The organism is Bacillus cereus group sp. MYBKT14-1, from assembly GCF_051915185.1.
GTDB classification, from domain to species: Bacteria; Bacillota; Bacilli; order Bacillales; family Bacillaceae_G; genus Bacillus_A; species Bacillus_A cereus.
This window is the reverse complement of sequence record NZ_JBQAEF010000001.1, coordinates 57672-113657: the sequence shown is the minus strand read 5'-3', so window position 1 is coordinate 113657 and position 55986 is coordinate 57672. Positions and strand designations below refer to the sequence as shown.

The window sequence follows — 55986 nt, the reverse complement described above, 5'->3', positions numbered from 1 at the left end:
CGATATATCTATCATAACTTACAATATATCAACGATTTCTCGGATATATCGATTGTTCGACAAAACATAACAAAAAAAGACGTGCATTCATTGCACGTCTTTTTGTTATTCTCCTATATAATGGATATAAACATTCTTAAAGGAGACGAAATAATGATCGGAATACTAGCAGGAATGGGACCAAAATCAACTGGGCCATTCGTCGATACAGTTGTAGCAAAGTGCCAAACAATATACGGAGCAAAGCATGATATGGACTTTCCTCATATGATGATTTACTCGTGCCCAACACCGTTTTACATGGATCGCCCTATTGATCACGAAGCGATGAAAAAAGCGATTATTGAAGGAGCACAAAAACTTGAAAGTACTGGCGTAAGCTTTATCGCTATGCCGTGCAATACGGCGCATCTTTATTTTGAAGAATTACAGCGTTCGCTTTCTATCCCGATTTTAAATATAGTCGATGAAACGTTACAAGCAATTCCTGAAAATACAAAAAGAGTCGCTCTTCTCGCAACAGAAGCAACTGTTCAATCCGGTATTTATCAAGACGGGATTGCAAAACGGAATATAGAATACATTCATTATGAAAAATGGCAAACGATGATTAATCAAATTATTACGTATATTAAAAGCGGAGAAGTTGAAAAAGCTCGCAAATTATGGAGCGCGCTCGTTGGGCAGTTGAAGGATGAAGTAGATACCGCAATTATCGCATGTACTGATTTGAATGTTGTGGCTAGCGAGAATTTTGTTGATTCTTCTCAATGTCTTGCGAAAGCGGTTGTTCGGATGTACTTATCAAATATAAAGAGATCTTCATAAACATAGAAAACACTCCTTCTAAAATGTGTTTTATGTTTAATAAAAACCCCACAAACTTTTAACTTTCTTCACAATTCTTTCAAAGTAATCACACTTAATCTCGCTATATTAAATAAGTAGTTATTCATATAGGGAAGGTTAGGGGAACTGAAAGTATGAAAGTAAATCGTTCGCTTCATTACATTTTTTGGCGTTGGCATTTTTATGCTGGGCTTTTTATTACGCCGCTTCTTATTACGTTGTCACTGAGCGGAATTGGGTATTTATTTCGGGAGGAAGTTGAAGATTTCATCTATAAAGATTTATATTTTGGGAAGAGTGCTCAAACAGAATCTATTTCGATGTCTGATTCTATTTCCTTAACAGAGAAAAAATATCCACATTATAGCGTGGCGAAAATTAGTGAGTTTAATGGGGATTATAATACGAGACTTACCATTGCAAATGAGTATACTGGGCAACAAAAATATGTGTATTTAGACAGCAATAATCAAATTATTGGGGATCAAAATGCAAGTGAAACGTTTGCCAATATAATGAGGGAATTACATAGTTCTCTTTTAGTTGGTGGCACTATCGTTAACTATACTGTAGAACTTGCAGCATGCTGGACAATCTTTTTAATCGTAACCGGATTGTACATGAGTATACGACAATTCAAAAACACACCATCATCCAATAAGCGAGAAAAAGCAAAAAGACGTCATTCTATTATCGGTATTATATTTACAATTCCTCTCTTTCTGCTAGTCGCATCTGGATTGCCATGGTCAGGATTTATGGGGAACCAAATTTATAAAATCGCATCGTCAAATGAATCACTCGGATATCCAAAATTGTACATGGCTCCGCCTGAATCAAAGGTAAAAGAATTGCCGTGGGCAACAAGAAAAGAAGCTCCGCCTGAATCAAATTCAAATGAACCGAAAGCAATTTCTGTCGATGAATTACAAAAAGGAATTGAAATAAAGAAGCCATATGTTATTTCACTACCAGCTGATCCGAAAGGTGTATTCACTGTTTCGAAATCGAGCGGTTCTGGTATTACAGGTATGCATGTTGCACCAAATGAAGAGATAACAGCTTACTTTGACCAATATAGCGGGGAGCTCATTTCAAAAACGGACTATCGTGATTATGGATTACTTGCACAATGGTTCACTTACGGTATCCCGCTTCATGAAGGACATTTATTCGGATGGCCAAATAAAATATTATGCTTACTAACGACATTATCTCTACTACTTCTCATTTATTACGGAATAAAAATGTGGTTAGCAAGAAAGCCGAAAGGAAAATTAGCAGCACCTCCAAAACAAAGAGATAAGAAAAGTATATTCGTTTTCTTTATCATGATGGTGATACTAGGCGCTGTCATGCCTTTATTTGGACTATCTGTTTTAGTTATTTTTGCAATTGAACTTCTTATATATGTATTTTTAAAAATACGATCATAATGAAAAGAAAACCACTCTACATGAGTGGTTTTCTTCATCACTGCGCTGTTTTCTTTCGGTACATCTTCCCGTTCCAATAGAAGAATCGTGAAGTGAGGCCTCCGTACTTTACAATGCGCCGTGCCATTTTGTGCATATTCTTTTGTGCTGATACTTTTTGATCTGATAAATAAATACCAAGTAATCCTCGGCTTATAAGGCGATGAAACTTCGCATGAGGCAAATCACCAATGCTCTTCTCTGCTTCTTCTACAAAGTGTTTCATACGATCTAATATTGCTTGCTCGTTTTCATAATAACTACAGAAATTCAAATCCCCGCCGGCGCGGTCTTCTTCTTGATCAATGAAATAATCAAGTAAGATATGAAGTCCTTGTACGTAAGGGAAGTACCCTTGTCTAATTTTCGCAATATCTTCATCATGTAATTCATCATGAAATGCATATGCTACAAGACAGAAAATTCCAAGTGTAGAACCGGCACATGCTGAAAATTCAAACCAACTCATCTCAGGTAAGTTTTCTTTATGTGCTTCAAACCAATTTTTCAGGCGCGGCTCTCTTTCTTCTAATTTCACATGTTTATGAATTTGCAAATCACAATAATAACAAGCAAGTTCATGAAGAACAGGAGCAATTTTGTCATAGTGCTTCGTTTTCTTTAAAACATCTTGGCATGTTTCAACAAGTTCATCTAAATAACCACCATCATCTTGATCATCACGATAACGATAATAATTACCGCCACCTTCTACTTCAGGTGATAATGCCATTAACATCGATTCATGCAGTGCGGCAAAATCATTTGGATCAAGTGATGTACTGCGATCACATAAATTATCTAAATAGTCGCTGATCGTTTGATACGCTACGATAAAACGAATACATTCTTCTCGGTGTTCATTTGCTAGCAGAGCTAAAATGCCACCGCCCTCACAATGAAACGTTTTATGCTCAATACTTGCGATTGCCTGACTATGAAGCTCATCATTCGGAATATGGTAGGCACGCTCTTTCCACATCGCTAGCTCATGGTGTACAACCGGAAACACATCACGGTATACTTTCGCCATGAGCGTTATGGGATTACTCGGTACGTTCACTTCTTCCTTCATCTCCTCTATTAAATGTACAAATAATGATTTATTTGTTTGTTTTTACTATATTATTGACATGCATTTCAGTAAATGACTGAATATAACTCAAAATTTCATCACGCTCATACTCATTTAATAACTCGTGATAACAATTCGGCCATTCTTTAAAAGCCTTATCACTTATTTTAACATTATCAAACCAAGTGCGGACACGTGTTTTATCTACAAGTTTATCCTCACAAGCTTGCATTAGCAAGAGCGGAACATCTGGAAAATCATCTATTTTTTTATGAGCAATTTCGATAGACTTAATCAATTCACTATACCAACGTACTGATACTTTGCGCAAGAACAAAGAATCATTCTCCATTGCATCTCTCACTTCGTGGTTACGTGTTGACATTTCCACCGTAAGATTCGTTGCAAATTGCAATTTTGGAGCCACAACATTTAATATTTTTGAAGCAAATTGAAGCGGAGCAGAGGGTCCAGTCACTACCCCTAAACAAGGCGAACTCAAAATAATACCCTCTACATCTTCTCTCTTCGTTTCTTGCATCATACGAATGACAATAAGACCACCCATACTATGACCGAATAGAAAAATAGGTAACCTATACTTTCTTGCTTCTTTCACCCATAGTTTAACTTCCTCTATGTATTCATCAAATGAATCAATATGTCCTCTATTTCTTGAAGTCGTTCCATGTGACGGAAGATCCCCCATCACGACGTGGTAGCCGATATGATTCCACATTTCCGCAACGGCTTCGTAACGTCCGTGATATTCCATTGCGCCGTGCACAATAACAATGACAGCCTTTGCTTCCTCCGCTTCATAATTCCACATACGGCTCTCCTCCATTTCACTCTTTCTCATAATTTGATACACTAAAACTAGTCTCTAGGAAAGGAAGACTTTACATGATATATCCTTACAAAGAAAAAAAACCGAAAATTGCGAGTAGTGCTTTTATCGCTGACTATGTTACGATTACAGGCGATGTTTACGTTGGCGAGGAATCAAGTATTTGGTTTAATACAGTCATCCGTGGTGATGTGTCACCAACGATCATTGGAGACCGAGTAAATGTACAAGACCAATGTACACTCCACCAAAGCCCTCAGTATCCTCTTATCTTAGAAGATGATGTTACAGTTGGGCATCAAGTTATTTTACATAGTTGTCATATTAAAAAAGATGCTTTAATTGGAATGGGATCCATTATATTAGATGGTGCTGAAATTGGCGAAGGAGCTTTTATCGGCGCTGGAAGCCTCGTTTCACAAGGAAAGAAAATTCCACCAAACACGTTAGCTTTCGGTCGTCCCGCGAAAGTCATTCGTGAATTAACAGAAGAAGACCGTAAAGATATGGATCGTATTCGCACGCAATACGTTGAAAAAGGTCAATATTATAAATCATTACAGAAGTAAATTTCCGCTGCCATAAGATTGGCAGCTTTTTTTATATAAAAACTAACTTTTTCTTTACAAAACATTATTACTCCCTCAACAAAATCTTATTAAAATAAAAGCTAATATCTCCATATATATGTAAACGAGGGAGGAGAATTTTCATGAAGGTCAGTGGATTATATAAAATAGAATGTTACATTTTCAAAGGAATTAATCGCTACTTTGATCAAAAAACATTAAATATCTTTTTCAGCAATATTACTCATATCGGTGGCGCGACTTTCTCCATCGCACTCACACTTTTCTTTTTAATTTTTGCAAAAGGTACTTTACATCAAGCAGCAATTGCAACTGCTATTTCTTTAGCAATTAGCCATATTCCTGTACAAATATTAAAAAGATGGTATCCACGAAAACGTCCTTATTTAACAATTCAGGATGCAAAATATCCAGTCCATCCATTAAAAGACCACTCTTTCCCGTCTGGTCATACAACAGCCGTTTTCTCTGTCTTCATTCCATTTATTTGCTATAATCCAAGCTTACTTGCTTTCCTATTACCGTTAGCATTATGCGTCGGTATTTCACGTATTTATTTAGGACTTCACTATCCGTCAGATGTATTCGTCGGTATGTGCCTTGGCACTTGCTCTGGCATCATCTCTTTTTATCAATTCATCCCACTTTTCACATAAAGGAGTGATATGATGAGAGTCGCCATTTTTACCGATACTTTTACGCCACAAGTTAACGGGGTTGCGAAAACGTTAGAGCGATTAACACGATATTTTCAGAAAGAACAGATCGCCTATTCTGTTTTCGCCCCTCAGCATACAGCTGAAGATAATTTTGTAGCGAATGTGAATAAGATGAGAAGTATCCCGTTAACAATATTATATCCAGAATGTCGTTTTTCTTTTCCTACTCCGCGTATTAAACGGGAACTACTTTCCTTTAAACCTGACATTATTCACATTGCCACACCTTTCAACATGGGACTTTGTGGATTGTATTATGCAAAAAAGTTAAACATCCCAGTTGTCGGTTCTTATCATACTGATTTCGATGCCTATTTACGTTATTACAAAATCGAATTCCTCTCCAATATGCTTTGGAACTATTTAAAATGGTTTCATAGTCATATGCAAAAAAATTTTGTACCTTCCTTTGAAACATTACATCAATTAAAAAATAAAGGCTTTCAGACCCTCTCTATATGGGGACGTGGTGTAGATTGCACACTCTTTCATCCAGCTTACAATACAGACCTATTCCGAAAAAAATATAATATTACAGCGAAGTATGTCCTTTCCTATGTTGGACGAATTGCTCCTGAAAAAGATATTGATACGCTGCAACACCTTATCGTTAAAACAGCACATACTCGAAACGATATTCATTGGCTCATCGCAGGAGACGGTCCTCTAGCAACAAGTTTACGTGAAGCTGTTCCGAAAACAAATATCACTTTTACTGGCTATTTACAAGGCGGGGATTTAGCTGAAGCATATGCTTGTTCTAACATAATGGTGTTTCCATCAGCTACTGAAACATTCGGAAATGTCGTACTTGAATCACTCGCATGCGGTACACCTGTTATTGGTGCAAATAGTGGCGGGGTTAAAAATATTATTACAGATGGAAAAACGGGAGTTCTTTGTCCGCCTAAAAATGAAGATGCATTTCTATCATCCATTTATTTTTTATTACAAAATGAAGAAAAACTTGAGCAGATGGGAATAGAATCTTCCTCTTTTGCGAAATCAAAGAGCTGGGATGAGGTCTTTCGTGGCTTGCTTAACCAATATGAAGAAGTCCTTCAGCATAACGCATCAGAGTTGCTTGCTTAAATAGAAAAACTCCCTTCAAAAAACGAAGGGAGTTTATTACATGGTCATAAATTTTAGTTTAATAAATGATACATAAGGTTAAGCATTGTTTTATTTCTATATTAATTATATCAAAAATAAACATAACTAAACAGACTTGTAATAAAAACCCATAAAAATTAATATATGGTTATACAGTGTTTTAACTGTATAATGATTTTAAGAATTCCCCTTAAAATCAACTCACTCACATACCTTTATACAGCAATTGTTCCCCAATTCTGTATATCAAAAAAACCTTTCATTCATTTGAAAGGTCTTTTTGAGCCTGCACATATTCTTCTTTCGTATTTACATTTATAAACCAATCCGCATTCGCTTGTACATCTTCTCCAGAAACATACTTCACATTACATTGTGATAAAAGCTGCCCCATACTTCTTTTTTCTTCCTGAAGTAAAGCATAAATCTTTTCTTTCACGCGGTTATGATACGCCGCAAGTAGCGGTTGTTTTCTTCCATTAATAATAGGTACAACCGCATCATATTCATTGTTCGTTTGCTCTAGTAAAATGGTAAACCATTCATGCGACACGTTTGGTGCATCGCAAGGCATAATAGCGTACCAATCTGCTTCTATGTATTCCATTCCTGATACAATGCCGGCCAGCGGTCCATTCCCTTTATAGTGCGGAATGTCTTCTATAACAGGTACTTGTACGAATTGCTCTACTCGCTCTTTTATATCAGCATGGCTAATTACTACAATGTCTTGCAAAGTATTTCCCATCACTTTCACAATATGCTCAACAAAAGTAGTTCCCTTCCAAATTGCTAACGCTTTCGGCTCACCGAATCTACTCGACATACCACCTGCTAATACAATTCCAGCATACTTACTCATTGGCGATGCAGCTCAAATGTAATATGACCTAATTCCGGTAAAATTAATTTATTCATCGCAAGGCGAACCGCTCCGCTAGACCCTGGCATCGAGAAGACTACTTTGCGCCCAATTGTACCACCAATCGCTCTACTTAACATTGCGCTGCTTCCGATATCTTCTAAATAACTAATCATACGGAACAGCTCACCAAATCCAACAATTTCTTTATCTAATAACGCTGATACTGCTTCAATTGTGACATCGCGTTTCGTAATACCAGTACCGCCATTTGTTAATACAACATCTACATCTTCCTTATGATAACCAGCTAACACTGCTTGCTGAATACTTTCTTTATCATCTTTTACAATTTCATAAGAAGTTACTTTATGTCCCGCTTCTTTTAACAATTCATGTAATAGTTGTCCGCTCTTATCTGTTTCTTCCGTACGTGTATCGGAAATCGTCACGATCTTGCAACGCACTTCTTTTGGAGCTTGTTTTTTATGTTCAGTTACACTCATTTTTTATCTTTCCTTTCTTAAAGACTTTTCTTCATTTTATCATACATACCTTTACACAATTATGTATGAAGCCAATCATGCGCCATGATACAATATAAGTATACTAACCCACAAAAAGGAAAGTGCCCTTTCTTATACTCCTAGACTACACATCTTTAGCTACTCTTTATATTTTCTACATAATAGAATTCAATTTTAAAACTTGTACTAAAAAATAAATTGGAGGTCTACATAGTATGGAACTTTATAAAAAATTAACAACAACATTTATCCTCTTATTCGTCGCTTCCATCACTGTCGGTTTTTCTCTAAAAGGCGCAATTCCATACGCTACATTAGTAAGTATTATATTCGCAACGCTATTTTTACTAAGCAGTGCATTTTGCGCAGGTAAAGCACGTCAAATGAAAGGTTGATTACATATGTTCCAGAAGAAATCAATCCTTTGTAAATCATGTGAAAAGGAAATACAAAAGGAGGACTTACATTGTTTGAATCAAACCGTATCCAGTTACGAAAGTTTTCCGAAGATGATATTCTAACATATTATAAATGGCATAATGATATAGACGTTATGAGTTCAACCACTCTCACTCTTGATAAATATTCCCTTCAAGACACAGAAAAACTTTGCCAGCAATTTATTCATTCTTCGGACTCTAAGAGCTATATCATTGAAGAAAAATCTACGCATCTTTCAATTGGTATTACTTCTTTAATTCATATTGATTCATATAACCGAAACGCTGAATGTATTATTGATATTGGTAACAAGGGTTACTGGGGGCAAGGTTATGGGAAGGAAGCTTTCACCTTATTATTGGATTATGCATTTTTAGAATTAAATTTACATCGCCTTTCTTTACGAGTATTTTCTTTTAACGATAGAGCAATTAAATTATATAAATCACTCGGTTTTCAACATGAAGGAACTTGTAAAGAAGCTATATTCCGCAATGGCAATTGGCATGACATTGAACTCTTCGCTTTATTCCAACGTAATTATAAATAAAAAAAGCTTTGCGCTCACCGCGCAAAGCTTTTTTTCATATATTATAGACCAGCTTGCTCTTTTAAAGCTGCTGCTTTGTCTGTACGTTCCCATGATAGATCTACATCAGTACGTCCAAAGTGGCCGTAAGCTGCTGTTTGTTTGTAAATTGGGCGACGTAAGTCTAGCATTTTAATAATACCAGCTGGGCGAAGATCGAAGTTGTTACGAACTAGTTCTACTAATACGTCTTCAGATACTTTACCAGTGCCGAATGTATCAACTGAAATTGATACTGGTTGTGCTACACCAATTGCGTATGCAAGTTGTACTTCTGCTTTTTCAGCAAGACCAGCTGCTACGATGTTTTTCGCAACATAACGAGCTGCATATGCTGCAGAACGGTCAACTTTCGTTGCATCTTTACCAGAGAATGCACCACCACCATGGCGAGCGTATCCACCGTAAGTATCAACGATGATTTTACGTCCTGTTAAACCAGCATCACCTTGTGGTCCACCAATTACGAAGCGGCCAGTTGGGTTAATGAAGAATTTCGTTTCTCCATCGATTAATTCTGCTGGTACTACAGCTTTAATTACGTGCTCTTTTAAGTCGCGATCGATTTCTTCCCATGTAACATCTGGGTGATGTTGTGTAGAAATTACGATAGTATCAACACGTACTGGTTTACCATTTTCATCATACTCAACTGTAACTTGCGTTTTTCCATCCGGACGTAGGTATGATAATGTATCATTTTTACGTACTTCAGTTAAACGGCGAGCTAATTTGTGAGCAAGCGAGATTGGAAGTGGCATTAACTCTTGTGTTTCATTACATGCGAAACCAAACATTAAACCTTGGTCTCCTGCACCAATTGCCTCAATCTCAGCGTCAGTCATTTGACCTTCGCGTGCTTCTAGCGCTTGGTCAACACCCATAGCGATGTCAGCAGATTGCTCATCGATAGATGTTAAAACTGCACAAGTTTCTGCATCGAATCCGTATTTTGCGCGTGTGTAACCAATGCCTTGAATTGTTTCACGAACGATTTTTGGAATATCTACGTAAGTAGAAGTCGTAATTTCCCCCGCTACCAATACTAAACCAGTTGTTACAGTTGTTTCACAAGCTACACGTGCATTTGCGTCTTTTGATAAGATCGCATCTAAAATTGAATCAGAAATTTGGTCACAAATTTTATCTGGATGTCCTTCAGTTACAGACTCAGATGTGAACAGATGACGTTTTTTTGTCATGTGGTAAACCTCCCTACAGTAATTGTATATATTGTACGGAACTCATCCTTAATTTGCCACAAACTGCGACATACATTTATTCTCCCACACAAGCATACAGAAAAACCTTTCCTACTTTACATAGAGGAAAGGTTTAATTTGCTACTTGCATACTGCTTTTTGCCCTTCGCTCTTATCGTTCGAGACCTGTAGCCTCGCACAGGTTTTAGCACCTATTCACCTGTATTTACCACTACAAGTGAGGTTGCTGGGCTTCATCGGGCCTGTCCCTCCGCCAGCTCGGGATAAGAGAGTATCCGTCCCAACCTATACTAAAGAAATGATATTCATTTGTCAATTAATATTCACATTTTCCTGAAAGTTTTTCTCAATACGCCTGAAATGAAATATTAATAGTGAAATAATGCATTCACACAAACAAAAAGAAATAAATAGTATACATTATTTATATAATTGTGTTATACTCTTGTTGGGGATTACGAGAAATATTTCATTAAATGAAAAGGATGGTATATAAATATGAGTACTGTGAATGTCCAAATTGGTTTACACGAATTATTGAACGGAAGCAATGCACAGATTCAACTAAGTGTTCCGCAATTAGTGGAAAAAGTATTAATGCGAAATGAAGGGAAATTAACTTCTACTGGTGCCGTTTCTGCTTCAACAGGAAAATATACAGGACGTTCTCCTAAAGATAAATTTATTGTGAAAGAAGCATCGGTTGCTGACAAAATTGCTTGGGGAGCTGTAAACCAACCGATTTCTGAAGAACATTTTAATAAATTATATACTAAAGTTTTAGAATACTTAAAAGAAAAAGAAGAGTTATTCGTCTTCAAAGGATTTGCAGGCGCTGACCGCAATTACCGCCTACCAATTCAAGTTATTAATGAATATGCATGGCACAATTTATTTGTACATCAATTATTCATTCGTCCAACTGAAGAAGAATTAACAACTCATGAGTCAGGGTTCACAATTGTTTCTGCACCGAACTTCAAAGCTGATCCAGCTGTTGACGGTACAAACTCTGAAGCATTCATTATGGTTTCATTCGAAAAACGTATTGTACTAATTGGTGGTACAGAATACGCTGGAGAAATGAAAAAATCAATCTTCTCTATTATGAACTTCTTACTACCTGAACAAGATATTCTTTCTATGCATTGCTCTGCAAACGTAGGTGAAGAAGGCGACGTAGCACTATTCTTCGGTTTATCTGGAACAGGTAAAACAACATTATCTGCTGATCCAAACCGTAAATTAATCGGTGATGATGAGCACGGTTGGTCTGATAACGGTGTATTCAATATTGAAGGCGGTTGCTACGCGAAATGTGTAAACCTTTCACACGAGAAAGAACCACAAATTTTCGATGCAATCACATTTGGATCTGTTTTAGAAAACGTTATCATTAATGACCAAACACGTATCGCCGACTACAACGATACTACTTTAACAGAAAATACTCGTGCTGCATACCCTATGCATGCGATCGACAATATCGTACTGCCAAGTGTTGCTGGACACCCAAATACAATTATTTTCTTAACTGCTGATGCATCTGGCGTATTGCCTCCAATCAGTAAGTTATCAAAAGAGCAAGCTATGTATCATTTCTTAAGTGGTTACACTAGTAAACTAGCAGGAACAGAGCGCGGCGTTACTTCTCCGCAAGCTACATTCTCAACTTGCTTCGGTTCACCATTCTTACCACTTGATGCATCTCGCTACGCTGAAATGCTTGGTGAAAAAATCGAGAAACACGATGCGAAAGTATTCTTAGTAAACACTGGCTGGACTGGTGGCGAATACGGCGTTGGTAAACGTATGAACTTAGGTTACACTCGTGCAATGATTCAAGCTGCATTAAACGGTGAACTTGCAAAAACTGAAACAGCTAAACATGATATCTTCGGTCTTGAAGTTCCACTTCACGTACCAGGTGTACCTGACGAAGTGTTAATGCCTGAACAAACTTGGGCTGATAAAGCTGCTTACAAAGCAAAAGCAATCGAACTTGCAAATGAATTCAAAGCTAACTTCAAAAAGTTCGACAGCGTATCTGAAGACATTATTAACTTAGGCGGTCCAATCGCTTAAATTAAAACTTTCTGTTGGAATAACCCTTTACTCATATGAATAAGTGTCGTGTAACCGTAAAGTTTCGCGTACTCACCGACAAAACCCAATGCGGCTTAACGGTTACACACACTTACATAAAAAAGAAGCTTACGTGAAAACGTAAGCTTCTTTCTATATCTTATATAAAGTGAAACGCTAATCTCTTCATCTGTAACTTAGTTTATTAATTTGCAGAAATTTCACTTTATATTTATTTGTTTTTAGTTTTTTATGATATAATTTACATATATAGGAAGGAGTGAGACCTATGAAAAATTTTTCTCGTACAGGAAAAATTTTATTCAGTTATGGAGCGATTCAAATGCTTTGGGGACTTGTAATGCTTAACGTTAATTTATTTGGGCATACAAGTGAAACAATAAAATATATTATTCTAATTACCGGAATAGTTTTTTGTATTATATCCAACTTTTTTAAAGAACCTAAAAGTCATACTAATACGTAATTTCATGTTAACTTATTGGAAGCAAAAACCTGTATTTTATGCAACGTTTCGCTTCCTGTTGTACTATTCATCGCTGGATCCCTTATTCTAGGGTAAATTCATTTTTACACATACAACTTACGGATTCGAACATATAAATTACATCCCTCTAGTTTCACAACGTATGGAGCTAAAAAAGGATTTAAACGCTTCTATCCCTCGCTAGATCCTCTATTCCATCTAAAAAGAGGCTTTTTATCTTTTTGTTAGTTCCTTTTCATCTTTCATACTATAATAACCTAAATTCACAACGATTAAAAAATAACCGCCCATAATCCCTACTGCAAATGCCCACATCACCATATGGTGCTCAATTTCGTACATAATAATAGCGCCCAAAATAGCAGCCGCAAAACGATTAAACATACCAAGCGTCGGTGCTTTCGTTTTCTTTACGATACTATCTCCAAGCTTCTCAATTCTTCTCCCTAAAAGCCAAACGCAATACATACTTACAATAAGCCCAATTCCAGCGCCTAAAAAGTGTGCTGAAAACGGTGTTAACATCCAACCTAGTAACAAAATACCTAGTATATAATACGATTGGATTTTAAATGATCTTAGTGACATACTAATCATGCTGTACCTCTCTTCATTCGTTCTTATCTATCCAACAAAAAATTTCTTTCAAATTCATATTCCTTACATTCATTTCATTCAAATTAAAAACAACATAAACAGTATGTTTATGTTGTTTAAATGTTTTTAGAAAATAATATTATACAAGATTTCAAACATCATATTCTCATATTTTGTGACGGTTTTTCAAACTTTTTTCGTCCATTTATGAAAAAAATGATATCAATCTATGAACATACGGATATGATGTAATAAGCACACAAATAAAGGGGGCGTCTAATGATTTATTTTTTAATGGCTCTCATTCACCTCATTATCCCTGCACTTATTGGACTTTCATTGTATTGGTACACGAAAAATCATAGCATTTTTTACGCTGTCCTCGGTGTTCTTCTTCCAGGTATTATTCTTATTACACTCTTCCGTATTCCATTTTTAAACTTAATTCCACTTATTACTGCTATCTTGTTTCTCATCTTCTTACCAAAAATAAAAAAATAGGAAAGCAGATCATAGGTGATCTGTTTTCCTATTTTGATATAGGTTCCTCTGCAATAGAATGAACTTTTACTTTCTCCGATTTCACAAACCATAGACCGACAAAAATGATAATTCCACCGATGATTTGTTGAAACGATACATATTCATTTGCCCAGACAGCTGCAAATAGAACCGCTACAAGCGGCGTTATATACATATATACCATCGTATGTGACGCCCCAATTTTTTGAACACCAACATACCACATTACTAGACCAAATACTGTTACAAAGAAAATAGAATATAGTAAAGCAAATAGTGTCATTCCGTGAGTAATGTGAAATGGCATGACAAATACATGCGGACCACTTAACAATAATAGCGGAATCGCACCCACTAATGCAGACCATGCAGTAACACGTAATGCTGAATATTTTTTAATTAATGGTCCTGCTAAAACAGGATAAAGCCCCCAGCATATTGATGTAATAAGTCCAATTCCATTGCCATAAAAAGAACTAGTAAGTGAATGTCCTGCTACTAAAACTAAGGCTGCACCAACAAAGGCAGTCATAGAACCGATTAACTTTCGAGAAGAAAACTTTTCTTGTTTCAAGAAAATCGCAAATGCAGTTGTAAAAATAGGTGAAATAGAAATGAGTAAAGAGGCATTTGTAGCGGATGTATATTTGACAGTTTCCATAAATAAGGTTTGATACAGTACAATACCTACAACGCTAACGATAATTAATCTAGGTATATCCGTTCGCTCCATATAAACCGACTTTTCAATACAAAAGGTAAGGAGTAACAGAAGCGGTGCCGCCGCCATCATACGAAGTGCAGTAAACTCAATTGCTGTAAATTCTAAAAGTCCATACTTCGCAATTGTATAGTTAATCCCCCAAATAATAACAACACTTAAAATTAATAACTCAATTCCCCATCTTCTCATGCGTATCCCCTCCGCAAAGAAGATTATACAGAAAATTCAATCACATGTACATTTCATTATGTGAAAAAATCTTTTTATTATATGAAACGTTTTGGTAAATGAAATTATATCGGCGCAACTCCATTTATATCAGCGATTTTTTCAATATATCGACTTATCGACAATAATAGCGACTTATAAAATAAAAAAAGTGAGTCCAAAATACATTTTGGACTCACCTTTACTATACTCGAACGTGTAATTTCATATTTGGATTATAAAACTGGCTTGGGCTCTTCAACTGAAAAGTTCCTCCACCTTCATGCCAATCAACCGTTAACTTATCGTCCATAAATACAAGCTTTGTACGATCAGCGATAAAATTCATTGTGCTTGATTCAATATCCACATCGCGCTCATCTTTCTCTGCTACAGCTACTAAATCGATGATTCCGCTCATAACACAACCGCAACCTTCATTATCATAAAATAACTTTATATATTTCGCTTCACTTGGAATCGTATCCATAATCTTTTTATATGCTGCTTCTGTTACAGTAACGTACATATGTTAATCTTCATCCTCTCTTCTCTTATCATTCATATATTGTATCACCATTTTTCTTAAAAGTTATATACAGAAAATTAAGACTAATATACAATGTATGTGATAAAGTTTCAGCAATCGAGCTTTTATGAGTAGTTCATGCAGGAGAAAGGATGTTTACTATCTGTGTTCAAACTACAACGCTATCCCATGTTATTAGGTGTATTTAGTAGTTTCTTCATTTCTAGCGGAATGCTATTACAGCATGTACTTCCCTATTCTCCTTTTATTAGCTGGATTCTAGGTTTTATTTGTTTCCTATCCGCTTCTTATTTTGCTACGAAGAATACAAACAACTCATAAAGCAAGAATCATCTTAAGGAGGATTATCAAACATGCCAGCCTTAAAAAAAATAGAGCAATCACTCGATCACTTATTCCAAATTGAAAAATACGGAAAAGATAGTGCCTTTAGTCGATTTATCCCAGCCGTATATGATCCTATCAAATTTCCTTGGCAACAATTTTTCGAAGCAAATTTTGTAGATTTATTTAACGGCCTTATGATGCACGGATCTGAAAATGTAAACAAAGTATTTTTAGCTGTATTCCCTACAGATGACGTTCTTGAAACATTCATTTCACAATCCACACCCGGTGATTTACTCTTTATGCATCATCCCCTTGTAATGGAGTGCGGTGATCCGCTTGGAAGATCAGGCCGCGGTTTCTTACCAATTCCTGAAAAATATTTGCAAGGAATAAAAGAAAAACAACTTTCTATATATACATGTCACGTACCAATGGATTTTCATAAAACACATGGAACGAGTATTTCAATTGCAAAAGCATTAAACGCTACTGTAGTGGACGACTTTGCATATGGAGGTCCAGAACAAGAACCAGTTGGCCTTATTTGTGAAATAGATGAAACATCAACAGAAGCACTCCAAAAACATCTAAAACAACTCTTCCAGATTCCTTACACAGACTTCGAAGGTAAACGACATGATTCCATCAAAAAAATCGCAATTATCGCTGGATGTGGCGATGTCGTATCTTTAATGAAGGAAGCAGAAGAAAAAGGTGCTGACGCATATATTACAGGAGAAATCCATTGCCATATCGATAATGATTACGGCAGACATAAATACTCGCTCATTATGGATTATGTAAAAGAAACGAATATGTCTCTAATTGGTGTGTCACACTCTGCCTCTGAATATTTAGTGAAAGAGACATTGATGTATGATTGGTTTAAAGAGAATTTTGATGTGGATGTTATTTTGCTTCCGCAGGAGAAATGGTGGCTCTAACGCTATCATTTTTTAAATTTATATACACAATACAATCGACCACAGAAAAATAGAGAAATGTGAAAGCACCACCTGTACCAACGTAAATGCTTTCGTTGTGCCGGAAAACGAACCTACTGGTAGCACCGAGTTTACTGGTGCTACCAGTATTACAGCATGAATATATATTCTATTTTTCTAATCACTGACATATAGCAATTCATTTCATAAAAAAAAAGACCCGAGATTCGGGTCAACAAATAGAAATATAAATGAACTACAACAAATAACAGACAAAGCCATTATATATTTTTCATAGTAAAACATCCATTATTTTCTTTTTACACTATCAATATATTATTTTTCGTTATCGTCCTCTTTTTTAGAACGTCTACCTAAGAAGAACACAAAAACATCACTTCCAAATAAGTGATGTTTTTTGTAGTTAATGCAGTGGTAACATAACTTCAACCGTCGTTCCAACCCCAACTTCACTTTCAAAACTCATTTTACCGTTGTGGTCTTTAATAATTTTTTCTGTAACTACTAAACCTAGACCAGTTCCTGTTTCTTTCGTTGTATAAAAGGCTTCATTTAACTTTGGAATTTTATCTTTCGGAATGCCGCATCCCTCATCTTTCACTTGAACGATGATTCCATCTTTTACAGTAACTTTAATCGTAATTGTTCCGCCAACTGACATTGCTTCAATTGCATTTTTGATTAAATTAAAAAAGACCTGTTTTAATCGTTTTTCATCACATGTAATTGATGGTAAGTCTTTACTGTAAATACCTTGTATGTGGACTCCTTGTTTTAAAGCAGGCTTTTCCATAACTCGAATAACATAAGAGATAATTTCTTTTATGTTATGAGTTTCTGATTCTAGTGATTTAGATTTCTCAAATCCACTAAGTTCTGTAGCAATTATATAAATCCGATCTACTTCTTGTTTCATAATATCACTATAAATTTTATCCTCTGGATGCTTGTCTGCTTGTTTATTCACAAGTTTTTTTAAGTTTGCTAAAGGTCTTCTAATCTTATAACCAATAACCGTTGCCATCTTTCCAACAGCTGCTAGTTTTTCTGTCTGTTTTATTTCTTTGTCCATCATCTCAAGCGTACGAACGTAAGACTGAACCCTTAAAAATATAATCCAACATATGATAGTAAATACGCTATATAATGCCATTGGGATTAAAACGAGAGAAGATTGAATAATGATTCCTGTAAGAGCATACTTTCCGATAAGTATCGCTGGAACTAACCAGAAATATCTTTTATTCACAAAGATTGGTGCAAACAAAATAAAAAATCCTTCTACTATATTTCCACCGTCAAATTCTGCATCGCTACCATAATAAATCATAATGTTATGGATACAATCTAATACATTATAGCCAATTAGAATAATATACTTTACCGCAAAAGCATTCTTCCATTTCATAAAGTATATTCCAATGCAAAACAATACCACCATCAAAAAGTAAAGCCATAAACCTAAACCATCTTCAAACTCTCCTACACCTTCTTGCTCTCCACCGATTAACGGTACAATAAATTCATAGGCAAGATCATATACGAAAAATATAATAAAAAATAAACTTAAAAATGCTTTTAGCGCCTTTATTTCTTCATTTTTAAATATATAGCCTTTATTCATATGGTAACTCCTAGCTTTTCTTCCACTTGGATTTCAGTATTTCCACACTTCCTTGGGAGAATGATGTCTATTCTCGTTCCAGTATCTTTTTCACTTGAAATATGCAACTCACCAAGGTGCTCGGCGACAATTCGATTCGCTACCGTCAGTCCCAGACCAATTTTATCTTGTTTCGTTGTATAAAAGGCCTCTGTAACACGGGATAAGTTTTCTTGCTTAATACCATGACCATTATCGATCACACTGATCATTACATATTCTTTCCCTTTATTTTCTAATTGTAAATGTAATATGCCACCTTGTCCCATTGCCTCTAAAGCATTTTTTATCGTATATAAAAAGACTCCTCTTATTTTTCGTTCATCACATTCAATTTCTATTGTTTTTTCTTCCACATTAGAAATAAACTGCACGTTTAATTCATTCACTTTTTCGCGAAGACTTGTTATTACTTGTAATACAATTTTTCCTACATCATGTTTCTTATAAATAGAAGGTTTGCATGTAGCAACTTCCATTAACTCACTTATCATATTATTCATATTTTCTATTTCAAAAATCATACGTTTATAAATAGGATCCTCTTCATGCTTCTCTCGTTGTAATTGCGTAAATCCTTTTAATGAAGCGAGTGGATTTTTAATTTCATGTCCAACCGTCGCTGCCATTTTTCCGATTACTGCTAATTTCTGTGATTCACTAGCAATCGCAATACTTTCCTTTACAGCTGAAAGATATTGTAAAAATCGGTTTAAAATGATATATACAGCTATTAACATAAGTGTATACATAATAAGGAACATAAATGCTTTTACTTCCTCTAATACAAATAAATAAATTAAATATTTTCCTACAATAGAGGAAAGTAAAAACACATAGAATTTTTTATTTAAAAATATAGGTACAAAGAAAATGAGAATAATTTCTATTATATTTGTCGCATCAAACGCCGCCTTATTATAAAAAACATACGAAAATATATTAGCGAGTTCTATCCCTATGTATGCAAATATCCATGCATATTTAACAAGGTTTGCCTTCTCTTTTTTCATTAAATATATATTCACGCACAGTATTGCTACTCCGCAAATAACTTGCCATATTATATTGTATCCCTTATCCATTATTGATTTATCTTCTAATACGATTGCATAGAAAATTTGATATACAATAACAATGACATATAACACCCATAAAAGGATTTTTGCATTTCTTTCTTCTTCTTTATATGATAGAAAACTTTCTTTCACTTCAACACCCCTTCAAAATAATATCTCGAAGAATACCATTTATTATAATAAATGATTTTCATAGACAAACAAAGATAAATCGAACATTTGAGGAAAATCATGCCAACTATGCAATATCTTCATGCTATATACAAGCATAAAAAACATAAACAATAATACGTATATTATGGGAGGTGTTTTTTATGGATGGCAAAAAAAATAAAAAGACCGAACAACTCCAATCTTTCATGCGTGAAAATGAAGGAAAGGAGATGACAACAAATACAGGTATTAAAATTTCAAACGATGAAAACTCTTGAACTGCCAGTGATCGTTTCAGAACGATTAGGTAGTGCAGGGAACGCCAAATGGACAGTGGGAAGTAAATGATACTTTCTTAACAGGCTCACCACTCCTTTATGATGGATTACTTCTTATCGGCGGAGAGATGGATGATCATTTTCTTAACAAAGCAAGTTCATTTGTCGTAGAATCATATAATCACTTTAAGCCGATTGGCTCCTTCCAAAACGGCTCTTCTATTATTCAATCTTTAAATATCGAAGGAAAGCCTGGTGTTCTAATAGAACAAGACCCTACGAGGCTAGCAAATGAATTTATTAAAGCTATGACAAAACAACGCTTTTGGGATAGAGCATATTCATAAAACAGGGGGAAATTTATGTTTGTTACTGTCGAGAAAGATGTGCATATTTTTGTGCAAGACGTTAATCCTGGTCCAGGTAGTAAGACTGTTTTCTTCGTTCACGGATGGCCTTTAAATCATCAAATGTACCAATATCAACTCAATGTTTTACCTGAGCATGGCTTTCGCTGTATCGCCATGGATATACGAGGGAATGGACAATCTGATAAGCCATGGACTGGTTACACGTATGATCGATTAGCCGATGATATCGCAATTGTTCTGGAAGCACTTCAAGTAGAGAACGCTACATTAGTCGGTTTCTCAGTTGGTGGTGCTCTTTCTATTCGCTATATGTCTCGCTATAATGGGCGCCGCATTTCTAAGCTCGCATTAATTGACGCTGTCTCCCCCTCTTTCGTTAAAAATCAAGAGTCCCCTTACGGTGTACCGAAAGAACAAGCAGATGCTCTCATTAATCAAATGTATGCTAATTTACCAAAATTTTTAAATGATGTATCTTTATCCTTTTTTAATAGAAACTTAGGGGCTGCAACCCTTGAATGGTTTTCTTATCTCGGTATGCAGTCCGCTTCTTATGCCCTTATAAAAATTTTACAAGCAGCTGCAAATGAAGATGTAACGAAAGATTTAAATAAAATTAACGTCCCAACAAAAATCTTCCACGGCGTTCACGACCAACTAATTCCTTACAAAAGTGCTGAGCTTACGCAACAACGAATTAAAAATTCTCAGTTACATGCTCTTACAAATAGTGGTCATGGTTCACCAATCGATCAAGCGGATGAATTAAATAAAGAACTGATAAAATTTTTACATGTATAACAACTGCAATACAAGAACGAAAGTTAATATAATCGATTTTTCACAAAACATAAAATTCACATATTTCTCACAAATACACAAATAAAACGATTACATTTTCATATATACTAAATGTACAGGTAATACTCCCTAAACCCAGCTTGTCTGGTTACCCCGTTAAATACTATGAAAAAAGAACTTGTATCGTTATACAAGTTCTTTTTGTTTCTTTTATTTAAAGAGGATATCTTTACTATATTGATTTCCAACGAGTAAATCATATTGGAGCATTTTATATTGCTCTAACATTTCTTTTTGTTTCTTTGTTAAATCATTGATTACTTCTCCATTTTTATCAACTTTTAATTCATCTCTAAGCACTGGTATTTCCTTGTAAAATTCCGATAAAAATTGATAAAATAAGGATTTATTTAATCCTGCATAATCAAAAATAAGATTAGAAAAATGAATTGGGCTTACTAAACCTAAATTATCATTTGGCATATCAAAGTTTGCATACATTAATAGCGGTGTTTGCGCCATGGCTAAACGTTCATTCGGTGTTTTTTCATTCGTTATATACCCATTTTCTTTATAAAAAGATTTATTTGTTCCTAATGATGGAAGATGATCTCCAAAGAATACTAATAATGTAGGTCTATCAAAATTATCTAGTTGCTCTATTAAATATTGAAGAGCCTCATCTGAACGTCTTAATCCTTCTGTATACGTCTCTAATTCTCCCTTTGAGTCTTCATTTTCTAGACCGCTAATTTCGATTAGGTTTTCACCAAATCGGCCCTCTGTAAATGGAAAATGATTTTGCATCGTAACTGCATGAATAAATGTAGGTTGTTTTTGTTTCTCTAACTCAGCAATTATCTCTTTACTCATCGCTAAATCACTAATATAATCTCCATCAATATCCACATTTTCCATCGTGTCCTCTGCATTAAACTTATCAAACCCTAACACCTTATATACATCATCACGTTTAAAGAATGTGCGACCAAATGAATGAATTGCACTTGTATAATAACCTTCTTTTTTCAACGCCGTAGGGATTGATGGAATTTCTTTCTTATTTGTAATAACCTGCTGATATGGTATAGAACCTGGCTTTAACAAACTCATTGAATAACTTGTTAATGCCTCAAATTCAACGTTCGCCGTATTTCCCCCAAATGTAGGAGAAATAGTTTGTCCACCAGGAAAGTTTTCTATATAATGATGTAAATTTGGTACAGGATCTTCACTAAAAGAAAGGTTAGTTACTTTCGTCGGATCCCAAAACGATTCACTCATTACAAAAATAATATTCGGTTTCTCTTTTTTCTTTTGGCTCCCTATATTTCCACTATATTGTTTTTTTATATCGTTTGCTATTTGAAGCATATTTTCTTTAGAATAATTTTTTGGTTTTTCCATAACTGTTGTATCTAAATTGCTAATAAACCCAAGTACAAAACCATTTGAAGCATAGTTCTCATTTTGATTCCACAAAACAAAATCTACACCTGATTTTTGAAATACTTTATTCATAAATGTATTCGCAAAATTACCGTACGCATATAGAACAAAAATAGATCCTACTACTAATAAGGCTCTTATTCCTAGATGAATCTTTACATTTTGAATATACCTTCTCATATATATCCCTGCTACAATACAAGCTACGATACTTAAGATAATGACAAAAATATAACTCCAACTAAAATAGTCCATCACCATCGGTATAACAGATTGCATATGCGTAATTTGTGTAAAATCAGAAGGATATAACGGATCACCTCTGAAAATAAGCTTCAAATAATTCACAATACATAAAATGACTAACGTACAGCTCGTTAAAACCATACTTAGAAAAACCTTACCTATTAAATTATATACAAGAATATATATTGCATAAATTACTACAAAACTTAATATAAACTGCATATTATAAAAGTAAATCCAATTCATTGCCTCTATGAAACTCATATTAACTTGCATGACAATATAAAATAACGCTACTGTATGAGCTAGCAAAAATAATATAAAATGCACTCGTAGGGATGCTCTAAGTATAGACATCTCTTTTTTATTGAAATGCGTAATATAAAACGTTATGCCCCATACGAAAATCATCATAACACTTAAAACAAGCTTTTGATTTAAATGATCTTTCATCATGTCTAAATTGAAAACCTTTAAAATCATAAACAGCATAGTTATTACTAATAAAGTCACCATACTACTTATAATGCTAGAAATTAATATATTTCTTTTTGGAAGATGAAAAAGTGTAGAACCATACTTCAATTCATTCCCTCGTTTCTATGTCTTAATTTCCCCCGCATCGAAAGAACTATTTCTATTAAAATAACATATATTACATATTTCGTCTGCATACTTGTTTCTATCATAAATGTATTGTCTTAATATTCCCTTAATCAACAGTTAAATTGTGGCATACAAATTACTCATTCTTGAAAAACTTAATTTCAGCATTCCACTTTATGATATAATAACTATGTTTTGGAAATCCTTAATACTATTAAAGATTTCACATAAAAATACGAAAGAATTAATAAAAAAGGAGTTGCTCATTTTTGCTTACTAAGTTTAAGAGTTTGCCTAAAGCGGTATATGTAATTTTGGCGCTTTCTTTCCTGTTTCACGTTTTTTGTTTAGTAAAACAGCCGGGATTAGATGGAGAGTTAGTCAAAGTAACATATGGTGCAAATGATGCCTTTAACTATTCGTTAACAGCTGAACAACTATTAAAACATGGTGTATTTGGTTATGTGTATTTAGAACCTAGTGAAGTTCCAGGAAAAAATGCATATATTACACCAGGTCAGCCATTACTATTAGCTGGCGCTATGATTATTTCTGATATTACATCAATTCCTTACTATTACGTAGCAACTGTTATTAACATGATCATGAACCTTTGCACAGTACTATTAGTATTCTTAATAGGAAAAGAATTGTTCGAAAAAAACATTTATGGAATTGTTGCAAGTATTTTATATGCTATTTATCCAAGTAACTATACATACTTCCGTACATTGCTAACAGAAGTTCCATCCATATTCTTATTGGCGTTATGTGTATATGTATTTGTTCTCGCATGGAAATACAATAAAGTGAAATTCCATATATGGTTTGGAATTGTCGTTTCAATTTTACTTATGTTCCGTCCAAATCCAGCTCCAATGATGCTCATTCCTGTTCTTGTTGTGTTATTTACATATGGATTTAAAGACTCCATTCGAATCGGATTGTTATGGTTTATCGGACCTTTCTTTATTATTGGCGCATGGGTTGTTCGTAACTACTTAGCACTCAACCAATTTATTTTATTCTCAACCCAAGGTGCAGATCCACTAATTGCCGGTGCAGATCCATTTAATAAAATTGGATATGAAAATATAGTAAATGAAATGAGAGCTAAAGGCTTAGATGACAAAGGTGCATACGCAAAAGAATTAATCAAGAACGGATTTAAGACGGACTTCACTTATTGGTTCTCTTGGTTCACTGTCGGTAAAACAATTGAATTATTCAAAACAGCTCCTGCTGTAGACCAATACCGTATTCACAACTTTATGCAACTATGTCATAGAGTGTTTATCATCGGTACATTCTTGAGCAGCTTCTGCTTCATGCTAAATTCATTTAAACATAAACGCGTTATGATGCTAGTAGCAAGTTCTATTATTTACATTATCTTCTCAAACTTATTCTTAGCAATTAATCGCTATGGATTTTTCATTAATCCTCTTATGTGCTTAATTCTTGCATACGGATTAATTCACATTGTGCAGAAACTTCCATTCTTCCGCACTAACCAAGCATAATAAGAAAGAGGTCGTCCACCGTTGGACGACCTCTTTCTTATTCCCCACACTTTACACACGGCCAATTTGTCCATTCTGTAATTACACTTTAATTCCGTATGTATGTGTTTCTGTATTTGTCAAAATATCTTTCACAACACCACTCACTGTTTTATGTATAAATGCAAGTTTTTTACAACTATTACTATAACGAAAAGAACCCGCCACAAGACAGGTTCTTTTCGTTATTTTATGATAAAAGAGAAGATGATTAGCATGTGTATTATATAAAAGGAAGCAGCCATATTTTCCATACAATACATACGAGTACTGTAACTACAAAATCAAAAAAATCTAATCTCGGGCATTTTTTCATATTCATATGTAGCCACATATGAAACCATTTTATTTTTGTATATTTATGGATGTTTTTCTTTGCAAATTGGTAAATAAGCATTTGCATAATAAAAAATCCGGCCACAAAAATAAATAATAAGATGAGAAATCCAATCACAAAATTCCTCCTATTTTTGTAGCGTTTTTTCTACTATCCGATTTTTCAAAACCCACTCTTCAAACTGGGCACTTCCAAATTCCCAGCTAAGATCGCGAGCATGTACAGAAAAAACGTAATGACCAGCATATTCGTCCATAAATCTCCCTAACTCTACATCGTCTTTCTGAATACCGTATACTCCAAAATTAAAATACACATCCCATACGTCTTCATTCTTTCTCTTATAAGCAATCGATTCCATATCACATTCTGTCCCGAAATAATCAAGATGTAAATGTACGCTATCATCGTATTCGTACTCCATTTTATCACCCCTTATATTTGTACTTCTTTACCTCCAAAAAAATTCCTGCTATCTACACTCACATATGGGCGATTACCTACATATCATGCTTGTAGAGTGACTTCTAGGAGGTGTTATATAGTGAAAAAATTAATCGCGATTTTTTGCATCATGTTACTAGCTGTTTTTACTTTTGCTGCTTGTAGTAGTAAAAAAGAAAGTACGAAAGAACAAACTCAAAACATTCGCGTCGGCGAAGTTACCCATTCTCTCTTCTATGCCCCATTATATGTTGGGATTGAAAAAGGATTTTTTAAAGATGAAGGACTAAATATTGACCTACAAACAACAGCTGGTGGCGATAAAACGATGACCGCCCTATTATCTGGCGGAATTGATATTGCTCTCGTCGGTTCTGAAACGTCTATTTACGTTCATCAACAAGGAGCGAAAGACCCTGTCATTAACTTTGCACAGCTTACACAAACAGATGGGACATTTTTAGTTTCACGTAAAAAACTAGACTCTTTTAATTGGAATGACGTAAAAGGTGTTACATTTTTAGGACAGCGTAAAGGCGGCATGCCGCAAATGGTTGGGGAATACGTTTTAAAGAAAAATGGCATTGATCCTCGTAAAGATACGAACTTAATTCAAAATATCGAATTTGCTAATATTGCAAATGCCTTCGCATCTGGTACTGGAGAGTTTGTCCAGCTCTTTGAACCGACTGCAAGCATATTCGAAAAAGAAGGTAAAGGTTATATCGTCGCTTCATTCGGAAATGAATCTGGTACTGTTCCTTATACAACATTCATGGCAAAAGAAAGTTTCTTAAAGAAAGATAAAGCTGCTGCTGAAAAGTTCACACGTGCGCTCTATAAAGCACAGCAATGGGTTGATACACATAGTCCAGAAGAGATTGCTGATGCTGTTTCCCCGCTATTTAAAGACACTTCAAAAGACATTACATTAAAAGTAATTGAACGGTATAAAAAGCAACATTCTTATGCGACAAATCCACTACTAGATGCGGAAGAATGGAAACAGCTCCAAACGATTATGAAAGACGCTGGTGAATTACAAAAAGAAGTCCCACATGAAGCGCTCGTCAATACAAAAATTGCCGAAAGCGTTATTAAGAAATAGAGGCGAAGTGTATGAGTTTTTTACAAATACGTAACGTTTCTCACTGCTTTTTTGCAAAAGAGAATGCCAAACTTATTCTTGAAGATATGAGCTTACAAGTGGAAGAAGGCGAATTTATTTCTATACTCGGCCCAAGTGGTTGCGGTAAAACAACGCTCCTCTCAATCATTGCTGGATTACTTGATCCAATTGATGGTATTGTCTTTTTAGATGGTGAACCAATTACAACGAAAACATCATCTATGGGATATATGTTGCAGCAAGATTACTTATTCCCGTGGAAAACGATTGAAGAAAATATTATGCTTGGACTTCATATTCGAAGGATTTATGATGAACAAATGAAAGAACATACTTTAAACCTTTTAAAGCAAGTCGGTCTACATGGGGTAGAAGGACAATATCCTCGTGAACTATCCGGCGGTATGCGTCAACGTGCTGCTCTCGTTCGAACGTTAGCAACTGATCCGAAAATTTTATTACTAGATGAACCATTCTCCGCACTCGATTATCAAACGAAATTAAAACTAGAAGAACTCGTTTTCAACTTACTAAATAAATATAAGAAAACATCACTACTTGTTACTCACGATATTGAAGAGGCGATTGCGATGAGTGATCGTATTTATTTACTGCAAGCAAATCCTGGAAAAATCGCAAAAACCTTTATCGTCCCGGAAAGTATCCGTTCTTTATCACCGTTAGAAGCACGCCATCACTACGATTTCCCAGCCCTCTTTCAAGATATATGGAAGGAGCTGGAACGACTTGGATAATATAAAACAACTACATGAACAATTTCGAAAGAAAGAACGCAGGCGTGCTTGGATTGCTCGCTCACTACAGCTTTTACTACTTATTCTTTTCTTTGCACTATGGGAAATAGCTAGCAAAAAAGAATGGATCGATCCTTTACTCTTTAGTTCTCCTTCGAGTATTTGGGATCTCTTCTTAACGAAATGGATCGACGGTTCACTTTGGGTCCACATATGGACGACATTGCTGGAAACCGGAGTAGGCTTCATTCTCGGAACGGTACTCGGTGCTATTATTGCCACGTTTCTTTGGTGGATGCCACTTCTAGCCCGCGTACTTGATCCTTACCTCGTCGTCCTAAATGCAATGCCAAAAGTTGCACTCGGTCCAATCATCATCGTTATTTTCGGTCCAAACATTTCATCTTCTATCGCAATGGGAGTAATCATTTCCATCATCATTACCATTCTCGTTATTTACAGTGCATTTCAAGAAGTCGATTCTAACTATATAAAAGTGATGGATACATTTGGCGCAAATAAATGGCAATGTTATAAGCAAGTCGTTCTCCCTGCATCCTTTCCAGCAATTATCTCAACGTTAAAAGTAAATGTTGGTTTATCCTGGGTTGGTGTTATTTTCGGAGAACTTCTCGTTTCCAAACAAGGACTTGGCTACTTAATTAGCTACGGATTCCAAGTCTTTAACTTCACACTCGTCTTACTTAGCGTACTACTCACATGTGTTCTTGCAACTCTTATGTATGTATTTGTTGAGGCATTTGAAAAAATTCTAATTGGAAAAAGAAAAAGAAGCTGACTCAAAACAGTGCGCTATAGTCAGCTTCTTTCTTTTACCTTTTATCACACATTTTCGTTTCATTTGTAATGTTTCCATCCGCAACCGTAACTGTATGGAAACAGTCTTTCACACGTACTGTAACGACATTATCTTTTCGATCTATCACATGATAATCATTAAACTTTTCATTCAAAGCACTACGAATTTGCTCCCCTTCAAAAATCGGAAAACCGTGAGACATTACCCAAATGAGACCAGCAACAGCAAGAATCGTTTTCATACGTTTCATTACCTCCTCGAGAGTAAACTTATAGTCCCTACAACACGCGCATTATAATTGTGTCTAAATTGTGACATTTTTATACTAATTCTCTTTTGTGCCTCCAGTTCCTTCTTCTTTTTGATAAAAATACATAATTTTCAATTTTATCAACATAAGAAAAAACGCAAAGAATTAAAAATTCTTCACGCTTTTCTTTAACGAAACTATATCGAAAGCATAACTCACATTAGTCTCCACTTTGTTGTTCTATCGTTTTCGAAACATCATATAATCCTGACAGCACTTCCGCTCTCATTTTTACAAGCTCAGGGAACTGATAGAAGAAAGCAATTTTCTTATATTTTAACTCTGTTCCTTCTTTCACTTTTTTTGAATCTTGTAAAATGAACGCTGTAAATGTATCTGCGATATCTTCCGTTACATTTGTTGTTCCATATAGCGATACAAAATCATCATGCTTTTCTTTATAAAATTCAATTTGTGCCTCTTCACTTTCTTCTACTTTCTTTTCTGTCCACTCTTGCTCAATTGGTTTCCAAAATTCATTATAAAATTGGTTAATATACGAACTTTTTCTTACACATCCATTTTTCACGAACACCGTTTTACATTTATTTCGATATGATGAAATGTCTTTCTCTTCATCAAACGCCTCTAAATATTTCCTATCCACTGGTACTTGTTTATGTCCAATCGTTAATACGTGAGCCGTTTCATGAATTAATGTTTTCATCACTTCATCTATATTCACCCCAGAATCAAGCACGTCTAAACTAAGCACCCAATCTCTCGGGTCATCTATACTTGGCATGACATGGGCAACAACGCCATCATAACCATCCGTTATTAGACCAAATCCTGTTATATTCTCACGATATTTCACTGGGACGAGAGTGCGATACATGTCCCATAAGGTTTCATGATACTCTCTATCTTGTCGCTGACTTAACAAATCATCTTTTGCTACTTCGTCATCTGCAAAAACTTTATTCAATCTCTTACGATCCAATTTCTCAAAATAAGGATCTACAATTTCATCACCATCGATATAATAAGAAGCTAAAAAGAAATAATTGTCATCCTCTTCTTTTTTCTGTTCCGCCTCTTTCATATTCACACTTTCATACTCTTCTATGTCATAATCTTCTACTTTTTCAAGTTCTGAAAGTCCCTCTATCTTTTTATATACTTTTTGTAATGTTTTATCTCCTATTTGCGTACACTCTTCTTCTGTTTTACAAATTTCTTTTTCTTTCGTAACCTCGATAGCACTATCGCATCCTGCAACTAAACCGCTTGCTATAATACAACACACTAACTTGCCATACAGTTTCTTCATACAATCCCCCATTATTCCATTCTACAAAATATCATAATCATTTTTTTGCGAATATGCGATAATTAATTATAAAAACTGCAAGGAGGCTTCTCATGATTCGTGCAATCTTATTCGACTTAGATGGAACACTATTAGATCGACGCCAATCTTTAGAACAATTTATTTGTGAGCAATATAATCGCTTCTCCTCACATTTGATGAGTATAGAGAAATCAGAGTATTGTTCTCGATTTCTTGAACTCGATAATAATGGCTATACGTGGAAGGATAAAGTATATGCTACTCTCCTTTCCGAATACAACATTACTACTTTAACGCAAGAGCAACTACTACACGACTATATTACAAACTTCCAACATCATTGTATTCCTTTCAAAAACACGCATGAACTACTTCAACAGTTAAAACAGCGAAACATTAAAATTGGTATTATCACAAACGGTTTTACTGAATTTCAGATGAGCAACCTTCGAGCACTACATATACATACGTATACAAACACCATTCTCGTTTCAGAAGCTGAAGGAATTAAAAAACCTCATCCTGAAATTTTCGAACGTGCTTTGCAAAGACTAGATGTGAAGGCAGAAGAATGTCTTTATGTTGGAGATCATCCAGAAAACGATGTGCTTGGTTCTGAACAAGTAGGGATTCTTGGTGTTTGGAAAAAAGATTCGTTTTGGGGTGATTTTAAGCATTCACGTATCGTAGATGATTTGTTGGAGGTGCTTTCGTTTTTAGAGGTGGAGATAAAAACACAATAACAGTAATTAAATTATATCAATGATTTTCACAATATATCGATTTACCGACAAAAAGTGATAATAAAGGAAGAGGAGGCAGTTATTCAAAAACGCCTCCTCTTTCTTTATTATTCATATACTGTAAACTGTGGTTTACTCGGATGATCTTTTACTAGCGCATCATCTGGAAACTTTGAAACTTTTTGATATAAGGCAATGTCGCCGATACACCCTGCTGTTAGTAGAATTCCTAAAAATGAGAGTGGCTCCAGATTCATAGCTAATCCCAATACAATTGGCAAAATTCCAGTTGGTAAAAACGGAAGCATTAACACTTTCTTCATTTGCTTTACTGTAACCGCCTGTTTAGAATGAGCATATGCAACACCTAATTTCCAATTAACGCCCCATTTTAGTTCACTCCACGGAACACCTCCGATATAGCGAAAGCCAATTAAATGTATCGCTTCATGAATACAAACGAGAACAATCATTGCGATAATAAAAAGAAACATCGTTAATAATGTAACTTCAACTTGAACCCCACCTGAAAGAAATATATGCAAATAACCAATTCCAAACGACAAAGCAATTATTATAAAAAATAAAGAAAAGTTTAATTTAACCATCGAAACAGTAACAGTCGTTTCTTTTCTTTTATCCATCTTCCCCCTCCTAAAATGTAAATATATCTTTACAAAATTGTATAATATACCCAAAATAATATAAAGATATATTTACATTTATTCTTACATACAAAAAAAGAAACCGGCTACTTTACTTCGTAAAACAGCCGATTTCTTCTATATGTTTCATCGTACGCGCTAATACGTCATCGCGCATTATAAAGCTAAATTTTCTATTCGTTTTAATGTTGTCAGGAATGTCTTTTAATAAAACAGACCCTTTCGTTTCTTCGTAATGCGTATGTTCTTCTACCGCACTAATTGTTGCAAAATAAATGTTTTTAATGATTATTTTGTCTTTTCCAGATACTTTGTATTGTCCTAAGTAAGTTAAATCAGAAACTATGCCGCCGGTTTCTTCATGAACCTCTCGAACTGCCGCTTCTTCCGGTGTTTCCCCTAGTTCTACTTTACCACCTGGAAATTCAAGACCGCGACGTAAATGATGCGTTAATAACCATTGATCCCCGTACCGGCATACAACCCAAACATGCTTTGGCTCAGGAGAAAATGGATAACGTTCAAACGATAATTGTACAGTGTTGTGGTAATAATCTTTAAATTTGTACATGCCATTACTCCCCTATTGATGGTTACAAGTTTTTCCTACCACAAATTGTAGCATATTCTCGCTTTTCTGCATAATATTATCCAATTACAATCCATTGATTATTCCCATTTGTGCGACTAATTCTTTCGTCTCATGATTTCCTAAATCGTAAATCATTTTATATGCTTTTTGTAGTTGTTCATCATATCGGTCATTATTTGAATCGTGATGATACTCAACAAATGGAACGTGGGAGCGTACAAATGACCCTAAATCTTCTACATATGCTTGATCAAAGTGCCCTCTTAATTCTGTAATTTCCTCATCATTTGCGGAAATCTCAAAATTATACGTATCCGCCGTCTTCACTTGTGAAATTTGACCGTTTCCTATTGATATATAATATGTTTTTTTCGTCTCCATGTAACACCCTTCTTTCATCCTTTTATTTTCTATTGTTTTCATCAATTACAAAATTATGTAAAATAAAGAAAAGGAGGGATTTTATGTTCAAAATATTAATTATCGGTATTATCATCGTCCTAATCATCCTCGTACTCTCCGTCATGACAATTAATAAAGGCTATGCTTATAAACATTCCGTCGATAAACTAGAAGACAATCCTTATACAAAAAAGAATAAGGAGAATTCCTAATATGCTTCGTATACTTCGCATCATAGTAGCACTCACTGTGATTGTTATGTCGGCAATTGGATTATATACAGGTCAAAATAATTCTTTACCTCTTTCACAATTTCTATTAGGGGCTTTAATGTTTCTCATCGCATTTGAACAAATAAAGAAAAGGGAATCAGCAACTGGACTTATTTGTATTATTGCCGGTGCTTTCATTTGGATTGTTCTCATTATTACCTACATAAAATAGAGGAGGTCTTTTATGCTAAAATGGGGACGGATTACTTTATCACTTATTGCCTTGTCTATAGCAATCTATGGATTTTTTACTGGTAATAGAGAAATAATCCCTTATATGTACATCTTTTTAGGAGGTATGGCCCTCACCATAAGTTTAGAGGAAATATTAAAACAGCAAACAGGAGGTAGTGTGCTCGCTCTACTAACAGGAGCCGCTGCTTTATTTATTGGTTTCACAGAAATATTCTAGTAAATGGTCTAAAGGGGGCTATACAATGCTAACTCTAACTATATTACGGATTTTTTTAGCATTTCTCATGCTTCTCTTACTCACTCTAAGCACTTATGTCCATTTTACCGATAATTTTTCACTTCTCCCATACGTACAATTTATTCTCAGTTGTTCCTTTATTCTTCTAGGAATTAATGAGTATCCCGTATTTTTTCGTTTCTAGTCTCATATTCTTCTTTTTAATATCAAACTCTTTCGCTACATGTAGAATAAAATTTCGATCAATTTAGCATTTATAATTATTTTCTCTCAGTAACTATTTCTTTCTACTTAAGGGTGATTCCATGTTAAAAAACATTCAAATTATAATCGCCACTATCGCTCTTTCTCTCGCCCTATTTAGCTTCTTTGCAAACTTCACTATTCTTTTACCTTACGTGTTTATCCTTTTAAGTATTATGTTTATCCTTTTTGGAATTGATGAAATGAAGAAACGGGAAAAAGCAAAAGCATTTGTTTATTTTCTCGGTTCTGCCTTTGTTTTATATGTTGGAGTATCTAATATATTTTCATAAAAAAGAAGAGTATGTTCGCTCTTAGTACAATAAAAAAACTGCCCTTTCACAGGCAGTTTTCCTTTTTATCCAAACACTTTCTCAAGTTCATCTTTATCTTGGCTTAACCAGAAGTTCATTAAGCGTTGTGCTCCTTCTAAGTCGTGAAGCTTCGCTTGACCACATTGTGTTTCATTTGCAGCTGGAATTTCTGTAATTTGAACCGCATCTTTTAATGTTAGTTCTAATAAATCAATGATTTCTCGTACTGTCGGTGTTCCGCTTACTACAAGATAATATCCTGTTTGGCAGCCCATCGGTGAAATATCGATAATATCAAAATGCGGATAACGATCAATATATTTACGTAAATTAAATGCTAATAAATGCTCTAACGTATGAATAACATCTGGTTTCATTGCTTGTTTATTCGGTTGGCAGAAACGAATATCAAATTTATTTACAATACCGTCACTACCTACATTGTGAACTCCGCAATGTCTTACATAAGGTGCCTTTACAATCGTATGATCTAATTCAAAGCTTTCTACTGATGGCATACAACATCTCTCCCGCTTTTAATTTAATTCCGTTATATCCAATATGATATAACGGAAATGCACATTAGTAAAGTATTATGTACAGTCGTGCTATAATACTTTAAGAATATGCTGAAAAGGAGACCGTTATGAAACAGATTTTTATTGGGATTATACGCTTTTATCAAAAATTCATTTCTCCGATGACACCACCAACATGCCGTTTTTATCCGACTTGTTCTCATTACGGATTAGAGGCGTTTCAAAAACATGGTGCACTCAAAGGTTTTTGGCTTACTTGTAAGCGTATATTAAAATGTCACCCTTTCCACCCGGGAGGATTTGATCCTGTCCCAGATAAAAAGGATGACAAAGTAAATTCTTAATTGTCGTAACCATTCACAACTAAATCTAATTTTCCTGTTTCAGGATCGATAACAAGACCGTGAACAGGTACTTCTTCTGGAAGTAACGGATGGTTGCGAAGTATCGATACGCTATGTTCTACACTTTCTTCTACACTAGAGAACCCTTGTAGGAATCTTTCTAAATCGATTCCAGAATAACGGAGTGTATCTAATTTCTCATTTGTTATACCGCGCTCTTTCATCTTCTCAATTGTACTGCTTGCCTGAATTTTTGCCATACCGCAATCGTGGTGACCAACTACACAAACTTCATCAGCACCAAGTTCATATACAGCAACTAAAATACTACGCATAATACTTCCGAATGGATGTGAGATAACAGCTCCTGCTACCTTAATAATTTTCACATCACCGTTACGCATATTCATTGCTTTTGGTAATAATTCAACAAGACGAGTATCCATACAAGAGATAATTACCATTTTTTTATTCGGGAATTTTCCTGTTTCATACTCTTCGTATTTTTTCTCTTCAACAAATTTCTCATTGTACTGCAAAATCTCTTCTAATGACTTCATAGTAAAGGACCGATACGATAAACTTAACTAAATCTATACAATTCAATCAAATTTATACAAGTTAGTGCTTCATCGTGTTCTCGCAGCCCCAAAGGGACGAGGGGTATAACACTCCACACGAGGCAGTATCGTTACCTCCTATTATCAAGCATTTATTTTACCCATCTTGATAAATTTATCGCAGCATTTACATCCCTATCGTGATAGCTATTGCATGAAGCACAACGCCATTCACGAATCTTTAAACTCCACTGTCCTTCTGGTTGAACTGAATGGTCGTATTTAACGCCGCAACATGAGCAAATCTTGCTTGAAGCGAACCATTTATCAGCTTTTACATACGCAATGCCGTACTTCTCACACTTGTATAATAAACATTGAAAGAAGAAGTTTAATTTTTGAAAGGAAAATGCTTTCGATAGTTTTTTATTTTTTAACAGGTTTGAGATAGATAAGTCTTCCACAACAATCCTCATTGGTTTGGTTTTCACCAATCTAGCTGTTGCTTGATGGATATGGTTATTTCGGATATTCATAATTTTCCTAGATAACCGCAGGTGCTCAGCTTTCGCTTTTTCATATCCGGCGGATTGAATTTTCACACCTTTTTTAAATCTCCTAGACATATCTCTTTGCGCTGACTTTTTCCTTTTCAAAAGTTTTTTAACCTTAGCATCTTTGTTTATATTTCGTTCTTTCATACCATTAGAAGCTACAAAAAGCTCTTTTAATCCAACATCCACACCAATCGACTCGTTCGTTAGTTCTTGTAATTCAAAGTCTTCTTGGAATCCTACACTAATCCACCAGTGACGACCATCAAAGGTAACTCTTGGATTGGATGGTTTTTTGTTTCTTGGTAGTTGTTGGCTTGTTTTCACTTCTCCAATGGACTGAATATGAACCAATTTCTTTCCTATAACCAGTCTTTCATAATTGGCATAAAATCCTTGGATTAAATCTTTTTTGGATTTATAAGAAGTGTGAGAACCATTTTTGTACTTTTTGAACGAATTTTTTCTCGCCGTATCAAAATCTTTTGAAGCCTGTTTAGGAACTTGTGCATTAATGTCTTGTAACCACTCATATCTTTTTCGCTTCTTGATCTTTGTAAATCGTTTCTGTAAAGCTAACTGTGAAACAGATTTTCCAAATAGCTTATAATATCTATCACTCATTCTTTTACAATAGTTATAAGCGAATCTTGCAGCACCAGCATGATTTCTAAGCACTTGTTCTTGTTCAGGCGTTGGAATTAGTCTAACTTTCTTCGCCAATATCATCAGAAGCCTACTCCTTTACTGTGCGATTATTCAGACACTCACCTTTTAGATAATGAAAGATGGATTCCTCTGAATAGTAGCGTGTTCCACCAGCATTCTCGTAAGACTACTCGGATGCAAACCTGTTAATTCTGATACTTGACTAACTCGTAAAAATTTCATTATTATTCTTACCTCATTGAACCTAACATAGCACATATGTTCGGTACATTCAATGAGGTTTGATAGATTTAATTAAATTTATCTCGTTCAACTAAGGGCGCAATTCCTTAGCCAGTTCTCTTATGAACTTCTCATGTTTTCACATGAGCGCAGACTATATGTTTATCTCTTTAGAGATAGAGGATTTTTCCATCACCATAGGCTTGTGATGTACTCTCGTCAGTTATACGAGATAGTCGTTGAACGTTCATCCTATCAATTTTGACTTAGATGATTCGAGGCGGAAGACCCATTGTTCTAGTGTTTAGGATTTAACCTTGCACGATCTGATTGATTTTTTCTGCTTTCGCAACATTCACGCTCGCTATTTCTAGCCACGTTGTAGTTCAATCAGCTTTAGGGATTGCCCGCAGTTAACCCTCACTACTAGCCAATTACTTGACTAGCAGGGCTTACTGATATATTTAATTAACTTTCGTTATAATTGGTTAAATAAATCGTAACAGTTAGTTACCCTCTTTTCTCTCATTTACATTACTTATATAGTGTACCAAAATATGAAAAACTCAAAAAGGATATCGCTTTATAGTAAAAATAAGATATTTTCAGATAATCGACATAATTCTTTCAAAATATACACACACCTTTGTAACAAGTTTCACATACTTTAAACGTATTTTCACTATAAACTGATTGTAGATAATGTAAAAAAGGAGTGAATATTTATTATGTCCGACGTTCTGTTACTGAGTCGTTTTCAATTTGCAATTACTATTTTTTATCACTTTTTATTTGTACCTTTGACAATCGGACTTGTCATTTTAGTAGCATGTATGGAAACTCAATACGCCCGCACATTGAATCCAACATATCGCAAAATGGCAAATTTCTGGGGTAAATTATTTACAATTAATTTCGTAATGGGGATTATAACCGGGATTACGATGGAATTCCAATTTGGAACAAACTGGTCTGAGTACTCCAAATATATGGGAGATATTTTCGGATCACCTCTCGCAATCGAAGCACTTGTTGCCTTCTTCTTAGAATCTACTTTCATGGGAATATGGTTATTCGGTAAAGACAAAATTTCACCAAAGTTTCGTGCCTTCTGTATGTGGATGGTTGCACTTGGAACAAATATTTCCGCCCTTTGGATTATTACAGCAAACGGCTTTATGCAAAACCCTGTTGGCTACGTAGTACGTAACGGCCGCGCTGAATTAAATGATTTCTGGGCACTCGTTACGAATCCATACGCTTGGAATATGTTCTTCCATACTGTAGTTGGTTGTTATATTGTTGGTGCTTTCTTCGTTATGGCAATTAGTGCCTATCACTTATTACGTAAAAATGAAGTTGAATTCTTCAAAAAATCATTTAAGTTCGGCTTAATGTTAGGCTTATTCGCCGCAACAATTACACCGTTTATGGGACATCAATCTGGTGTATCAGCAGCTAAATATCAACCCGCAAAAGGAGCTGCGATGGAAGCAGTTTGGGAAACTGGAAAAGGACAAGGCTTCTCAATTGTTCAAATTCCTGATGTAAAAAATGAGAAGAACTTTGAATTCCTTACGATTCCAAAACTCGGAAGCTTCTTCTACACAAATTCATTTGATGGCGAAATTGTTGGTTTAAAAGATATTCCGAAAGATGAACGTCCAAATGTTAACCTCGTGTATTATAGCTTCCGCTTAATGGTTGCACTCGGTATGTTCTTTATGGCATTAACTTGGTATGGTTTCTATTTAAACCGAAAAGGAAAACTAGAAAACTCAAAACGTTATTTAAAAATTACAATATGGTCTGTCTTACTTCCTTATATTGCGATTAACGCAGGATGGATTGTCGCTGAAGTAGGTCGCCAACCATGGACAGTATATAAACTAATGCGTACAGCAGAATCTGTATCGCCTATATCTGTCCCGCAAATTTGGTTCTCATTAATTAGTTTAATTTTATTCTACACTTTACTTTTAATCGCAGACGTATACTTAATGCTGAAGTTCGCGAAAAAAGGACTTGCCGCATTAGAAGAACCTGCTACTGAGGGAGGTGTGGCTCATGTCTCATGATATGCTTGCAATCATCTGGTTCGGTTTATGGGGCGTGATTTGGACAGTTTACTTCATTCTTGACGGGTATGCACTTGGTAACGGAATGATTTTTCCTTTCGTTACGAAAGATCGACAAGAACGAAATCAATTACAAGAAGCAATTGGCCCGTTCTGGGGCGGTAATGAAGTATGGTTAATTACAGCTGGTGGCGCAACATTTGCTGCCTTCCCAGTCACATATGCTAATATGTTTAGTTATTTATATACACCGTTATTCTTAGTATTACTTGCACTATTTGCTCGTGCCGCTGGACTGGAATTCATGCATAAAGATGATTCACCAATTTGGCAAAAAACTTGTAAATGGGCATTTGCAATTGGCAGTTTCTTAATCGCCTTTTTATTCGGTGTTACATTTGCTAACTTGTATTACGGACTACAAATCGGAAAAAATGGCTATGAAGGAAATTTACTTAGCTTACTAAACCATTACGGTATTTTAGGAGGGTTGTTCTTCACTGCTATATTTGTCGTATCCGGTGCCCTTTGGGTCATGATTAAAACGACTGGTGAAGTATCTGATCGTGCTTATAAAATCGCAAGACCGTTTTCAATGGCAGCTGCTATCATTTTAGCTATTTTCTATGTAGCGACTGCTAATCGAACAAACTTATTCCAAAACTTTACGGAATATCCGGTACTATTCATTCTTCCAGTACTTGCAATGCTAATGAGTGTACTCGCACTAATTATGGTGTACAAACATAAAATTGGCCTTGCCTTCACATTCGTTTGCCTAACAATCGCAATGTTTATGACAACTGGCTTTGCAGGTATGTTCCCAAGAATGTTACCATCTCGTATTAACGATGCATACAGTACAACGTTATACAACGCAGCCGGTAGTCAACTAAACTTAAAAATTATGTTCTTCGTTGCAATGGTCATGGTACCAATCGTTATTGGATATCAGCTTTGGAGCTACAGTATATTTAAAAATAAAATTCATAAAGACTCTGCTAAAGGGTATCACTAAGGTAAAAAAAGACACTTCATTTGAAGCGTCTTTTTTTATACGTATGATTTTCGATAAGATGTTATATTTCTAATCTAACAACTATACTACAGAAGAATCATTAACATCTCACAGCTAGATTGTATCATAGGGCAACTTCATCATTTTATGCAATTTTACATACTGTACTATAAAGTAAACTGTATCCCCTGATCATTCGCATCATTATCCCATACATCAGCTGTACTAATCCCGCTAAACGTTTGTACTTTCATTCCTGTATTTGATGATCCCGATCCATTATAAGCCTTCGTCTTTTCAATCGGCTGTACGTTATATTTGTCACCTACATTAATTGTTCCATTGCAGTTTTCAATAATAACACCTTCCACAACTGCCGGCATTTTGTCACCCACTTTCATTTCTTTACTTTTATTTTATGAAAATCGCCTAGAAAAATAGCATGTTTCAATAAGAAAAAGCACTCAATTTGAGTGCTTTTTCTTTAAGCATAAAGACAAGTTTGGAGACAGTTGACTTCTTCAAAATTTTATTAGGGGTAATATTTTGAAAAAGAAAGCCTTTCATATGTAGGTTAACACCACTGGAATATATAGTAAATTGATAATATTTATACGGAAGATTGCTAATGTTTAGTATAGATAGTTTACACTATGCTAACAGTGTAAACTATCTATACTAATAAAAAAAGGTGCCTTCAAAAAAGACACCTTTCAAAAACAGACACTATAAAACAGAATTATTTATTGTTATACGATTGTTAGATACAAAAAGTAGAGGGAAATGTTTGTATGAAATTCTGCTTTATAAAGTCTGTCTACAACTTATATTGTAATCCTCTTCATTTGAAAAAAAATATAATATGCACAATTGCATACAAAAAAAAAAAGCACTCTACTAAGTGCCTTTTCAACCATTTTACTTTTAATATATCGCTTTGAATATATTGTAACATACGTATCTATATATTTTATTGAGAAAATTCAAAATCCTTTTTCTTTCATTTTCACTTATAAAATCATGTAATATAAAAGGTATGTCAAATTCTTATACAAGTTGAGGTGTACTATATTTATGATGTATTTCGGAATTATTCCTCTTATATTGTTTATTATTTTTCTTATCTCGTATTTAAAAGATCCGCGAAAAATAATAAACGGCTTTTTATTTAATGCCTTTATCTGTTTTTTCCTTCTTTTTTGTGTGATTGTATCATTGAACTCAGATAGTGATGTCCTACGCTACATTATATTTTTACCTTTTTTAGCACTTCTCATTATGCTTCCTTTCGGTATTGTTGCTTTAATGTTTGGACTATTTCTTAATGCTAGAATTTTAATGAAGCGAGAAGGACGACGGTTCACTAACTGTTTAACACTCCTTGCTGCTTTAGGGATGTTATTCTTTATGTTACTCCCTATTATAAATCCAGCAAGTTTGGTTTCATCGCATTTAGAGCCTATTTTTGCAGCTATTTCTCTTATAAGCATATATTTCTTTATACACTTATCTAACTTCTTAAGTGCATATTTTTTATACCAATTCAACAGACCAAGACGTAATCAAGATTTCATCATCGTTCTTGGTAGCGGCTTAATTAATGATAAAGTACCACCTTTACTTGCAAGCCGCATTAATAAAGCGATTGACTTCTATTGGAAACAAGCCGCTGTTAATACACCACCAACAATTATTTTTTCTGGTGGACAAGGTCCAGATGAAGGTCTTCCAGAAGCGGAAGCGATGCAAAGTTACGCTGTTGAAAAAGGAATTCCTCTTGAACATACAGTCCAGGAAAATCGCTCTGTAAACACATATCAAAATATGCTGTTCTCTAAAGAAATTATGGATTCTTTAAAACCAGAAGGTAAATATAAAAGTATTTTTACAACGAATAATTTCCACCTTTTCCGTGCTGGTATATATGCAAGACAAGCCGGTCTTAATAGCCAAGGAATCGGATCAAAAACTGCATTTTATTACTGGCCTAACGCAATGATCCGTGAATATGTTGCGATTGTCGTAATGGGACGCAAGCGCCATATGAAAATATGTGGAACTATTTTAGGTTTCGCTTTATTCGTATCAGTACTTAGTTTTATATTTTCTTAATAGCATCCCATCCTTTGAAAGGATGGGATTTCTTATACTTATTTCAAAAATATTTTAAAGATAATATGGTGATAATATTCCCTGCATACATCCATTAAAGGAGAATTTTTTCAAATTAAATGTTAAAATGAAATTTAGGTGTGAATGAGGTAACAAATAAGAAACTAGTTTGAAACGAGGAAATTATATGGAGAAAATTATCAAAAACAAGCCCAATAAGCTAAAAATTGCTGCAAAAGCTTTGATGATTATTATTGGGGCATTTATCACAGCGTACGGATTAGAAGCGGTATTAATTCCAAATAACGTATCAGACGGTGGTGTAACTGGTTTAAGTATCGTTAGTTCAAGATTATTTGGATTGCCATTAGGAGCTCTAATCGCAGTCATTAACATTCCTTTCGTTTGGTTAGGATATAAGCAAATTGGTAAAAGCTTCGCTATTTATTCTATTATCGGGATTGCTTCATTAGCAATAGGTACCGTTGTCATGCACGGAATACCAGCTATTATTGAAGGCGATACATTATTAGTTACAGTTGTTGGTGGTATTATCATCGGTTTTGGTATGGGACTAGCATTACGTAACGGCGGAGCATTAGATGGAATCGATATGCTAGCTGTATTGCTTTCTCGTAAGTTACCATTTGGAACGAGTGACCTTATTTTATTCTTAAACATGTTCGTATTTATTTTCGTATCAACAGTATTCGGCCTGCAAGGAGCTATCCTTTCGGCAATTGCTTATTTTATCGCTTCGAAAGTGATTCATATCGTTGAAGTTGGTTTAAGTGGTTCAAAAGCATTTAAAATTATTACAAAAGAGCCTGAATTAATGGTAGAAACAATTCGCGATCGTTTAGGCCGAAGTGCAACATATAACGAAGTATACGGTGGTTATTCAAGAGAGAAGTTTAAAGAAATTTCCTGTGTAATTAACCGTTTAGAAGAAAGTAAAATGAAAGAACTTATTAATGAAATCGATCCACACGCCTTTATTACAGTTTATGACGTAGCAGAAGTAAAAGGCGGTAATTTCAAGAAACGTGATATTCATTAATCGTTATGAAAAAGAGGGTGTGCCAAAATTTTGGCACACCCTCTTTTTATTATTAAGTTGTTATCGTTGTCAGTTTTTGTCGGTAAGTCGATATATTTCAATAATCGCTGATATATTTTGAGTTGTGGTCGATATATTCTAATAATCGCTGATATATTTTTACTCTCCCCCCTTATGCCTAAATCGCACCAACTGAAAGGAATTAGTTCTTATAACAAGAAAAAAGACCAAAAAGCAATTTACACTTTTCGGTCTCTACACTATCTTCTCTTCGTAATCTTTCCTGAACCACCGACCCTCGTTTTCGGAGGAGATGTATTCCTTGGCGGCGTTTTAATAGATGATTTCGGCTTCACATCTGATCCGCTTGAACCGCCTGGATTTTTCGTAATTTTCCCTTTGCTTCCAGTAGAAGGCGGCGTACTACTTCCTTTTTTCGTAATACTTCCTGTATCTCCTACAGAAGATTTCGAATCTACATTATCGCCTCGCTTAATGATAGACCCTTTTCCTTCCTTCGTAATTGGAGGAGGGGTTTTCTTTTCTTCTTTCGTAGGCGGTCTCTCTGGAATAACTGGTTTATGATTTTGTCTGTCATTATATCCGCGGTAATCACCGTACGATGATTTTCGTGAACCGAATATATCATTTAATATACTTCCCATAATATACCCTTGCAAGAAGGACGGTTGGTAATTTTGACGGACAAATTCTTTATTACTTATTTCAATTAACGTATCAGATGGTTTCTCTTTATCCTTTTGCAGGTTATAAATCTTATCAGAATAAACGAGGAACATTTGATTTTCGTCTTCTTTAGATGCTTGCTTCGGTTCTCTTTCGTTAATGAGTTCCTTCGCTACTTCAGGAACTGACCGATTGGCGGCCCTATACACGTAAGATTCTTGTTTACCTTCCTTGGCAACGGATTCAAGTGGATAACGGTCTTGAATCGACTTTGTCTGCCCGCCTTGACAACCTGATAAGGCATAACCAGCAACAACAAGTAATATAACGATAGCAAGTATAGGGATCACAAACGATTTAATCATGGTAAACAATCGGTTTGACATGATTACGCCCCCTTACGTTGCTCTTATAATTTGTACATCAGCAGGAATGATTGCTTCTCCCTCATACATCATTGTGCGACCATTTTGCCATTCAATACGCAATAATTTTCGATTATCTGATTGGAATTCCCATATATACTGTTCTTCTGAAGCTGAGAATGGAGTTTTTCCCATCACAACAACACGTCCATTATATTGTTCTTCCATATGGTACTCGGTATCATCCATTTCAATTGTCGTCGGAATTTCATCAATTGAATCTAAGCGACCATCAATTGGAGTATATAATTTGTAATACGTATTTTCTCGGTCTTCAATTTTTAAATAACGAATATCTTTCCCGTCTTGTAGTGTTAAAACAATTTCTTTACGAGAATGCATACTCGTTTTCCCAATTAATTCATACATAACTAATGAAACTTCAATCATATCGCCAGGAGCTAACGTTAAAAGACTCTTTTCCGGCTTCGGTGGCTCTGGGCTTTTCATTATATTTTTAATTCGTTTAAATAAACTCATGATCTACCCCTCCTTTTCTCTTTATAAACACGCACCTAAAATTAGTGCACCAACAATATGTAATGATCCGGCTAACATCGCATGTGCAACGCTACCTTCTTTCGTACCCTCTTCTAAATCAAGACCAGACATTTTCTTTAATACGAATTCGATAAACATTTCTACCACTAATAAAATAACGAAAGAAACTGCTGATGCAAGAAGTGCTTGCCATAAATCATTTGCTTTCGTTATTGATTGGGATAAAATGTACCCTTGTGCAAATAATTTCATAATAAAACGAGTTGTTACAGCTGTATTTCCATTTTTTATTTCTTTTAAGTCATTGTATTTTGTAAAAATTGAATCAACCCACATAATTGCAAATAAAAGTACTGCACTCGCTCCAGTCCATACAAGCATGGCAACTACATTCATCCATGTCATTGCAAAACCTCCTCTAAAAAGTAATAGAAAACCGACATGAATTTGTTTAGACATGTCGGTTCATTTGTCTTTATTCTATATTATTTCTCATACTGCTTCATAATACGAGCTAATTCATCGTCAACAGCAGAATTTTTGTTTAAGCTTGCGAATTCATCATCTAATGATTTTTCTTTCTTATAAACTTCACCACTTGCTTCCGCTTCAGCCTCTAATTGAAGAGCTTTCTCTTCCATACGGCTTAAGCCAGCTTTCGCTGAGTTTGAATCAAATCCAGACATCGCCTGATTAATATTTTTTTGTGCTTTCGCCGCATTTACACGTGCTACAAGTGTTTCACGTTTATTTTTCAGCTCTGTTAATTGCTTACGCATTTCTTCTAGCTTCAGGCGAAGATTGTCAGCAGCAGCTTTGTTTTGCTCATAGCTTGCTTTATACTCATTCATCTTTTGCTCTGCATTTTGTTTTTCTTCAAGAGCACGACGCGCAAGATCTAAGTTATTAGCTTGAACAGCCATATGAGCTTGCTCTTCACGTTTTTTCACAAGTGCTTCTTGCTCTTCAAATAATATTTTGAATTTCTTCTCAAGCGCGATTTGAGCCGCTACACTTTTCTCTGCTTCTTGTACATCCGCTTGCATATCACGTAAATATTGATCCGTCATCTTAACTGGATCTTCCGCTTTTTCAATTAATGAATACACATTTGACATTGTTAAATCTCGTAATCGTTTAAATACAGACATTCAAATTCCTCCTATGATATACCTCATATTTTAAATTCACTACTGGGAAAAATAAAAATCTCCCTTAACAGTAAAGAATAGTCATTTTTACAGCCTACGTGCTTATTATAACAAAATGAAGATGTCCTTACATGTTATTTCCAAAATACATCCAATATAATATGACATTCTAGATACAATATTGCATTTCTAATATATTCTCATTATTTCTCTTTGAAATTAACTTACTTTTGCGCACTTTCACTAAATTACATAAGTGTAATGTTACTGTAAGCTAACTCGATAGTTACGTTTCCATATTTCTTATACACTAATACAAGAAGCAGCAAACAAGCTTCTCATCATTTCAGAACTAATACAAAAATGTATTTACTATAAAACAGATAAAAGGAGAAATCATCATGAAAAAATTAGTAGGAATCGGATTAGCAGCAGCAATTTCATTCGGAGCATTATCAGGTTGTTCTTTATTAGGAGAAAAAGCGAACGGTTTTGTACTGTACGGAACAGAAGATCAAGTAACACAAATTGCAGATAAAAACAAAAAAGAAGTGAAAGAAAAAGACTTCTATAAAATGAAAATGACAACATTAGAAGGTAAAAAAGTTCTTGTCATGGATAAGAAAACTGGTGAAGAACTCGTGAAGAAAGAGTTACTTAGTAAAGTTGATGAAAAAGACGATACGAAACCACTTGATAAATTACCGGCTGTAACAACAGAACAAGGTGTATTATTCGCAAAAGAGAAAGTAGAAAATGCTACACTTGATGGGGCAAAATTAAAATATGAAGGCAACACAATTATCGGTAGTGGCCGTGCATATGCCGACATGTTCGCGGTTGTTGATGATGCAACATACGGAAATGTAAAAGGCGATGAAAAATCTGTTGGGGTATTAAAATTCGATAAAGATCCAAGTAAAGAATTCCCTGGAAAAAATGGTGTAGAATCATCACAACTTGTAAAAATTAAGAAGTAATAAAAAAAGCTTTGCGACATTCGCAAAGCTTTCTTCTATTTATGAGCAACTTGCTCCATATCCGGACTACAAGTTTGTGACTGACATGACTTATTTAAAGAACATGCCGCGCATTTTCCTTTTTTACTTCTCTTTACAAAATGAACTAACGTGTATGCTGCATAACCAAAAATGATAGCTCCAATTATAATATTGACCATCATCGTAATACATCTCCTTCTAGAATCCGAGTAAGGATCCAACTTGATATATAATGAGCGTTAATATATAAGCAACTACGAGTGGATAAACGACTGAGAAAATCGTCCATTTCGCTGATCCTGTTTCACGTTTAATAACGGCTACTGTCGCTAAACACGGAACATATAATAAAATAAAGAACATAAATGCATATGCTGATAATGCTGTATAATGTGCTCCCATTACGTTTCCAAGCACATCTTCTTTAACTGCATAAATAATTGCCATTGTAGAAACGACAACTTCTTTTGCTAAAAATCCTGTTAAAAGGGATGCTGCAGCTTGCCACGTTCCAAAGCCGAGCGGTGCAAATAGTGGTGCGATAAATCCACCAATCATTGCTAAGAAACTGTCTCCCATATCAACACCAAATCCTGATGGACCTGCATAATTTAATAGCCAAATGACAACAGAACCACCGAAGATGAATGTACCTGCTTTACGAACAAATCCTTTCCCTTTCTCCCACGTACTTAGCCATAACGTTTTCGCTTGTGGCACGCGGTAAGGCGGTAATTCAATGACGAAAATAGATTTTTCAGCTTTTAAAATGGTAAGAGACATAATCTTTGTAACTAATAACGCAAGAACAATACCTGCAACATATAAAGAAAACACAACAGTTGCCTGACTATGAGGGAAGAATACTCCCGCAAATAATGCGTATACAGGTAAACGTGCCGAACAAGACATAAATGGTGTTACAAGAACTGTAAGTAAACGTTCTTTTTCTTGTTCAATCGTTCTCGCTGCCATAATACCTGGAACATTACATCCAAAACCGATGATCATCGGAATGAACGCTTTTCCGTTTAAACCGAAGAACTCCATAATTCTATCCATAACAACTGCAATTCGCGCCATATATCCTGAGTCTTCTAATAATGAAATGAAAAAGAATAGTGCAAAGATTTGTGGAACGAATACTAATACAGCACCAACACCGGCAATAATACCTTCTGTAACGAGTGCTTGAATAAAATCAGAAGCCCCGACACTTGTAAGTCCAGCTGTCACCCAATCCGTAAGCTGTCCAGCAAAAAACTCATCTAACATATCTGACAGCGGTGTCCCAATCCACGTAAACGTAACCTGAAAAATAAAAAACATAACTGCTAAAAAGATTGGAAGTCCTAAAATTTTATGTGTAATTAATCTATCAATTTTTTCTGAAAAAGGGATTTTCCCTTCTTTCTCATGCTTCATAACATTTGTTTTTAACTTTTCAATATACGCTTCACGAGTTTTGTATATGTGCTCTTCCAACGTACAATCAAGTTTTTCTTCTAAGCGAGATCGAATGGCTACAAGTTCCTTATAAATTGGTAATGCTTTCATTTCTTTTTCTACTACTTCGTTATTGCTTAAAAATTGAAGTGCTAACCATCTCGGATGCTCGTAATTCACTGTCTCTAAAAGAGCAATTACTTCTCCAATTCCTTCATCCATTTGTACACCATATGAAATAAGGAATGGCTTTTTCTCTTTTTTGTCATTTTCTTTAAGAGTCATAAGCAGTTCTTCACAGCCTTTTCCACTTCTTGCAACGACAGGAACGACTGTTACACCTAATAATTCAGATAAACGTTTTACCTCAATGACAATTCCTCTTTGCTTCGCCACATCAACCATATTTAAACCAATTGAGACTGGCTTACCAAATTCAAGTAACTGCAACGTTAAGTGCATATTTCTTTCAAACTGCGAGGAATCTACGATATTTAACATATGATTAAATTCTTCTGTTAATAGAAAGTTTGTTACAACACCTTCATCACGTGAAACTGGATTTAGATCATAAACACCTGGTAAATCAATTAATGTTCCTTGTCTATCTTTTAATTTACCAACCTTCTTTTCTACTGTTACACCGCTCCAGTTTCCTACATATTCATAAGAACCAGTAAGTGCATTAAACAATGATGTTTTCCCTGTATTCGGATTCCCTAGCAAAGCTACCTTATTCACGCTAATTCCACCTTTATCATTTTCGCGTCACAATGACGAATACTAATTAACTGTCCACGACACTCCAATGTACAAGGACCTTTGAACATCGCTTTCTGCTTCATACGAAGTACGCTTCCTTCAGAAAGACCAAAAGCAGCCAGTCTTCTCTTTAATAATTGATCTAACGACTGAACGCTTTTTACTAACACTTTCTCACCGATTTTAATATCTACTAAGCTCATAACCTTCCCCCTCAGAAGAGAATGATAATTATTTTCAAAAGAATTATAGCACACTCTATTTCTTGAGTACTATACCCTTTGACTTCATATTTATTAACATTTCTCTACAATTTTATTTCAATTATTGTCATAATGGATTCGTTTGCCATTCTCATCCATTTCGCTTACAATAAACAATAGCAAATAAAGAATTTCGTTATCACAGGGGGAGCTATGCCGCTGAGAGGGAACACTTCGTTCCGACCCTTCGAACCTGTTAGTTAATGCTAACGCAGGGATTGTGCAAACGTCCGAAATACATACCTCTTTTTTATTTACGTATTTCGTATCCTCCTATGATATCTATTCTTTTTTGTACAACTTGGATTTAGGGGGAGACAACATGCGTAACACCAATTTACAAGCGATGATCGAATCTGCTATTCTTGCAGCCTTCGCCATGATCATCGACATTTTACCATTATCAATTAAACTTCCAACAGGCGGTTCCATTTCATTTGCTATGATTCCTATTTTTATTATTGCTTACCGCTGGGGCTTTAAATCAGCTTTCTTAGGCGGTTTAGTTTGGGGACTATTACAAATTGTCGTGGGAGATGCTTACATTTTAACACCTGTTCAAGCATTCATTGAGTACTTCATTGCCTTTGCTTTTATCGGATTTGCTGGCTTATTCTATCGTCCAATTCAAAAAGCACTTTTAACATCTAATGAAAATAGCTTAGAACAATCAAATTTAGGTAGCCGTAAAGACAAACCTTCATCAAAACAAAACCAGGGTAAGAAAGTCCTTGTTTATATTATCCTTGCTACATTTATCGGTAGCTTCGCTCGCTATTTCTGCCACTTTATTGCTGGCATTATTTTCTGGGGACAATATGCACCGAAAGGTCAATCAGCTGTGTTATATTCATTAATCGTAAACGGCAGTACAATGCTCGGTTCTTTTATTTTATGTACAGTTTTACTTATATTTTTATTCCTTACTTCACCGCGATTATTCAAAAGCATCAACGCTTATCAAATAAATGCAAACAAAAAGGGCGCTTAATGAGCGCCCTTTTTTCATATCGTAATATCAATTAAAAATACAATAAATGCGCAAAAGAAAATAAATACCATTATACTTAGCCAATTGCTATGCACGGTTCATCGACTCCTTACATAACCTCATTTTCTAAACAAATTATACTGATTAAAAATAAAGATTAGGTAAAGATAATATGAAAATAAATTAAAAAAACGTAGATAATATGATCTACGCTTTTTTCGGTAAATAGAAGTAAAATAATACACCATTTTCTGTATTTTCTACCCCATATTCAGCATCATGTAGTTCTAAAATGTTCTTTGAAATGGCAAGCCCAAGCCCCGTCCCACCTTGTGAACGCTGACGAGCTGTATCCACGCGATAAAAACGATCCCAAATTTTATCTAATTGCTCTTCTTCAATGTGAGTACCTTTATTTTCAATGCACACTTTTATCCGATCCTTCTCATCTATTGTAGAAATAATAATATCCTCTTTATTTGGTGTATATCGTATAGCATTCGTAATGAAGTTCACGATGACTTGTTCAATCCGGCCTTGATTTGCAATCACTTCAAATGAACATATATTTTTATGAACATGAAGTTCTTTTTTCTCTATTTCCACAGATAGATGTTCACATATATCTTCAATTACTGTATCAATATAAAACGAATCCTTTTTCATTTTATATGTACCAGATTCAAATTTAGCTAACTCAAGCATATCCAAAATTAACGTATCCATTTTGTCTACTTCTCTCTCCATTGCCTGAAAATAATACTCTTTTTTATGTTCAGCTACCCCGTCTTTTAAAATAGAAATACAGCTTTTCATAATACTTAGCGGTGTTTTTAATTCATGTGAAACACCAGAAATGAATTCTTTTCGCGTCTTTTCTAACTTTCTTTCCTTTTCAATATCTTCTTCTAACTGTCCAATATGCGAATGGAGTTTATTTGATAGCACATTAATATTTTTCGATAAATCTCCAATTTCATCTTTCGAAGTAATCGGTATTTTTTCTGTGAAGTCTAAATGCGCTATTTTCTTTGTTGTATCATTTATTTTCAATAATGGCTTTGCAATTTGTTTTGAGTAATAGAACGAAGCTAAAAAAATAAGAACGACTACAAATGCAATGATATAGATATAATAATCTTGCACCATTTGTACAGCTTCATCTACCGGCTGTAAAGAAGCCATCGCATAAATATATGTTACCGATCCGTCTTTTTCTTTTATTGGTTTCATTAATAATTTATATTTTATATCATTCTTTTCGTAGTCCATTGTCTTTGTTGAATACTCTATTTGATTACTCTCTTTTAGTAACACATCCGTTTGAAATTCTTTTATACTATCCAAAAATAAAGTGTTTTTATAAATTGGATTTACGGGGCCTTTTACATCTGGAAACTGTACTTTCGTAACACGCCCTCCTATGTAAACATCTGGTTCTTGAGCAGCTTGCTCCCGAACAGCCGGCTTCTTTTCCTTACCAACTTGTTCCACAGCTGCTTTCTTTTTCTCCTCATTTAATTTACTCATTTTCTCATTAAATGCTTTTTCTAACGGTTTATTAGATCCGCTTAAATTCTGCTTAGATAAAGAAAAAGAGAATGGAATAAAACTATCTTCTTTTCTCACTCCAGAAAAATAAATTTCTTGCCCTAAAAAATGCTCCGATAATTTATTATCAATCTCCTCTATATTGACGAGATTGCCTAAAGGAATTTTAAATATTTGTTGTCCAAAGCTCTTTTGTTGCCTACGATCTATCGTTACCTCAAAATAAAAATCATCTGCATGTTTTAAATTCCCGTTCTTATCTAATGTCGTAATCCACGTATTATTTTCTCTTAAAAAGTCTTGCTCTAGTTTCTGAATTTCTTCTGCATTTCCTGCATGATTTAAATAGTTCTTCTCAAAGGAATTTAAATTCACTTTAATATCTTCCACTTTTCGATTCGCATAATATTGTTTAAAAAATATCGTTTGTCCAATAAATATCGTCGCTAAAATTAACATGCATAATGCTGTTGTAAGAGTAAATAATTTTAGAACAATCCCTTTTCTCATATATTCCCCTCAAATTTATAACCAGTTCGTACTACAGTTGTAATATACTTTGCTTTCTCTCCTAATTTATTTCTTAAATTACGAATATGGCTATTCACCGTTCGATCATCGCCAGCAAATTCATATCCCCAAATTCTTGAAATGAGTTGCTCTCGCGTTAAAACAATTCCTTGATTTTTCATGAAATACGCTAATATTTCAAATTCTGTATGCGTTAAATTAATATCGGTTCTATCTACCGTAACAGTGCGAGACGGAAAATGAACGTGAATACCGTGGATTGATAATGTATCATCTTCATTCTCTAAAAGTTGCTTTGTCACTTTTCTGCTTTCTAATAACCTTTTCGCTCTTGCTAATAAAATTGGCGGACTATACGGCTTCGTCACATAGTCATCTGCCCCAAGTTCAAAACCGAGTAACGTATCGTCTTCATCTACGCGCGCCGTCAGCATAATAATAGGCACCTCGGACGTCTTTCGAATTCTTCGGCAAACAGACCATCCATCGAGTTCTGGCAACATAATATCTAAAATAACTAAATCAACCTCTTCTTCTTCAAATACAACTAAAGCCTCTTTCCCGTCCCTCGCTTCAAACACTACATATTGCTCACTTAAAAAATAATCTTTTAATATTTCACGTAATATGTCTTCATCTTCAACAATTAAAATATTTTTTGACATAATTTATATATCCCCCTCCCGCTTTCAGAAACTATAATTTCACTTTGAATGACTGCCAGTTAACTTCGCCTCGATAATATATCTATCTGGTGCATTCCCTATATAATTAAATGGGTAACAAGTTGTCAGTGTTAATATCGGTTCTTCTTTTTTTATAATAACAGTACGATCATCCGCATGAGTAATCCATGTCTTTTGAATTTCATATGTGTACGTTTTATTATCATACTCTAAAACAAGGGTATCCTTTTCTTTCAACTCTCCTAAATCTGTAAATACAGTATCTCGATGTCCACTTAGTACAGTATGTCCCCCTCCAGATGGAGTTGTCGTTAAATCACTAACGAACATACCCACTCCTTTTTTCAAAGTCGTATCATCCGCTCCCCAATATATAGAAAACTTCTTCTTTATTTTTGGTATGTTTAACATCGCTACCTTTTCTCCTTCTTTATGTTCTGTTTGAGAAGAAGGCACTTGAGAAGTTACAGGTGTTTCACGAGAAAGTTGAGTATCTTGTATATTTTTAAGACTCTTTATTTCTTCTGCAGTTAATTGCCCGGCAGAGCTTCTTCCTTTATACCATTCCACAGCATAATAGGATCCCATGAATAGCCCTATAGCCATCAATATGATACCGATATAATTGAGTAACTTCATTCTTCATTCCTCCATGCCAAAAATGGTAGGAGTAACCTACCATTTTTAATATATGAAATTATCCCATTCTTTATAGGAAAATATTTTATTTACGCTTTAATCTTATTGCGACGATTCAAACCAAATAATGTACCTACCGCTACAAGACATGCACTTAATCCCATCATTGCTACATTATTTGATGCTGTATTTGGTAATTTTTCACCTTGTACAACTGGCTTTGCTACTTCTTTTTTAGCTACTTCATTCTTTTGCTCGGCTTTTATCGCTGCTTCTTTTTTTGCCATATCGTTTTTTAACTGTTCTTGCGCTATTCTCTTTTTCTCTTCTTCACTTTTTTTCTCAGCTTTTATTGCTTCCTCTTTTTTAGCCATATCACTTTTTTCTTGTACTTGCGCTGCTTGCTTTTTCTCCTCATCACTCTTTTGCTGTTCCTTAATTGCTTCTTCTTTTTTAGCTTTATCTTGTTGCACTTGTGCTTCTTCCTTTGTTACTGTTCCAGTATCTGCACTCGCTACTGAAGAATATCCTACTGCTAAAAGTGCCATTGCACAAATTGGTAATAGTCTCTTTTTCATTTTCATTCTCTCCTTATATTTTATTCTCATCAACTCGCACCGGATGTATTACTAGAATAAGCAAGAGATATAAATATAAGATGCAGATGAAATATATTTCATTTAAAGATTTCATTGTAGAAAAAGAAAAAAACATCGCAATATGTACGATGTTTTTTTCGGGTGTGTGTCTCAATTATTTACATGTTACTTTCGCGTGATTTGGAAGTAGAACGGGCTGGAGCGATAACTAATTGTCTCGGCTCAGTTTTCTTGAAGTGATTTTTGACGTTACACTTACGACGTTGAACAACCCACGCTTTAATAGGGTTTGTTAAAATAATCTTTTGCTCTTCGTTAGGGGCCTCTTCTTCAAACCTACAACTCTCGCTCCATTTATTCCATTTCATTGTAAATTTAGAAGAAGAATGATCATCTTCACGATCAAACAAGTGCAAAAAATCCATTTTTCCATCTAGCATTACAGTGTTACTAGTCGCTAAAAAAGAAAAGGTCGTCCAACGTTTCTCCATGCCCTCCTACTCCTTTTTCACATATAGAGTGCCTAAAACTTAATTTACCTAAAATATGCTTGCCTTTTACCTTACACCCATAGTTTATCCAAAATGCTATTATGCAACTATCGATTTGCCTTACAACTACCTTACATTTTTGTAAGAAACAAAAAAACCTTCACTCTATATAATGAAGGTTTCTTACTTTTTATCTATATGATCTCTCATATCACCAAGTCCAGCTTCTTTTAGCTGCGACATCATACCGTGCGAAATTGCTCCTAACACTAAAGTCATTCCAATTAATGAAATACGAATCGCAGGTACATCAATTACGTAAGCCAACAGGCCAAAAACAATTGTTAAAAGTAATGCTTTTATAAATGTTACACTTGTGTACTGTTTCTTCTTCATCATATTCACCCTTTATGGAAGCGTTTTCTTAATATACTTAGTATATCATATCATCAGATGATTTTGTCGTTATCTTTGTAAAAAATTACTATCTCCTTTGACTTTTTCTATTCTATCCTTTACAGTCGAAATGTTCATAAGTTTTACACTGTAGGAGGATTACAATGAATATTGAAATAAAAGACACTTTAATTTCTGAAGAACAATTACAAGAAAAAGTAAAAGAACTAGCACTTCAAATCGAACGTGACTTTGAAGGAGAAGAAATCGTAGTTATCGCAGTATTAAAAGGTTCATTCGTATTTGCTGCTGATTTAATTCGTCACATCAAAAATGATGTAACAATCGACTTTATTTCTGCATCTAGCTACGGAAATCAAACAGAAACAACTGGAAAAGTAAAACTATTAAAAGATATCGACGTAAACATTACTGGCAAAAACGTAATTGTCGTAGAAGACATTATCGATTCTGGTTTAACACTTCACTTCTTAAAAGATCACTTCTTTATGCATAAACCAAAAGCGTTAAAATTCTGTACGCTACTTGATAAACCTGAGCGTCGTAAAGTGGACTTAAAAGCTGAATATGTTGGCTTCCAAATTCCAGACGAATTTATCGTTGGCTACGGTATCGACTGTGCAGAAAAATATCGTAACTTACCATTTATCGCTTCAGTTGTAACGGAATAATATAATAAAATAAACTTTCATCAATTACTGGTGGAAGTTTATTTTCTATCACAATTCGTAAAAGACAAAGGGAGAGAAAAAAATGACAAAGACAAAATTTGAAAAAGTACTCCTCATCGTAAATCCGAAAGCTGGACAAGGTGACTTACATACAAATTTAACGAAAATCGTACCACCTCTTGCCGCAGCTTTTCCTGACTTACATATCCTTCATACGAAAAAGCAAGGTGATGCAACAAAATATTGCCAAGAGTTT

66 protein-coding genes, 2 pseudogenes and 2 riboswitches (1 of these 70 cut by a window edge) are annotated in these 55986 nt (G+C 34.9%); of the genes and pseudogenes, 32 read left to right on the top strand and 36 right to left on the bottom strand.

The features are described from left to right. The first annotated feature begins 153 nt into the window (after positions 1-153). Both ACTFO4_RS00695 and ACTFO4_RS00690 read left to right on the top strand, forming a co-directional pair. A complete protein-coding gene (locus ACTFO4_RS00695; RefSeq protein WP_410987717.1) occupies positions 154-828 on the top strand; it encodes an aspartate/glutamate racemase family protein in 675 nt (224 codons plus the stop codon). A gap of 155 nt (positions 829-983) precedes the next feature. Next, positions 984-2285, top strand: a complete 1302-nt coding sequence (locus ACTFO4_RS00690; protein ID WP_061457791.1) for a PepSY-associated TM helix domain-containing protein — start codon at positions 984-986, stop codon at positions 2283-2285. A 37-nt stretch (positions 2286-2322) separates the two neighbouring features. Here the strand turns inward: ACTFO4_RS00690 and ACTFO4_RS00685 are convergent, their stop codons facing one another. Together ACTFO4_RS00685 and ACTFO4_RS00680 are read right to left on the bottom strand one after the other, a co-directional pair. Next, on the bottom strand, positions 2323-3387 hold the full coding sequence (locus ACTFO4_RS00685; RefSeq protein WP_001102460.1) for a tetraprenyl-beta-curcumene synthase family protein: 1065 nt from the start codon (positions 3385-3387) through the stop codon (positions 2323-2325). 40 nt (positions 3388-3427) lie between these two features. Further along, on the bottom strand, positions 3428-4231 hold the full coding sequence (locus tag ACTFO4_RS00680; protein ID WP_000267421.1) for an alpha/beta hydrolase: 804 nt from the start codon (positions 4229-4231) through the stop codon (positions 3428-3430). Positions 4232-4305: 74 nt separating this feature from the next. Here ACTFO4_RS00680 and ACTFO4_RS00675 point away from each other — a divergent pair, with 74 nt between their 5' ends. The 3 genes from ACTFO4_RS00675 to ACTFO4_RS00665 all read left to right on the top strand — a co-directional run bounded on the left by ACTFO4_RS00675 (position 4306) and on the right by ACTFO4_RS00665 (position 6650). After that, on the top strand, positions 4306-4818 hold the full coding sequence (locus tag ACTFO4_RS00675) for a gamma carbonic anhydrase (RefSeq protein WP_017674390.1): 513 nt from the start codon (positions 4306-4308) through the stop codon (positions 4816-4818). Positions 4819-4961: 143 nt separating this feature from the next. Continuing rightward, positions 4962-5495 (top strand): phosphatase PAP2 family protein, encoded by a 534-nt coding sequence (locus ACTFO4_RS00670; protein ID WP_000868582.1) that lies wholly within the window; start codon positions 4962-4964, stop codon positions 5493-5495. A 12-nt stretch (positions 5496-5507) separates the two neighbouring features. Beyond that, the gene (locus ACTFO4_RS00665) at positions 5508-6650 is read left to right on the top strand and encodes a glycosyltransferase family 4 protein (RefSeq protein WP_001261642.1); all 1143 of its coding nucleotides are present in this window, start codon (positions 5508-5510) and stop codon (positions 6648-6650) included. Positions 6651-6930: 280 nt separating this feature from the next. Here ACTFO4_RS00665 and ACTFO4_RS00660 read toward each other — a convergent pair whose 3' ends face one another. Further along, entirely contained in the window at positions 6931-7533 is a 603-nt protein-coding gene (locus ACTFO4_RS00660) for a molybdenum cofactor guanylyltransferase (protein ID WP_017674391.1), read from the bottom strand. Beyond that, positions 7530-8039 (bottom strand): MogA/MoaB family molybdenum cofactor biosynthesis protein, encoded by a 510-nt coding sequence (locus ACTFO4_RS00655; RefSeq protein ID WP_000117124.1) that lies wholly within the window; start codon positions 8037-8039, stop codon positions 7530-7532. Before ACTFO4_RS00655 ends, ACTFO4_RS00660 begins: the two co-directional genes overlap by 4 nt. A gap of 236 nt (positions 8040-8275) precedes the next feature. Here ACTFO4_RS00655 and ACTFO4_RS00650 point away from each other — a divergent pair, with 236 nt between their 5' ends. Then, positions 8276-8455 (top strand): hypothetical protein, encoded by a 180-nt coding sequence (locus tag ACTFO4_RS00650; protein ID WP_000424805.1) that lies wholly within the window; start codon positions 8276-8278, stop codon positions 8453-8455. Positions 8456-8526: 71 nt separating this feature from the next. Further along, positions 8527-9051: a GNAT family N-acetyltransferase gene (locus tag ACTFO4_RS00645; protein WP_017656642.1), complete on the top strand. Its 525-nt coding sequence runs from the start codon at positions 8527-8529 to the stop codon at positions 9049-9051. A 41-nt stretch (positions 9052-9092) separates the two neighbouring features. Here ACTFO4_RS00645 and metK read toward each other — a convergent pair whose 3' ends face one another. Continuing rightward, a complete protein-coding gene (metK, locus tag ACTFO4_RS00640) occupies positions 9093-10292 on the bottom strand; it encodes a methionine adenosyltransferase (protein ID WP_000163125.1) in 1200 nt (399 codons plus the stop codon). Between the two features lie 169 nt (positions 10293-10461). Beyond that, positions 10462-10583, bottom strand: a riboswitch (SAM riboswitch). Positions 10584-10811: 228 nt separating this feature from the next. On the opposite strand from metK, the gene pckA reads away from it, so the two are divergent. Further along, positions 10812-12398, top strand: coding sequence for a phosphoenolpyruvate carboxykinase (ATP) (pckA, locus tag ACTFO4_RS00635; RefSeq protein ID WP_000108815.1), 1587 nt, complete (start codon positions 10812-10814; stop codon positions 12396-12398). A gap of 289 nt (positions 12399-12687) precedes the next feature. Further along, positions 12688-12885 (top strand): hypothetical protein, encoded by a 198-nt coding sequence (locus ACTFO4_RS00630; protein WP_440013285.1) that lies wholly within the window; start codon positions 12688-12690, stop codon positions 12883-12885. Positions 12886-13119: 234 nt separating this feature from the next. Here the strand turns inward: ACTFO4_RS00630 and ACTFO4_RS00625 are convergent, their stop codons facing one another. Beyond that, positions 13120-13503, bottom strand: a complete 384-nt coding sequence (locus ACTFO4_RS00625) for an ATP synthase subunit I (protein ID WP_000624925.1) — start codon at positions 13501-13503, stop codon at positions 13120-13122. Positions 13504-13782: 279 nt separating this feature from the next. On the opposite strand from ACTFO4_RS00625, the gene ACTFO4_RS00620 reads away from it, so the two are divergent. Further along, complete coding sequence (locus ACTFO4_RS00620; RefSeq protein WP_000639042.1) at positions 13783-14004, top strand: hypothetical protein; 222 nt, start codon at positions 13783-13785, stop codon at positions 14002-14004. 28 nt (positions 14005-14032) lie between these two features. Here ACTFO4_RS00620 and ACTFO4_RS00615 read toward each other — a convergent pair whose 3' ends face one another. Together ACTFO4_RS00615 and ACTFO4_RS00610 are read right to left on the bottom strand one after the other, a co-directional pair. Beyond that, entirely contained in the window at positions 14033-14938 is a 906-nt protein-coding gene (locus ACTFO4_RS00615) for a DMT family transporter (RefSeq protein ID WP_001255410.1), read from the bottom strand. A 223-nt stretch (positions 14939-15161) separates the two neighbouring features. Continuing rightward, the gene (locus ACTFO4_RS00610) at positions 15162-15485 is read right to left on the bottom strand and encodes an iron-sulfur cluster biosynthesis family protein (protein ID WP_000289570.1); all 324 of its coding nucleotides are present in this window, start codon (positions 15483-15485) and stop codon (positions 15162-15164) included. Between the two features lie 374 nt (positions 15486-15859). Here ACTFO4_RS00610 and ACTFO4_RS00605 point away from each other — a divergent pair, with 374 nt between their 5' ends. Continuing rightward, a complete protein-coding gene (locus ACTFO4_RS00605) occupies positions 15860-16780 on the top strand; it encodes a Nif3-like dinuclear metal center hexameric protein (protein ID WP_061457796.1) in 921 nt (306 codons plus the stop codon). Positions 16781-17204: 424 nt separating this feature from the next. Here the strand turns inward: ACTFO4_RS00605 and ACTFO4_RS00600 are convergent, their stop codons facing one another. Both ACTFO4_RS00600 and ACTFO4_RS00595 read right to left on the bottom strand, forming a co-directional pair. Beyond that, positions 17205-18425, bottom strand: coding sequence for an ATP-binding protein (locus tag ACTFO4_RS00600; RefSeq protein ID WP_061457797.1), 1221 nt, complete (start codon positions 18423-18425; stop codon positions 17205-17207). Continuing rightward, positions 18422-19675, bottom strand: coding sequence for an ATP-binding protein (locus ACTFO4_RS00595; protein WP_242259633.1), 1254 nt, complete (start codon positions 19673-19675; stop codon positions 18422-18424). The genes ACTFO4_RS00600 and ACTFO4_RS00595 overlap by 4 nt, the downstream gene beginning before the upstream one ends. 182 nt (positions 19676-19857) lie before the next feature. Between ACTFO4_RS00595 and ACTFO4_RS00590 the strand changes: the two genes are divergently transcribed. From ACTFO4_RS00590 to ACTFO4_RS00580, 3 genes and pseudogenes are all read left to right on the top strand, one after another. Then, the gene (locus ACTFO4_RS00590; RefSeq protein ID WP_002182974.1) at positions 19858-19974 is read left to right on the top strand and encodes a hypothetical protein; all 117 of its coding nucleotides are present in this window, start codon (positions 19858-19860) and stop codon (positions 19972-19974) included. Between the two features lie 4 nt (positions 19975-19978). Beyond that, positions 19979-20321: pseudogene (locus ACTFO4_RS00585) on the top strand (catalase); the annotation flags it as partial. Positions 20322-20336: 15 nt separating this feature from the next. Beyond that, the gene (locus tag ACTFO4_RS00580; RefSeq protein ID WP_440013288.1) at positions 20337-21146 is read left to right on the top strand and encodes an alpha/beta fold hydrolase; all 810 of its coding nucleotides are present in this window, start codon (positions 20337-20339) and stop codon (positions 21144-21146) included. A 210-nt stretch (positions 21147-21356) separates the two neighbouring features. Here ACTFO4_RS00580 and ACTFO4_RS00575 read toward each other — a convergent pair whose 3' ends face one another. Further along, entirely contained in the window at positions 21357-23426 is a 2070-nt protein-coding gene (locus ACTFO4_RS00575) for an LTA synthase family protein (protein ID WP_000873634.1), read from the bottom strand. 290 nt (positions 23427-23716) lie between these two features. Between ACTFO4_RS00575 and ACTFO4_RS00570 the strand changes: the two genes are divergently transcribed. Further along, positions 23717-24970: a glycosyltransferase family 39 protein gene (locus ACTFO4_RS00570; RefSeq protein ID WP_017674396.1), complete on the top strand. Its 1254-nt coding sequence runs from the start codon at positions 23717-23719 to the stop codon at positions 24968-24970. Positions 24971-25051: 81 nt separating this feature from the next. Here the strand turns inward: ACTFO4_RS00570 and ACTFO4_RS00565 are convergent. The 3 genes and pseudogenes from ACTFO4_RS00565 to ACTFO4_RS00555 form a co-directional block, all read right to left on the bottom strand. Continuing rightward, a pseudogene (locus ACTFO4_RS00565) lies at positions 25052-25123 on the bottom strand (DUF2196 domain-containing protein); the annotation flags it as partial. 109 nt (positions 25124-25232) lie between these two features. Further along, positions 25233-25463, bottom strand: coding sequence for a hypothetical protein (locus ACTFO4_RS00560; RefSeq protein WP_242259632.1), 231 nt, complete (start codon positions 25461-25463; stop codon positions 25233-25235). Between the two features lie 10 nt (positions 25464-25473). Further along, a complete protein-coding gene (locus ACTFO4_RS00555) occupies positions 25474-25770 on the bottom strand; it encodes a DUF3986 family protein (protein WP_000455579.1) in 297 nt (98 codons plus the stop codon). 120 nt (positions 25771-25890) lie between these two features. Here ACTFO4_RS00555 and ACTFO4_RS00550 point away from each other — a divergent pair, with 120 nt between their 5' ends. From ACTFO4_RS00550 to ACTFO4_RS00540, 3 genes are read left to right on the top strand one after another with little or no spacing between them, the layout of a single operon-like run. Next, positions 25891-26898, top strand: coding sequence for an ABC transporter substrate-binding protein (locus ACTFO4_RS00550; protein WP_242259631.1), 1008 nt, complete (start codon positions 25891-25893; stop codon positions 26896-26898). An 11-nt stretch (positions 26899-26909) separates the two neighbouring features. Next, a complete protein-coding gene (locus ACTFO4_RS00545; protein ID WP_000009035.1) occupies positions 26910-27674 on the top strand; it encodes an ABC transporter ATP-binding protein in 765 nt (254 codons plus the stop codon). Then, positions 27667-28473, top strand: coding sequence for an ABC transporter permease (locus ACTFO4_RS00540; RefSeq protein ID WP_000368771.1), 807 nt, complete (start codon positions 27667-27669; stop codon positions 28471-28473). Before ACTFO4_RS00545 ends, ACTFO4_RS00540 begins: the two co-directional genes overlap by 8 nt. A 34-nt stretch (positions 28474-28507) precedes the next feature. On the opposite strand, the gene ACTFO4_RS00535 is transcribed toward ACTFO4_RS00540, so the two are convergent. Next, positions 28508-28735, bottom strand: coding sequence for a hypothetical protein (locus ACTFO4_RS00535; RefSeq protein WP_000849112.1), 228 nt, complete (start codon positions 28733-28735; stop codon positions 28508-28510). A gap of 229 nt (positions 28736-28964) precedes the next feature. Next, on the bottom strand, positions 28965-30077 hold the full coding sequence (locus ACTFO4_RS00530) for a hypothetical protein (protein ID WP_061457802.1): 1113 nt from the start codon (positions 30075-30077) through the stop codon (positions 28965-28967). Between the two features lie 92 nt (positions 30078-30169). Between ACTFO4_RS00530 and ACTFO4_RS00525 the strand changes: the two genes are divergently transcribed. Continuing rightward, positions 30170-30841 (top strand): HAD family hydrolase, encoded by a 672-nt coding sequence (locus ACTFO4_RS00525; RefSeq protein WP_088024712.1) that lies wholly within the window; start codon positions 30170-30172, stop codon positions 30839-30841. Positions 30842-30948: 107 nt separating this feature from the next. On the opposite strand, the gene ACTFO4_RS00520 is transcribed toward ACTFO4_RS00525, so the two are convergent. The 3 genes from ACTFO4_RS00520 to ACTFO4_RS00510 all read right to left on the bottom strand — a co-directional run bounded on the left by ACTFO4_RS00520 (position 30949) and on the right by ACTFO4_RS00510 (position 32479). Further along, positions 30949-31485, bottom strand: coding sequence for a DUF3267 domain-containing protein (locus tag ACTFO4_RS00520; RefSeq protein WP_000361287.1), 537 nt, complete (start codon positions 31483-31485; stop codon positions 30949-30951). 112 nt (positions 31486-31597) lie between these two features. After that, positions 31598-32077, bottom strand: a complete 480-nt coding sequence (gene mutTA, locus ACTFO4_RS00515; RefSeq protein ID WP_000276385.1) for an antimutator 8-oxo-(dGTP/GTP)ase — start codon at positions 32075-32077, stop codon at positions 31598-31600. Between the two features lie 84 nt (positions 32078-32161). After that, positions 32162-32479 (bottom strand): hydrolase, encoded by a 318-nt coding sequence (locus ACTFO4_RS00510; protein WP_325833070.1) that lies wholly within the window; start codon positions 32477-32479, stop codon positions 32162-32164. An 83-nt stretch (positions 32480-32562) separates the two neighbouring features. Between ACTFO4_RS00510 and ytzI the strand changes: the two genes are divergently transcribed. The 4 genes from ytzI to ACTFO4_RS00490 all read left to right on the top strand — a co-directional run bounded on the left by ytzI (position 32563) and on the right by ACTFO4_RS00490 (position 33741). Further along, on the top strand, positions 32563-32712 hold the full coding sequence (gene ytzI / locus ACTFO4_RS00505; RefSeq protein WP_000472794.1) for a YtzI protein: 150 nt from the start codon (positions 32563-32565) through the stop codon (positions 32710-32712). Position 32713: 1 nt separating this feature from the next. Further along, entirely contained in the window at positions 32714-32944 is a 231-nt protein-coding gene (locus ACTFO4_RS00500; protein ID WP_000944458.1) for a DUF3953 domain-containing protein, read from the top strand. 12 nt (positions 32945-32956) lie between these two features. Beyond that, a complete protein-coding gene (locus ACTFO4_RS00495; RefSeq protein ID WP_440013294.1) occupies positions 32957-33184 on the top strand; it encodes a DUF3953 domain-containing protein in 228 nt (75 codons plus the stop codon). Between the two features lie 326 nt (positions 33185-33510). Beyond that, a complete protein-coding gene (locus ACTFO4_RS00490; protein WP_000916668.1) occupies positions 33511-33741 on the top strand; it encodes a YczI family protein in 231 nt (76 codons plus the stop codon). Positions 33742-33806: 65 nt separating this feature from the next. Here ACTFO4_RS00490 and luxS read toward each other — a convergent pair whose 3' ends face one another. Next, complete coding sequence (gene luxS / locus ACTFO4_RS00485; protein WP_001141371.1) at positions 33807-34280, bottom strand: S-ribosylhomocysteine lyase LuxS; 474 nt, start codon at positions 34278-34280, stop codon at positions 33807-33809. Positions 34281-34408: 128 nt separating this feature from the next. Between luxS and yidD the strand changes: the two genes are divergently transcribed. Beyond that, positions 34409-34645, top strand: a complete 237-nt coding sequence (yidD, locus tag ACTFO4_RS00480; RefSeq protein WP_000809334.1) for a membrane protein insertion efficiency factor YidD — start codon at positions 34409-34411, stop codon at positions 34643-34645. Here the strand turns inward: yidD and ACTFO4_RS00475 are convergent. Both ACTFO4_RS00475 and ACTFO4_RS00470 read right to left on the bottom strand, forming a co-directional pair. Then, positions 34642-35205, bottom strand: coding sequence for a beta-class carbonic anhydrase (locus ACTFO4_RS00475; RefSeq protein WP_000838169.1), 564 nt, complete (start codon positions 35203-35205; stop codon positions 34642-34644). The two genes, yidD and ACTFO4_RS00475, sit on opposite strands and share 4 nt — an antisense overlap. A 152-nt stretch (positions 35206-35357) precedes the next feature. Then, positions 35358-36488 (bottom strand): RNA-guided endonuclease InsQ/TnpB family protein, encoded by a 1131-nt coding sequence (locus ACTFO4_RS00470; RefSeq protein ID WP_119684038.1) that lies wholly within the window; start codon positions 36486-36488, stop codon positions 35358-35360. 890 nt (positions 36489-37378) lie between these two features. On the opposite strand from ACTFO4_RS00470, the gene cydA reads away from it, so the two are divergent. After that, positions 37379-38728 carry a cytochrome ubiquinol oxidase subunit I gene (cydA, locus tag ACTFO4_RS00465; protein WP_440013296.1) on the top strand — a complete coding sequence of 450 codons (1350 nt, stop codon included), beginning with the start codon at positions 37379-37381 and terminating at the stop codon, positions 38726-38728. Next, a complete protein-coding gene (gene cydB / locus ACTFO4_RS00460; protein ID WP_000017662.1) occupies positions 38718-39746 on the top strand; it encodes a cytochrome d ubiquinol oxidase subunit II in 1029 nt (342 codons plus the stop codon). Before cydA ends, cydB begins: the two co-directional genes overlap by 11 nt. A 167-nt stretch (positions 39747-39913) precedes the next feature. Here cydB and ACTFO4_RS00455 read toward each other — a convergent pair whose 3' ends face one another. Then, entirely contained in the window at positions 39914-40147 is a 234-nt protein-coding gene (locus ACTFO4_RS00455; RefSeq protein ID WP_002001299.1) for a spore germination protein, read from the bottom strand. Between the two features lie 673 nt (positions 40148-40820). On the opposite strand from ACTFO4_RS00455, the gene ACTFO4_RS00450 reads away from it, so the two are divergent. Together ACTFO4_RS00450 and ACTFO4_RS00445 are read left to right on the top strand one after the other, a co-directional pair. Further along, complete coding sequence (locus ACTFO4_RS00450; protein ID WP_000990094.1) at positions 40821-41858, top strand: YdcF family protein; 1038 nt, start codon at positions 40821-40823, stop codon at positions 41856-41858. Positions 41859-42045: 187 nt separating this feature from the next. Continuing rightward, entirely contained in the window at positions 42046-42918 is an 873-nt protein-coding gene (locus ACTFO4_RS00445) for a YitT family protein (protein WP_440013298.1), read from the top strand. Positions 42919-43178: 260 nt separating this feature from the next. Here ACTFO4_RS00445 and ACTFO4_RS00440 read toward each other — a convergent pair whose 3' ends face one another. From ACTFO4_RS00440 to ACTFO4_RS00425, 4 genes are all read right to left on the bottom strand, one after another. Beyond that, positions 43179-43991, bottom strand: a complete 813-nt coding sequence (locus ACTFO4_RS00440; RefSeq protein ID WP_000071192.1) for a DUF4247 domain-containing protein — start codon at positions 43989-43991, stop codon at positions 43179-43181. 12 nt (positions 43992-44003) lie between these two features. Then, positions 44004-44510, bottom strand: coding sequence for a DUF4178 domain-containing protein (locus ACTFO4_RS00435; protein WP_000051745.1), 507 nt, complete (start codon positions 44508-44510; stop codon positions 44004-44006). Positions 44511-44531: 21 nt separating this feature from the next. Then, positions 44532-44936: a DUF350 domain-containing protein gene (locus tag ACTFO4_RS00430; protein ID WP_000220087.1), complete on the bottom strand. Its 405-nt coding sequence runs from the start codon at positions 44934-44936 to the stop codon at positions 44532-44534. Between the two features lie 80 nt (positions 44937-45016). Further along, positions 45017-45682, bottom strand: coding sequence for a PspA/IM30 family protein (locus ACTFO4_RS00425; protein ID WP_000110281.1), 666 nt, complete (start codon positions 45680-45682; stop codon positions 45017-45019). A gap of 401 nt (positions 45683-46083) precedes the next feature. Between ACTFO4_RS00425 and ACTFO4_RS00420 the strand changes: the two genes are divergently transcribed. Continuing rightward, positions 46084-46662 carry a lipoprotein BA_5634 family protein gene (locus ACTFO4_RS00420; protein ID WP_000737481.1) on the top strand — a complete coding sequence of 193 codons (579 nt, stop codon included), beginning with the start codon at positions 46084-46086 and terminating at the stop codon, positions 46660-46662. Between the two features lie 35 nt (positions 46663-46697). Here the strand turns inward: ACTFO4_RS00420 and ACTFO4_RS00415 are convergent, their stop codons facing one another. Genes ACTFO4_RS00415 through ACTFO4_RS00405 form a run of 3 tightly spaced genes read right to left on the bottom strand, consistent with a single transcriptional unit; the run spans position 46698 to position 49094 of the window. Then, positions 46698-46865 carry a FeoB-associated Cys-rich membrane protein gene (locus ACTFO4_RS00415; protein ID WP_017674402.1) on the bottom strand — a complete coding sequence of 56 codons (168 nt, stop codon included), beginning with the start codon at positions 46863-46865 and terminating at the stop codon, positions 46698-46700. A 16-nt stretch (positions 46866-46881) separates the two neighbouring features. After that, positions 46882-48870, bottom strand: coding sequence for a ferrous iron transport protein B (gene feoB / locus ACTFO4_RS00410; protein ID WP_440013301.1), 1989 nt, complete (start codon positions 48868-48870; stop codon positions 46882-46884). Further along, positions 48867-49094, bottom strand: coding sequence for a FeoA family protein (locus ACTFO4_RS00405; protein ID WP_000060520.1), 228 nt, complete (start codon positions 49092-49094; stop codon positions 48867-48869). The genes feoB and ACTFO4_RS00405 overlap by 4 nt, the downstream gene beginning before the upstream one ends. A 194-nt stretch (positions 49095-49288) precedes the next feature. Then, positions 49289-49390, top strand: a riboswitch (TPP riboswitch). Between the two features lie 86 nt (positions 49391-49476). Between ACTFO4_RS00405 and thiT the strand changes: the two genes are divergently transcribed. Next, positions 49477-50145, top strand: a complete 669-nt coding sequence (gene thiT, locus ACTFO4_RS00400) for an energy-coupled thiamine transporter ThiT (protein ID WP_416809573.1) — start codon at positions 49477-49479, stop codon at positions 50143-50145. Positions 50146-50352: 207 nt separating this feature from the next. Here thiT and ACTFO4_RS00395 read toward each other — a convergent pair whose 3' ends face one another. The 6 genes from ACTFO4_RS00395 to ACTFO4_RS00370 all read right to left on the bottom strand — a co-directional run bounded on the left by ACTFO4_RS00395 (position 50353) and on the right by ACTFO4_RS00370 (position 55041). Further along, entirely contained in the window at positions 50353-52206 is a 1854-nt protein-coding gene (locus tag ACTFO4_RS00395) for a sensor histidine kinase (RefSeq protein WP_410987710.1), read from the bottom strand. After that, complete coding sequence (locus ACTFO4_RS00390) at positions 52203-52892, bottom strand: response regulator transcription factor (protein ID WP_000041856.1); 690 nt, start codon at positions 52890-52892, stop codon at positions 52203-52205. Before ACTFO4_RS00390 ends, ACTFO4_RS00395 begins: the two co-directional genes overlap by 4 nt. Positions 52893-52931: 39 nt before the next feature. Beyond that, positions 52932-53552 carry a class D sortase gene (locus tag ACTFO4_RS00385; RefSeq protein WP_078187153.1) on the bottom strand — a complete coding sequence of 207 codons (621 nt, stop codon included), beginning with the start codon at positions 53550-53552 and terminating at the stop codon, positions 52932-52934. Between the two features lie 89 nt (positions 53553-53641). Then, a complete protein-coding gene (locus ACTFO4_RS00380; protein WP_000746702.1) occupies positions 53642-54130 on the bottom strand; it encodes an LPXTG cell wall anchor domain-containing protein in 489 nt (162 codons plus the stop codon). Positions 54131-54309: 179 nt separating this feature from the next. After that, positions 54310-54642: a hypothetical protein gene (locus tag ACTFO4_RS00375; protein ID WP_000415613.1), complete on the bottom strand. Its 333-nt coding sequence runs from the start codon at positions 54640-54642 to the stop codon at positions 54310-54312. Between the two features lie 183 nt (positions 54643-54825). Then, the gene (locus tag ACTFO4_RS00370) at positions 54826-55041 is read right to left on the bottom strand and encodes a hypothetical protein (protein ID WP_103622508.1); all 216 of its coding nucleotides are present in this window, start codon (positions 55039-55041) and stop codon (positions 54826-54828) included. A 161-nt stretch (positions 55042-55202) separates the two neighbouring features. Here ACTFO4_RS00370 and hpt point away from each other — a divergent pair, with 161 nt between their 5' ends. Together hpt and ACTFO4_RS00360 are read left to right on the top strand one after the other, a co-directional pair. Further along, entirely contained in the window at positions 55203-55730 is a 528-nt protein-coding gene (hpt, locus tag ACTFO4_RS00365; protein ID WP_001019304.1) for a hypoxanthine phosphoribosyltransferase, read from the top strand. Positions 55731-55812: 82 nt separating this feature from the next. Continuing rightward, on the top strand, positions 55813-55986 hold the beginning of the coding sequence (locus tag ACTFO4_RS00360; RefSeq protein WP_000167897.1) for a diacylglycerol/lipid kinase family protein. 729 nt of this gene lie beyond the right edge of the window; only the first 174 of its 903 coding nucleotides appear in the window; the start codon lies at positions 55813-55815; its stop codon lies beyond the right edge, outside the window.

Coding starts and splice junctions, on each gene's coding strand:
- yidD (WP_000809334.1), top strand. CDS start 34,409: ATGAAACAGATTTTTATTGGGATTATACGCTTTTATCAAAAATTCATT.
- ACTFO4_RS00470 (WP_119684038.1), bottom strand. CDS start 36,488: ATGATATTGGCGAAGAAAGTTAGACTAATTCCAACGCCTGAACAAGAA.
- ACTFO4_RS00475 (WP_000838169.1), bottom strand. CDS start 35,205: ATGAAGTCATTAGAAGAGATTTTGCAGTACAATGAGAAATTTGTTGAA.
- ACTFO4_RS00555 (WP_000455579.1), bottom strand. CDS start 25,770: ATGGAGTACGAATACGATGATAGCGTACATTTACATCTTGATTATTTC.
- ACTFO4_RS00415 (WP_017674402.1), bottom strand. CDS start 46,865: ATGATGGTCAATATTATAATTGGAGCTATCATTTTTGGTTATGCAGCA.
- pckA (WP_000108815.1), top strand. CDS start 10,812: ATGAGTACTGTGAATGTCCAAATTGGTTTACACGAATTATTGAACGGA.
- ACTFO4_RS00660 (WP_017674391.1), bottom strand. CDS start 7,533: ATGAGTAAGTATGCTGGAATTGTATTAGCAGGTGGTATGTCGAGTAGA.
- ACTFO4_RS00510 (WP_325833070.1), bottom strand. CDS start 32,479: ATGGAGACGAAAAAAACATATTATATATCAATAGGAAACGGTCAAATT.
- ACTFO4_RS00525 (WP_088024712.1), top strand. CDS start 30,170: ATGATTCGTGCAATCTTATTCGACTTAGATGGAACACTATTAGATCGA.
- ACTFO4_RS00445 (WP_440013298.1), top strand. CDS start 42,046: ATGGAGAAAATTATCAAAAACAAGCCCAATAAGCTAAAAATTGCTGCA.
- ACTFO4_RS00580 (WP_440013288.1), top strand. CDS start 20,337: ATGTTTGTTACTGTCGAGAAAGATGTGCATATTTTTGTGCAAGACGTT.
- ACTFO4_RS00495 (WP_440013294.1), top strand. CDS start 32,957: ATGCTAAAATGGGGACGGATTACTTTATCACTTATTGCCTTGTCTATA.
- ACTFO4_RS00375 (WP_000415613.1), bottom strand. CDS start 54,642: ATGGAGAAACGTTGGACGACCTTTTCTTTTTTAGCGACTAGTAACACT.
- ACTFO4_RS00655 (WP_000117124.1), bottom strand. CDS start 8,039: ATGAGTGTAACTGAACATAAAAAACAAGCTCCAAAAGAAGTGCGTTGC.
- ACTFO4_RS00630 (WP_440013285.1), top strand. CDS start 12,688: ATGAAAAATTTTTCTCGTACAGGAAAAATTTTATTCAGTTATGGAGCG.
- ACTFO4_RS00520 (WP_000361287.1), bottom strand. CDS start 31,485: ATGGATAAAAGAAAAGAAACGACTGTTACTGTTTCGATGGTTAAATTA.
- ACTFO4_RS00380 (WP_000746702.1), bottom strand. CDS start 54,130: ATGAAAAAGAGACTATTACCAATTTGTGCAATGGCACTTTTAGCAGTA.
- ACTFO4_RS00605 (WP_061457796.1), top strand. CDS start 15,860: ATGCCAGCCTTAAAAAAAATAGAGCAATCACTCGATCACTTATTCCAA.
- ACTFO4_RS00695 (WP_410987717.1), top strand. CDS start 154: ATGATCGGAATACTAGCAGGAATGGGACCAAAATCAACTGGGCCATTC.
- thiT (WP_416809573.1), top strand. CDS start 49,477: ATGCGTAACACCAATTTACAAGCGATGATCGAATCTGCTATTCTTGCA.
- ACTFO4_RS00370 (WP_103622508.1), bottom strand. CDS start 55,041: ATGATGAAGAAGAAACAGTACACAAGTGTAACATTTATAAAAGCATTA.
- ACTFO4_RS00430 (WP_000220087.1), bottom strand. CDS start 44,936: ATGACATGGATGAATGTAGTTGCCATGCTTGTATGGACTGGAGCGAGT.
- ACTFO4_RS00665 (WP_001261642.1), top strand. CDS start 5,508: ATGAGAGTCGCCATTTTTACCGATACTTTTACGCCACAAGTTAACGGG.
- ACTFO4_RS00395 (WP_410987710.1), bottom strand. CDS start 52,206: ATGAGAAAAGGGATTGTTCTAAAATTATTTACTCTTACAACAGCATTA.
- ACTFO4_RS00535 (WP_000849112.1), bottom strand. CDS start 28,735: ATGAAAACGATTCTTGCTGTTGCTGGTCTCATTTGGGTAATGTCTCAC.
- cydB (WP_000017662.1), top strand. CDS start 38,718: ATGTCTCATGATATGCTTGCAATCATCTGGTTCGGTTTATGGGGCGTG.
- ytzI (WP_000472794.1), top strand. CDS start 32,563: ATGTTCAAAATATTAATTATCGGTATTATCATCGTCCTAATCATCCTC.
- metK (WP_000163125.1), bottom strand. CDS start 10,292: ATGACAAAAAAACGTCATCTGTTCACATCTGAGTCTGTAACTGAAGGA.
- ACTFO4_RS00385 (WP_078187153.1), bottom strand. CDS start 53,552: ATGAAGTTACTCAATTATATCGGTATCATATTGATGGCTATAGGGCTA.
- ACTFO4_RS00620 (WP_000639042.1), top strand. CDS start 13,783: ATGATTTATTTTTTAATGGCTCTCATTCACCTCATTATCCCTGCACTT.
- hpt (WP_001019304.1), top strand. CDS start 55,203: ATGAATATTGAAATAAAAGACACTTTAATTTCTGAAGAACAATTACAA.
- ACTFO4_RS00545 (WP_000009035.1), top strand. CDS start 26,910: ATGAGTTTTTTACAAATACGTAACGTTTCTCACTGCTTTTTTGCAAAA.
- ACTFO4_RS00440 (WP_000071192.1), bottom strand. CDS start 43,991: ATGTCAAACCGATTGTTTACCATGATTAAATCGTTTGTGATCCCTATA.
- ACTFO4_RS00610 (WP_000289570.1), bottom strand. CDS start 15,485: ATGTACGTTACTGTAACAGAAGCAGCATATAAAAAGATTATGGATACG.
- mutTA (WP_000276385.1), bottom strand. CDS start 32,077: ATGTACAAATTTAAAGATTATTACCACAACACTGTACAATTATCGTTT.
- ACTFO4_RS00435 (WP_000051745.1), bottom strand. CDS start 44,510: ATGAGTTTATTTAAACGAATTAAAAATATAATGAAAAGCCCAGAGCCA.
- cydA (WP_440013296.1), top strand. CDS start 37,379: ATGTCCGACGTTCTGTTACTGAGTCGTTTTCAATTTGCAATTACTATT.
- ACTFO4_RS00425 (WP_000110281.1), bottom strand. CDS start 45,682: ATGTCTGTATTTAAACGATTACGAGATTTAACAATGTCAAATGTGTAT.
- ACTFO4_RS00690 (WP_061457791.1), top strand. CDS start 984: ATGAAAGTAAATCGTTCGCTTCATTACATTTTTTGGCGTTGGCATTTT.
- ACTFO4_RS00670 (WP_000868582.1), top strand. CDS start 4,962: ATGAAGGTCAGTGGATTATATAAAATAGAATGTTACATTTTCAAAGGA.
- ACTFO4_RS00455 (WP_002001299.1), bottom strand. CDS start 40,147: ATGAAAGTGGGTGACAAAATGCCGGCAGTTGTGGAAGGTGTTATTATT.
- ACTFO4_RS00680 (WP_000267421.1), bottom strand. CDS start 4,231: ATGTGGAATTATGAAGCGGAGGAAGCAAAGGCTGTCATTGTTATTGTG.
- ACTFO4_RS00650 (WP_000424805.1), top strand. CDS start 8,276: ATGGAACTTTATAAAAAATTAACAACAACATTTATCCTCTTATTCGTC.
- ACTFO4_RS00530 (WP_061457802.1), bottom strand. CDS start 30,077: ATGAAGAAACTGTATGGCAAGTTAGTGTGTTGTATTATAGCAAGCGGT.
- ACTFO4_RS00490 (WP_000916668.1), top strand. CDS start 33,511: ATGTTAAAAAACATTCAAATTATAATCGCCACTATCGCTCTTTCTCTC.
- luxS (WP_001141371.1), bottom strand. CDS start 34,280: ATGCCATCAGTAGAAAGCTTTGAATTAGATCATACGATTGTAAAGGCA.
- ACTFO4_RS00390 (WP_000041856.1), bottom strand. CDS start 52,892: ATGTCAAAAAATATTTTAATTGTTGAAGATGAAGACATATTACGTGAA.
- ACTFO4_RS00600 (WP_061457797.1), bottom strand. CDS start 18,425: ATGAATAAAGGCTATATATTTAAAAATGAAGAAATAAAGGCGCTAAAA.
- ACTFO4_RS00450 (WP_000990094.1), top strand. CDS start 40,821: ATGATGTATTTCGGAATTATTCCTCTTATATTGTTTATTATTTTTCTT.
- ACTFO4_RS00615 (WP_001255410.1), bottom strand. CDS start 14,938: ATGAGAAGATGGGGAATTGAGTTATTAATTTTAAGTGTTGTTATTATT.
- ACTFO4_RS00675 (WP_017674390.1), top strand. CDS start 4,306: ATGATATATCCTTACAAAGAAAAAAAACCGAAAATTGCGAGTAGTGCT.
- ACTFO4_RS00625 (WP_000624925.1), bottom strand. CDS start 13,503: ATGATTAGTATGTCACTAAGATCATTTAAAATCCAATCGTATTATATA.
- ACTFO4_RS00405 (WP_000060520.1), bottom strand. CDS start 49,094: ATGAGCTTAGTAGATATTAAAATCGGTGAGAAAGTGTTAGTAAAAAGC.
- ACTFO4_RS00590 (WP_002182974.1), top strand. CDS start 19,858: ATGGATGGCAAAAAAAATAAAAAGACCGAACAACTCCAATCTTTCATG.
- ACTFO4_RS00420 (WP_000737481.1), top strand. CDS start 46,084: ATGAAAAAATTAGTAGGAATCGGATTAGCAGCAGCAATTTCATTCGGA.
- ACTFO4_RS00500 (WP_000944458.1), top strand. CDS start 32,714: ATGCTTCGTATACTTCGCATCATAGTAGCACTCACTGTGATTGTTATG.